This window comes from Ancylobacter tetraedralis (assembly GCF_014195655.1).
In the GTDB taxonomy this organism is placed as follows: Bacteria; Pseudomonadota; Alphaproteobacteria; order Rhizobiales; family Xanthobacteraceae; genus Ancylobacter; species Ancylobacter tetraedralis.
This window is the reverse complement of sequence record NZ_JACICD010000012.1, coordinates 57672-104448: the sequence shown is the minus strand read 5'-3', so window position 1 is coordinate 104448 and position 46777 is coordinate 57672. Positions and strand designations below refer to the sequence as shown.

Genomic DNA, 46777 nt, shown 5'->3' with positions numbered 1-46777 from the left:
GGGGGGGGGGGGGGGGGGGGGGGGGGGGGGGGGGGGGGGGGGGGGGGGGGGGGGGGGGGGGGGGGGGGGGGGGGGGGGGGGGGGGGGGGGGGGGGCGGGGGGGGGGGGGGGGGGGGGGGGGGGGGGGGGGGGGGGGGGGGGCGCCCCCCCCCCCCCCCCCGCGCCGGGGGGGGGGGGGGGGGGGGGGGGGGGCCGGCGCGCGCTCCATCGTCGTAGCGCGTCGCCCCTCACCCGGCGCCTGCGGCGCCGACCTCTCCCCGACGGGGAGAGGTGAAGATGCGGCGAGGCCTCAGCGATGACCCGCGCGCCGCTGCCCCTCAAGATCGCCGCCGGTGCGGGGTTGGCGTTCCTGCACATCCCGCTCTTGTTCATCCTGCTCTATGCCTTCACCACGGAAGAAAAGAGCTACGCCTTCCCGCCGCCCGGCTTCACGCTGAAATGGTTCGGCGTGGTGTGGGGCAGGGCGGACATCTGGTCGGCGGTGGGCCTGTCGCTGAGGGTCGCGACCGTCGCCACGCTGGTCGCGCTGGTGCTCGGCACGCTGGCGGCCGGCGCGCTGGCGCGGGCGCGGTTCTTCGGGCGCGAGCCGATCTCGCTCCTGTTCGTGCTGCCCATCGCGCTGCCGGGCATCGTCACCGGCATCGCGCTGCGGCAGGCCTTCGGGCTGATGGAGATCCCCTTCTCCTTCTGGACCATCGTGCTCGGCCACGCGACCTTCTGCATCGTCGTCGTCTACAACAATGCGGTGGCCCGGCTGCGGCGGCTCTCTCCCTCCCTCATCGAGGCGTCGATGGACCTCGGCGCCGATGCCTTCCAGACCTTCCGCCTCGTCGTGCTGCCCAATATCGGCACCGCGCTGCTGGCGGGCGGCATGCTGGCCTTCGCGCTGTCTTTCGACGAGGTCATCGTCACCACCTTCACCGCCGGCCAGCAATCCACCCTGCCGATCTGGATGCTGTCCGAACTCATCCGCCCGCGGCAGCGGCCCGTGACCAATGTCGTCGCCGTCCTCGTGATCGCTGTCACCTTCCTGCCGATCCTCGCGGCCTATTACCTCACGCGCGAGGGCGAGGCGGTGGCCGGCTCAGGCAAATAGGAGCTCCCGTCATGACCGCTCTTTCCGATACGCAGATGCTGATCGGCGCGCAGTTCGTCGCCGGCACCGAGACGCCGGAGACCGTGCTGAACCCGAAGACCGAGGAGACGCTGATCGAACTGCCCGAAGCCTCCGCCGACCAGATCGACGCGGCGGTGAACGCGGCGGAACGCGCGTTTCGCGGCTGGTCGCGCACCACGCCGGCGGAGCGCTCCGCGCTGCTGCTGAAGCTGGCCGACCGCATCGAGAGGGAAGCCGAATCTTTCGCCACGCTGGAGGCGCTCAATTGCGGCAAGCCGCGCCATGCGGTGCTCAACGACGAATTGCCCGGCGTGGTGGATTGCTTCCGCTTCTTCGCCGGCGCGGTGCGCACCCAGCACGGCATGGTGGCGGGCGAGTATCTGGCCGGCCACACCTCGATGATCCGCCGCGATCCGATCGGCGTGGTCGCCTCCATCGCGCCGTGGAACTACCCGCTGATGATGGCGGCGTGGAAGCTGGCCCCGGCGCTGGCGGGCGGCAACACGGTGGTGATCAAGCCCTCGGAGCAGACGCCGCTCACCCTGCTCAAGCTGGCGAGGATCATCGCCGACCTCTTCCCCGAAGGCGTGGTGAATGTCGTGGTCGGGCGCGGCGAGAGCGTCGGCAACGCGCTGATCCACCATCCCAAGGTGGCGATGGTCTCGCTCACCGGCGACATCGCCACCGGCAAGAAGGTGCTCGCCGCCGCCGCCAAGACGGTGAAGCGCACGCATCTGGAACTCGGCGGCAAGGCGCCTGTCATCGTGTTCGACGATGCCGATATCGACGCGGTGGTCGAGGGGGTGAAAGCGTTCGGCTATTACAATGCCGGGCAGGACTGCACCGCCGCCTGCCGGATCTATGCGGGCAGCAAGATCTACGACAATCTCGTCGCCGATCTCGCCTCGGCGGTGTCCGGGCTCCGGTTCGGACGTGCGGATGACACGCAGAACGATATCGGCCCGCTGATTTCCGCCCGCCAGCGCGCCCGCGTCGCCTCCTTCGTGGAGCGCGCCGCCGAGGTGAGCCATATCGAGATCGCCACCGGCGGCCGGCTTGCGGGCAGCGCGGCCTCCGGCAAGGGCTTCTTCTACGAGCCGACCGTGGTCGCCGGCGCGCTGCACAGCGACGAGATCGTGCGCCGCGAGGTGTTCGGCCCGGTCGTTTCCGTCACGCGGTTCGACGATGTGGACGAGGCGGTCGGCTGGGCCAATGACAGCGATTACGGCCTCGCCTCCTCGGTGTGGACGTCCGACGTGGGCAAGGGCATGGCGACGGCGGCGCGCCTGCAATATGGCTGCACCTGGGTGAACTGCCACTTCATGCTGGTGAGCGAGATGCCCCATGGCGGGCTCAAGCAATCGGGCTACGGCAAGGACCTCTCGGCCTATGCGCTGGAGGATTACACCGTCGTGCGCCATGTGATGGTGAAGAACGGCTGAGCCGTCGCGGAACTCACCGCGACACGTATCGTTAACCCCGATGGTCGTCACTGGCGGCCGTCGGGTGAGAATATTCTATTGATGGAGTATCTTACCGAACTGTGATCGGCCACCCGGGAATGTGACAGAGATTTAAGTTGGCACCTCCCGTAGCATCTGCTGTGTCGAAGCTTGGGCTTCCAGCTTTCGGGCGCGGCTTGCGAGGACCTTTATGCGACGCGGAATAGGCTTTGTGCTGTGTGTGGCCGTTCTGGCGGGGGTGGGCGCGTTCGCCCAGCAAAAGGGGTGGTTTGACAGGGATTTCGTCACGGAATTCGGCTTGTCCGAGAAATTCGCCGCGCTGAAGGGCGAGGCGCGCGCGGCACCCGAGCCGCGCGCCGGCGCGGCGCGGATCGCTGTCGAGGTGGCACCGGCGCGTGCCTCGCAGGTCACCGCCGACATCCGCTCCATCGGCACGCTGCAATCGGATGAATCGGTGAAGGTGGCCTCGGAGGTCACCGGCCGCGTTCAGGAGATTTCCTTCCGCGAGGGCGAGCACGTCAAGGCCGGCGACGTGCTGGTGCAGCTCGACGCCGCGCTGGTGAAGGCCTCGCTGGACGAGACCGAGGCGCGGCTCGAACTGGCCAAGGCCAATCACGATCGCGCCTCGCGCCTGTCGCAGTCCGGGGCCGGCACGACGCGGGCGCTGGACGAGGCTCTCGCCGAGCTCAACCGCGCCAATGCGGTGCTGGATTCGCAGCGCGTGCAGGTGGCCAAGCACACCATCACCGCCCCGTTCGACGGGGTGGTGGGCCTGCGCACGGTGTCGGTCGGCGCCTATATCGCGGTCGGCACGGAACTGGTGAACCTGGAGAAGATCGATCTGCTCAAGGTCGACTTCAAGATCCCCGAAATCTACCTGCGCAACGTCGCCGTGGGGCAGGAGGTGGAGATCCTCGCCGATGCCATGCCCGGCCAGACCTTCACCGGCATGGTCTATGCGATCGACCCGCTGATCGACGTGAACGGCCGCTCGCTCAGCGTGCGCGCCCGCCTGCCCAACCCGGGCGGCGTGCTGCGGCCCGGTCTGTTCGTTCGGGTGCTGCTCAAGGGCACGGAGAGCCGTTCCGCGGTGTTCGTCCCGGAGGGGGCGGTGGTGCCGCGCGGCCAGGAGCGTTTCGTCTGGGTGGTCGAGGACGGCCACGCGGTCGAGACCAAGGTGACGCTCGGTCAGCGGCTGGCCGGCGAGGTCGAGGTTTTGAATGGCATCGCGGCAGGCGCCAGCGTGGTCATTGCCGGGCAGGGGCGGCTGCGCAACAAGGCCGTGGTCGAGATTGTGAGCACCCCGCCGGACCCGCAGAGCTGAGGCACAACCATGGGTCTGCCCGAAATCTGCATCCGCCGTCCGGTCTTCGCCACGGTGCTCAGCCTGCTTATGGTGCTGGTGGGCATCGTCGCCTATAGCCGCCTCACGGTGCGTGAATACCCCAATATCGACGAGCCCGTGGTTTCCGTGGTGACGCGCTATCCCGGCGCCTCGGCCACCATCGTCGAGAGCCAGGTGACACAGGTGCTGGAAGGCTCCATCGCCGGCATCGAAGGCATCGATGTGCTGGAATCCACCAGCCGCTCGGAATCCAGCCGCATCACGGTGCGCTTCCGCCCGGAGGTCAATGCCGACGTCGCGGCGAGCGACGTGCGCGACCGTGTGAGCCGCGTGCGCCAGCGTCTGCCGGACGAGATCGACGAGCCGGTGATTTCCAAGGTCGAGGCGGACGCGCAGCCCGTGGTGTTCGTGGTGTTCCGCTCGGACCGCATGAACGGGCTGGAACTGACCGATTATATCGACCGCTACGTGGTCGACCGCTTCAAGAACCTGACCGGCGTCGCCGACGTGCAGATCTATGGCGAGCGCCGCTATGCCATGCGCGTGTGGATCGACCGCGAGCGGCTCGCCGCCTATGAGCTGACGGTGCAGGATATCGAGAGCGCGCTCCGGGCACAGAATGTCGAGGTTCCCGCCGGGCGCATCGAGAGCGTGGATCGCGAGTTCACGGTGCTCTCGCGCACCGCGCTGGCGAGCGTCGACCAGTTCAACGACATCATCGTCAAGCGGACGGGGGGCACGCAGGTGCGCCTCGCCGATGTCGCCAAGGTCGAGCTTGGCGCCGCCGACGAGCGCCGCTCCTCGCGCTTCAATGGCGGGCAGGCCATCATTGTCGGCATCATCAAGCAGGCGGTGGCCAATCCGCTGGACGTCTCGTCCGGCGTGCGCGGGGTGCTGCCGGCGGTCAATGAGAGCCTGCCGGAGGGGATGACCGCCTCGATCGGCAACGACAATGCCGTGTTCATCGATCGCTCGATCCGCTCGGTGTTCCACACCATCTTCGAAGCCGTGGTGCTGGTGGTACTGGTGATCGTGGTGTTCCTGCGCTCCTTCCGCGCCTCGATCATCCCGATCGTCACCATCCCCATTTCGCTGATCACCACCTTCGCCGTGATGTATGTGCTCGGCTTCAGCGTGAACACGCTGACCCTGCTGGCGCTGGTGCTGGCCATCGGCCTCGTGGTGGACGATGCCATCGTGGTGCTGGAGAACATCTTCCGCCATATCGAGCATGGCATGAAGCCGATCCCCGCCGCGCTGAAGGGCTCGCGCGAGATCGGCTTCGCGGTGGTGGCGATGACGCTGACGCTGGCGGCGGTCTATGCGCCCGTGGCCTTCGCGCCTGGCCGCACCGGGCGGCTGTTCCTCGAATTCGCGCTCACCCTGGCCGGCGCGGTGCTGATTTCCGGCTTCATCGCCCTGACGCTGACACCGATGATGTGCTCGCGCCTGCTCAAGCATGAGGAGAAGCCCGGGCGCATTTCCGCCTTCGTCGAACGGGGCCTGCGCGGGCTGGAGAACGGCTATCGCGCGGCGCTCACGCTCTCGCTGCGGGTGCGGGCGCTGGTGCTGCTGGTGGCGCTGCTGGTGGCGGGGGCGAGCGGGGTGCTGATCCGCGCGCTGCCCTCCGAACTCTCGCCGGTCGAGGATCGCGGCGTGGTGCGGGTGACGGGGAGCGGACCGGAGGGCTCGACGCTCGCCTACACGTCCCGCTACACCAACCAGGTGGAGGGCATTCTCGAAGAACTGCCGGAGATGGAGAGCGTGCTCATCATCAACGGCATGCCCGAGGTGAACCGTTTTCTCGTCATCGGCCGGCTCAAGGACTGGGACGAGCGCGACCGGCGCCAGCAGGAAATCGTGCGCGCCACCGCCCCGGAGCTGCGCCGCATCGCTGGCGTCAACGCCTATGCCAACAACCCGCCCTCGCTCGGCGCTTCCAACAATTCGCGGCCGATCGAATTCGTGCTGCAGACATCGGGCACCTATGAGGAACTCGATACCTATGTGAACCGCTTCCTCGCGCGCGTCGCCGATTATCCCGGCCTTGCCAGCGTGGAGAGCGACCTCAAGCTGAACAAGCCGGAAATCTCCATCACCATCGATCGCGCCAAGGCAGCGGATCTGGGCATCGACGTCTCCGTGCTGGGGCGCACGCTGGAGAGCCTGCTCGGCGGGCGGCAGGTGACCCGTTTCGAGGTCGGCGGAGAGCAATATGACGTCTATGTGCAGCTCGACGCGCGCGACCGCGCATCGCCGGCGACGCTCGACACCATCTATCTGCGCTCGGCCACCGGGCAGATGGTGCAATTGTCCAATCTTGTGAACATTGCCGAAACGGTGGCGCCGCAGGAGCTGAAGCGCTTCAACCAGCTGCGCTCGGCCACTATTTCCGCCAACCTCGCCCCCGGCTACGCGCAGGGCGAAGTACTCGCTTTTCTGGACCAGACGGCGCGCGAGGTGCTGCCGCAGACGGTGCAGACCGACGTTTCCGGCCAGAGCCGCGAATATCGCGCGGCCGGCCAGAGCCTGCTGCTGGTGTTCATCCTGGCACTTGGCTTCATCTATCTCGTGCTCGCCGCGCAGTTCGAGAGTTTCCGCGACCCGGTCATCATCATGCTCACCGTGCCGCTCTCCATGACCGGGGCGCTGGCCGCGCTCTATTTCGCCGGCGGCACGCTCAACGTCTATTCGCAGATCGGCCTCGTCACGCTGGTCGGCCTCATCACCAAGCACGGCATCCTCATCGTGGAATTCGCCAACCAGCAGCAGGAGGCCGGGCTTGACCGGCGGGCGGCGGTGATCGAGGCGGCGACGCTGCGGCTGCGGCCGATCCTGATGACCACCGGCGCCATGGTGCTCGGCGCGGTGCCGCTCGCCATGGCCAGCGGCGCGGGCGCGGAGAGCCGCTCGCAGATCGGCTGGGTCATCGTCGGCGGCATGACGCTGGGCACGCTGCTGACGCTGTTCGTGGTGCCGGCGGTGTATTCGTTCATCGGGCGCGTTCACCACGTCGCTCATGCCGAAATCGCCCCCGGTCTGGTGCACACCCCGGGCGAGTGAGCCGCAGAGGAGCGCTACAGCCAGTTCGCCATGGGCTGCAGGACATAGCCGGCGGCGGTGAGGCGCGTCCGCACGGCGCGGGCCATGGCGACCGCGTCGGCGGTGTCGCCATGCACGCAGATCGTGTCGGCCCGCACCGGAATGCGCGGACCCTCGAGCGAGGCGACCGCGCCGCTGTCGAGGATATCGAGGATCCGCGCGGCCGCCGCTTCCGCGTCATGCAGCACCGCGCCGGGCAGCTTGCGCGAGGCGAGGTTGCCGTTCGCCGCATAGGCGCGATCGGCATAGATCTCGCGGGCGACCTTCAGCCCGGCTTCCTCGCCGGCGCGCTCGGTCGGCAGGCCCGGCATCACCACGAAGATCAGGCCGGGATCGACTACCTTGATCGCCCGGGCGACGGCGCGGGCGAGATCGATATCCTCATTGGCCATGTTGCCGAGCGAGCCATGGGTCTTCACATGGCCGAGCCGCAGGCCCTGCGCGTGGGCCAGCGCCTGCAGGGCGCCGATCTGGTAGATGAGCTGCTTCTCGATATCGGCCGGGCTCTGGCCGTGGATCGGCCGCCGGCCGAAGCCCCACAGGTCCATGAAGCTGGGATGGGCGCCGCAGCCGACCCCGCGCGCCTTGGCGAGGGCGAGCGTCTGCGCCATCACCAGCGGGTCGCCGGCATGAAAGCCGCAGGCGATATTGGCCGAGGTGACGATGTCCAGCATCGCCGCATCGTCGCCGAGCGAATAGACACCAAAGCCCTCGCCCATGTCGCAGTTGAGGTCGATCATCTTCATGGGTCGTGCTCCGTTCAGGGTTCGCTCAATGGATCGAGCGCCGAGCAGACGCCGCTGACGAGGTTGTGCGCCAGCAGGCGCTCGCTGGAAAGCGCCGCTCCCGCGGAGGCCAGTTCGATCATCCGGGCCGCCATGGCCGCAATGCGCCGCTCATGCTCCACGGCCGCCAGCACTGCCGCCTCGGCGGTGACGGCGGCAAAGGCGAATTCGTCGCCGGGCCGCGCCTGCCCGAGCCGCCAGAGATCCGGCCCGATTACGGTGGCGATCTTGGGGTAGCCGCCGGTGGTCTGCCGGTCGGCGAGCAGGATGAGCGGGCGGCCATTGCCCGGCACCTGGATGGAGCCGTTCATGATGCCGTCGGAGACGATGTTGAAGCCCCCCGCATGGGCAATGGCCGGCCCCTCCAGCTGCGCACCCATGCGATCGACCTTGTCGCTCACCCGATAGCGGGCGGACAGGAAGGTCGCGATGCCCTCCGGCGTGAAGAAATCGTCCTGCGGGCCCAGCACCACGCGGATCGGGCCCTCGCCGCGCGGGCGATAGGGCGCCGGGAGCGCGAGCCGGGGCCCGGCCGATTCCCCGCGCGCCGGCAGCCGGTCCCCCGTCCGCAGCGCCCGCCCGTCAATCCCGCCGATGGTCGAGCGCGAATGGGTCGACAGGCTGCCGAGCGTCGGCGCGATGTCGAGGCCGCCGGCAATGGCGAGATAGGCCCGCATGCCCTGCCGCGCGGCGCCGATCGCGATCCGGTCGCCGGGCGCGAGGCGATGAGCGCTCCAGCCCTCGGCCGCCGTGCCGTTGATGGTAAGGGCCATGTCGGCACCGGCCAGCGCGAGGCGCAGCGGGCCGCCTTCCACCACGGCCGAGAGCCCCAGCATGGTGAGCTCGACCGTGGCCTCGCCGCGTTCATTGCCCACCAGCAGGTTCGCCGCCTGCATGGCGAGGCTGTCCATCGCGCCGGAGGCGGAGATGCCGAAGCGCTGATAGCCGAACCGGCCGAAATCCTGCAGGCTGGAGAACAGCCCCGGCCGATCGACGACGAGACAGGCGCCCATCAGGCCGGCTCCCATTCGGCAACGATCTCGCCCGCCTCGGCGGCGCGGCACAGCGCGGCATATTCGGCGTGCGGGATCGGGGTGAAGCGGATCGTGTCGCCGGCGGCAAAGAGGAAAGGGCGCTCCGCACGGGCGGGGTCGTAGCTGCGCACCGGCGTCTGGCCGAGCAGATGCCAGCCGCTGGGAATCTCCAGCGGCGGCGAGACGGCCGCCTGCCGGCCGCCGATCGACACGCTGCGCGGGGGTGTCTTCAGCCGCGGATCGGTGCGCCGGCTGGTGTGGATCGCCTCATTCAGCCCGCCGAGATAGGCGAAGCCGGGCGCGAAGCCGATCATGTAGACGCGGTATTCCGCCCCGCTGTGCAGGTCGACCACCTCGCGCGTGGAGAGGCCATGCAGGCGCGCGACATGGTCGAGATCCACGCCGTGCTCGCCGCCATAGGCCACCGGCACGTGCCAGATGCCGTGCCGGGTGCCGTGGCTCTGCCGGCCGTCCGCCCGTGGCGGCCACAGCGCCAGCACGCGCGCGCGCAGCGTCTCCCGGCTGAGCACCAGCGGATCGAACAGCACGAGCAGCGAGCGATAGGTGGGCACGACCTCGCGTATGCCGGCCAGCGGGAGGGCGTCCAGCGCATCGGCCAGCGCGATCACCTCACGGTTGACCTGCTCGTCGATGGCGTCGCCGAACTCGACCACGAGGCCGCTCTCGCCCGCGTCGAGCAGGCGGGGAGGAAGCGCTTGGGCAGTCTTCATGCACGTTCTTCCGTCATGTCGATACGCATCACAGCTTCCATTTCCAGATGCGTGCCAAGAGCCGCTTTCCGTACCGGTGCCCGATGGGGCGCGGGCGGAAAAAGATTGCACGCGCCGACCTTTGACCGCGACAGCGCCGCCCGCTACGCGCGCCGGTTGACGCGCCTTCCATCCCGCCCCTGCGCCCGCCCGCGCCGATCCGCTCATGAAATGAGCAGGCTCTGATTAAAAATGCCACTTGCATTCCATGGGTATACCAAAAAATATCAAGCAGTTAGTTCGCAACTACGAGCTGGCCGCGCGTTCTCGCCTTTCGTGGGCAGGGCGGGGCCCGACCAGAGGGTTTCGAGGGACGTGATGGATTACCCACTCGAGAATTCCTTCGTGCTGCCGGCCGGCACCGGCAAGGCGGTGCGCCTGAAGGCGGGGCAGCGGCTGAAGCTGACCAACCCGCACGGCACGCAGGCGATCGACTTCTGGGCCTTCGTCGAGCGGGACCTCTACGAGTTCACCTCGATGGACAATTTCCGCTCCTTCCACTCGACGGTGCATGTGACCAAGGAGACCGCGCTGGTGAGCACGCGCCGCCGGCCGCTGGTGTCGATCATCGAGGACACCTCGTCGGGCAAGCACGACACGCTGCTATGCGCCTGCAACGCGGACATCTACCGCCAGCTCGGCGTCGAGGGCTATCACCGCTCCTGCTCGGACAATCTGCATGAGGGGCTGGCCGAACTCGGCATCGCGCTGCCCTTCACCCCGGCGCCGGCGAATTTCTTCATGTGCGTGGCGGTGCGTGCGGACGGATCGCTCGACCGGCTGCTGCCCGCGTCCAAGCCCGGTTCCTATCTCGTGCTGCAGGCTGAGGACGACGTCGTCATGGCCTTTTCCTGCTGCCCGCAGGACATCACCCCGATCAATGGCGAGGACCGGACGCCGCGCGACTGCCGGATCGACATCTTCTCGACCGTGGGCGGGGGCGCCTGATGGCCGGCGAGCCGCTCATCCGCATTCGCGACCTGCGCAAGCGTTTCGGCGCCCATGAGGTGCTGAAGGGCGTGTCGCTCGATGTGCATGCCGGCGAGGTGGTGTCGGTCATCGGTGCGTCCGGCTCGGGCAAGAGCACGTTCCTGCGCTGCGTGAACGTGCTGGAGCGCCCGAATGGCGGCACGATGGATTTCGAGGGCTTCCACTTCGATTACGAAGAGGGTGCCCGCCGCCAGCCCACCGCGGCGCAGCTGCGCGATCTGCGCGCCCGCATCGGCATGGTGTTCCAGAGCTACAATCTCTGGCCGCACCTGACCGTGCTGGAAAACGTCGTCGAGGCACCCATCCGGGTGAAGGGCGAGCGGCCGGCCGAGGCACGCGAGAAGGCGGAGGCGCTGCTCGCCCGCATCGGCCTGGCCGAGAAACGCCATGCCTATCCCTCCAAGCTGTCCGGCGGCCAGCAGCAGCGCGTCGCCATCGTGCGCGCGCTGGCCATGCAGCCGCGGCTGATGCTGTTCGACGAAGTCACCTCCGCGCTGGACCCCGAACTGGTCGGCGAGGTGTTGGGGCTGATGGCGAACCTCGCCAGCGAGGGGATGACCATGCTGCTGGTCACCCATGAGATCGGCTTCGCCCGCGAGGTTTCCAACCGGGTGATCTTCTTCGACCAGGGCGTCATCGCCGAAGACGGCTCGCCCGGCGATGTGCTGCGCCAGCCGAGCAGCGAGCGGCTGAAACAGTTCCTGCGGCGCGTGCTGCACGAGGACGCGTATCACGCGGCGCCGGCTGCGCCGTTGCTGGGAGGCCGGACATGAGGATCGACACGATCGCCAGCTGGTGGGAAGGCTTCGCCCCCTATGTGCCCGGCTTCGCCGCGGCGAGCGGACTGGTGCTTGTGCTGTCGGTGCTCGCCATCGTGGTGAGCTGGATCTGCGGCCTCGTCGCCGCGCTCGCCAAGACATCGCGCTTTTCCGCGCTGCGCCGGGCGAGCGAGTTCTACATCTGGTTCATTCGCGGCACGCCGACGCTGATCCAGATCTTCATCATCTATTTCGGCCTGCCGCAGATGGGGCTGCGGCTCTCGCCCTTCGTCGCTGGCGTCATCGCGCTCGGCGTCAATGGCGGTGCCTATGTCGCCGAGATCGTGCGGGCCGGCCTTTCCGCCATCCCCAAGGGGCAGATGGAATCGGCGCAGGCGCTCGGCATGAGCCGCTGGCACATGATGAGCCGCATCATCCTGCCGCAGGTCTTCCGCGTGATCCTGCCGCCGGTGACCAACGAAGCCATCACCATGGTGAAGAACACATCGCTGCTCTCCACCATCACCGTGGTCGAGCTGACGCTTTATTCCCAGACCATCATCGCCACCACCTTCCGCCCCTTTGAATTCTATATCGCGACTGCGCTCATCTACCTCGTGATGACAAGTCTCATCTCGCAGGCAGCCGGGCATCTGGAGCGCCATTACGCGCGCTCGCTGTGAGAGGACCGTCAAGATGAGCGTTCTGCCCGTCGATTCGCTCGAAACCCCGCGCTTCTGCGGCGTGCCGACCTTCATGCGGCTGCCGCAGGCGACCACGCTGGCCGGTCTCGATGCCGCGATCATCGGCCTGCCGTCGGATTCCGGCGCGCCGTTCCGCACCGGTGCGCGCTTCGCGCCGAATGCGGTGCGGGCCATGTCGATCATGCTGCGGCCCATCAATCCCTATCGCAACATCAACGTGTTCGAGGCGCTTGCCTGTGCCGACGCCGGCGATGCCGCCGTGGTGCCGGGCTACGAGATCGAATCGCTGGAGCGGCTGGAACTCGCCGTGCGCGCGGTGGTGGATGCCGGCGTCACGCCATTCGGCATTGGCGGCGACCATTCGGTGACGCTCGCCGCCCTGCGCGCCGTGGCGGCCAGGCACGGGCCGCTGGCGTTGATCCAGTTCGATTCGCACTCCGATACCTGGGACAAGTATTTTGCCGGCAAAAAATATAGCGCCGGCACGCCGTTCCGCCGCGCGGTGGAGGAGGGGATCGTCGATCCCGCCCATTCGATCCAGATCGGCATGCGCGGCTCGCTGTTCAAGGCGGACGATGTCAGCCAGTCGATCGAGCTTGGCTATGAGGTGGTCACCACCGACGAGATGTTCGCGTGTGGAATCCCCGCGCTGGCCGCACGTATCGCCGCGCGGACGGCCGGGCGCCCGGCCTACCTGACCTTCGACCTCGATTTCGTCGATCCCGCCTACGCCCCCGCCGTGCAAACGCCGGAAGCCGGGGGCCCCAGCGCGCGCGAGGCGCTGGACCTCCTGCGCCGCATCGAGGGGGTGAACCTGGTCGGCGCGGACGTGGTCGAGCTGTGCCCGCCCTATGACCAGCCGGCGCAGATCACCGCCCTGCTCGCCGCCACCGTGATGGCGGAGCTGCTGGCGCTGCGCGCGGCGTGCAAGGCCTGATAGCTGGAAGATCCTGAAGAGGCATCGCCCGCGCGAGCCTCTTTCACGAGCAGACCGGCGCCGTCCCGCGGCCCGTTGAAGACCTGAGACAGCAGACGACAGAGGGGAAAAACATGCGTCTGAACTTCCTTCCCGTGCTTGCCGCCGCTCTCGTCGGCGGGCTTCTCGCCGGTGGGCTCACCACCAACCCGGCCGGCGCGCAGGAGCTTGAGCTGATCAAGCCCGGCACGCTGCTCATCGCCACCGAGGGCACCTATCCGCCCTTCTCCATGCGCACGCCCGACGGCCAGCTCGACGGGCTGGAGATCCGCGTCGGCAAGGAGATCGCCCGCCGGCTCAACCTCACCTACGAGCCGGTGATCATCAAGTGGGAGGCGCTGCTCGTCGGCCTCGCCGCCGACCAGTACGACTTCGCCTCCGACGCCATGGACATCACGGCCGAGCGCCAGAAGCAGGTGATGTTCGCCGATGGCTGGCTGGAATCGGGCGGGCGTGTCATCACCCGCAAGGATTCCCCGATCAAGGCGCCGGCCGACATCAAGGGCAAGACGGTCGGCGTGCTGGTCTCTTCCAGCTGGCAGAAGCTGGCGGAAGAGCGCGGCGCCACGACCAAGGCCTACAAGGCCGAGTCGGATGCCATCCAGGATCTGGTGAACGGCCAGATCGATGCGGTCATCACCGATTCCATCGCCGCCGCCTATGCGATCGAGGCCTCCAAGCTGCCGCTCGTGCTGGTGCCGGACTATCTCAGCCACATCCAGAAGGGTTTCCCCTTCAAGAAGGGCAAGCCGAACCTCGTCAAGGCAGTGAACAAGGCGCTGGCGGACATGATCGCCGATGGCACCTATGCCAAGCTCACCACCCCGCTCATCGGCTATTCGCCGGCTCCCAAGGATCCGATCAAGACGCAGTTCTGATCCATCCCGTCGCCCGCCCGGCCGCGTTCCGACGCGGTCGGGCCCCACGAGTTGGATCCGCCTCTAAACGATCGATAGAGAACGCGTTACCTGATCGGATGGCGTCGCGATCCGATCGGCGCGTGTTCTCGCCGCAGCAGAGTTTCCCATGTCGATTCCCGCCCCCCGAAAGCCCGCGACCGGCCTTGTCGAAGAGCGCGAGGAAAGCCTCAGCCAGATGGCCTATAACGACCTTCTGGACCGGCTGATCCGGCGCGAGATCCCGGTCGGCGCGGTGCTGCAGGAGCGCCGCCTCGCCGAGGCTCTGGCCATTTCCCGCACGCCGGTGCGCGATGCGCTGAACCGGCTGGAGAGCGAGGGCTTCATCACCCGCAAGCCCGGCGGGGTGCTGGTGGTGAAGGAGTTCTCGACCCGCGAACTGATCGAGACCCTGCATGTGCGCCAGATCCTGGAGGGCGAGGCGGTGCGACTGGCCGCCGGGCGCATTCCGCTGGCCGAGCTCGACGCCGCCGAACAGGCGATCCGTGCCCTGATCGCCGCGCCGATGCCGAGCGCCGAGCGGGACTGGGAAGTCGACACCCGGTTTCATTCCATGATCGCCACGCGCAGCGGCAATGCCGTGCTGGCCAAGCAGATCCACGACCTCAGGCTCAAGACGCACATGTTCAACATGGACCGCGTGCCCGAACGCTTCGAGATCGGCCATCGCGAGCATCTCGCCATCATCGAGGCCCTGCGCCGAGAGGACCGCGACGGCGCCCGCGCCGGCATCCAGACCCATATCGAGAACGTCAAGCTGAGCATCATCGCGAAGCTCAGCGCCATCTGAGGAACGACCATGTCGGCCGAGAAGATCAACGAACAGACCCGGGGCGTCTACATCATTTCGCCCACGCCCTTCACCGAGACGGGCGAGGTGGATTTCGCCAGTACCGATTCGCTCATCGATTTCTATTTCGAGACGGGCGTGACCGGCATCACCATTCTCGGGGTGCTGGGCGAGGCGCCCAAGCTCGCCCCGACCGAGGCGCGCGCTTTCCTCGAACACGTCATGAAGCGGGTGGACGGGCGCAAGCCCATCGTGGTGGGTGCCTCCAATCCCGGCACGGACAATCTGGTGCGCTTCGCGAAGACGGCGATGGACCTTGGCGCGGCCGGGCTCATGATCTCCCCGCAGCCCTTCCTCAAGACCGATGACCAGGTGTTCGGATACTGGGCGGAAGTGCTCACGCGGCTCGGGCCGGACGTGCCGGTGTGCTACCAGGACTACCCGCAGACCACCAACACGGTGAGTTCGGTCAGCGTGCTCCACCGGCTGATCGACGCTTTCCCGAACTTTGTCATGCTCAAGCATGAGGAAGGCTCGGGCCTGCCCAAGATCACCAGGCTGCGCGAGCGCTCCGACAAGGGCGAGGGGCGGCGCGTGTCGATCCTCGTCGGCAATGGCGGGCTCTACCTGCCGCAGGAACTGCGCCGCGGCGTCGATGGCGCCATGACTGGCTTCGCCTATCCCGAAATGCTGGTGGGCGTGGTGGAGAAGTTCCATGCCGGCGATGTCGAGGGCGCCGAGGACCTGTTCGACATCTATCTGCCGATCCTGCGGCACGAGCAGCAGATGGGCTTCGGCCTCGCCATTCGCAAGGAAGTGCTGAAGCGGCGCGGCATCATCGCCTGTTCCGACACTCGCCATCCCGGCCCGAAGCTGACCGCGCGCGACCACCAGGAGCTGACCGAGCTCATGGAGCGGCTGCAGCGCAAGCTGCACGGGTGACGCGCCATGGATCTGGGATTTGAAGGACGCACCGCGCTGGTGCTCGGCGCGAGCCGGGGCCTCGGCCTTGCCATTGCCCGCACGCTTGCACGCGAGGGCGCCGTCGTCATCCTGGCGGGGCGCAACGCGGCCGCGCTGGAGGAGGCCGCCGCCGGCATTCGTGCGGCCGGCGGCACGGCCCGCATCCAGCGGCTCGATCTCGCCGACCGCGCCTCGGTGCTGGCGGCGCTCGAGACGCTGGCGGGCGAGCCGATCGACATTCTCGTGAACAATTCCGGCGGCCCGCCGCCGGGCCCGGTCGCGAGCGTGGCGCCGGAGGTGTGGAGCGCGCAGTTCGAGACCATGGTCTCGGCCATCTTCCTCGTGACGGCGCGGCTGCTGCCGGGCATGCGCGCGCGCGGCTTCGGGCGCATCGTCAACGTGGTCTCGTCCGGCGTGGCGCAGCCCATCCCCAATCTCGGCATTTCCAACGCGCTGCGCGCCTCCATCGTCGGCTGGGCCAAGACCCTGGCCGGCGAGGTGGCGGCGGAGGGGGTGACGGTGAATTCCGTGCTGCCCGGCCGCATCCATACCCAGCGTGTCGACGAGCTCGACGCGGCGGCCGCCACCCGCACCGGCCAGGATGTGGAGCAGGTCGCGGCGGCCTCCCGCTCCACCATTCCGATGGGGCGCTACGGCACGCCGCAGGAATTCGCTGACGTCGTCGCCTTCCTCGCCAGCGCGCGCGCGAGCTACATGACCGGCTCGACCGTGCGCGTCGACGGCGGCGCCATCCGCGGCATCTGATGTTGGCGGTGTCCGAAAAGTTTCTCGGTCCGAAGGGGCTTCCATGGCTTCGCTCTGCCTGATCCTCCAGCGCATTCACGATGACGGGCCGGCCCTTTTGCGCGCTGCCGGCCATGACAGCCGGCTGTCCCGCTCGCTGGAACGAGAGGCGCTGGCCGGGGAGATCGCCGGTGCGCGCGCCGTGCTGACCCGCGACGCGCGCGTCGACGCGGCGCTGATGGATGCCGCGCCGGGGCTGGAGGTCATCGGCGTGCATGGCGCGGGGGTCGACAATGTCGACCTCGCGGCCGCCACCGCGCGCGGCATTCTGGTGGTCAACACGCCGGGCGCCAATGCGCGCTCGGTGGCGGAGCACGCGCTGGCGCTCGTGTTCCATCTCGCCAAGTCGCTCGGTCCGGGCGACCGGGCGGCGCGGGCGAGCGACGGGACGTTCAAATATCGCTCCGCGCTGACCGAGCTGGAGTGCGCGATTTTCGGCGTCGTCGGCTTCGGCGCCATCGGGGCGGCCACCGCGCGCCTCGCGCGGGCGCTCGGCATGGAGGTCGTGGTGTGGACGCGGCGGCCGGCCGATCCGGCGGTGGCGGCGGCGGGCTTCCCCCAGATCGCCGCGCTCGACGACCTGCTGGGCGTGGCCGACATCGTCTCGCTGCACCTGCCCGGCGGGGAGGGCACCCGCCACCTGATCGGCGCGGCGCAGATCGCCCGCATGAAGCCCTCGGCCCTGCTCATCAATACCGCGCGTGGCACGGTGGTGGATGAGGCCGCGCTGGCGGTAGCGCTGCGCGAGGGGCGTATCGGCGGCGCCGGCCTCGATGTGTTCGAGGTCGAGCCGCTGCCGCCGGCCTCGCCGCTGATCGGGCTCGACAATGTGGTGCTGACCCCGCACGTCTCCGGCTCCACGCAGGCCGCGCTCAAGCGCACCGCGACCGTGCTAGCGGGAGAGGTGATCGCCGCGCTGGCCGGGCGCCGGCCCACCCATCTGGTCAATCCGCAGGCGTGGACCGCCCGCCGCATCGGGGCGCGGAGCGAGGCCGGGGCGTGAGCGCGCTCGACGCGGCCACCGCCTTCGCCGAAGGCCTGTTCGAGGAGCTTCGCGTCAACACGACCGATGCGCCGGGCATTACCCGGGCGGCCTATGGCGCGGGTGAGGAATTCGCTCATGCACGGGTGCGCGCGGCGGGCCGGGAGCTCGATCTGGATGAGGCGACCGATGCCGCCGGAAATCTCTACCTGACGCTGGCCGGCACCACGCCCCAGCTTCCGGGCTGGATCCTCGGTTCGCATATGGACAGCGTGCCGCATGGCGGCAATTACGACGGCGCCGCCGGCGTGCTGGCCGGGCTCGCGGTGGTCCACGCGTTGCGGCAGGAAGGCCGGCGTCCCGAACGCAACCTCACCGTGATGGTGATTCGCGCCGAGGAGAGCACGTGGTTTCCCGTCTCCTATCTCGGCAGCCGCGCGGCCTTTGGCGGGCTCCCGCGCGAGGCGCTGGAGGCGCGCCGGGCCGATAGCGGGCTGACGCTGCGTGAGCATATGGAGCGGCTCGGCCTTGATCCGGAGGCGGTGGCGCGCGGGAAGGCGTTTCTCGACCCCGCGCGCATTCACGGCTTCATCGAGGTGCATATCGAACAGGGGCCGGTGCTGGAGCGCGCGGGCGTGCCGCTGGGTCTTGTGACCGGCATTGCCGGCTCGTTCCGCTATCGCCACGGGCGATGCCTCGGCGCCTACGGCCATTCCGGTGCCGTGCCGCGCGCCTACCGGCAGGATGCGGTGCTCGGCTTCGCCCATCTAGTCGCCGCGCTGGAGACCAGCTGGGACGGGCTGGAGCGCGAGGGCCTTGGCGCCACCATCACGTTCGGCGAGGTGGCGACCGATCCCGTCCAGCACGCCTTTTCCAAGGTGCCCGGCGAGGTCGGTTTCTGCCTCGATGTGCGCAGCGAAAGCGAGGGCGTGCTGGAGCGGCTCCATGCCGAACTGATGGCCCATGCCGACGGGATCGCGCAGCGGCGCGGCGTGCGCTTCGAGTTCGGCGCACGCACCGGCAGCACCCCGGCCATCCTCGATCCGGCCCTCAGGGGGGAGCTTGCGCAGGCGGCAGGGCGCGCCGGGTTGCGCGCGATCGAGATGCCGAGCGGCGCCGGGCACGACACCGCCACCTTCGCCGCGCAGGGGGTGCCCGCCAGCCTCATCTTCGTGCGCAACCAGCATGGCAGCCACAACCCGCTTGAGGCCATGCGGATGGAGGATTTCGCCGCCGCGGTGCGGCTGCTGCTGGCGTTTCTGGCTGGCCGGCCGGCGTGAGGCGCGCGCGGGGCTGGCGCTGATTGCCTCCCGGGCATCCCTGTGGTAAACGCAATTCATCATGAACACTGCGAACCAGGGAGGGGCGCGAATGACTATTCAGTTTCGTCAGCCCGTCCCGGCTGTGAAGCCGCACGGCTAGTTCGGCAGGCTGCGGAGCCGCGCTCCCCCGCCATACCGTCCCTATTCCCCGCGCTGAGCCCGTTTCCTTCGCAGGAGAGGCGCGTCTTTCGCGCCTGCGTTTCCCATGTCCTTCTCGTCCAAACGCGGCAGCGACGCGCTGCGCGACGTCCTTGCCTTCACGTTCCGCCACTGGGCGCGCCGCTGGCCGATGGCGGCCGGCATCGGCGCGGCCATCGTGCTCGCGACGCTGACCGAGATCTTCGTGCCGCTCTATGCCGGCCGGCTGATCGACGCGCTCGCGGCCGGCAAGAGCGAGGCCCCCGCCGCGCTGGAGGCTTTCCTCATGATGGCGGGCCTCGGCCTAGTCATGGTCGTGCTACGCCATCTCGCCTGGTGGGGCGTGGTGCCGCTGACGCTTCACATCATGTCGGATGTGGTGCGCGAGGCGTTCCACCGGGTGCAGCGCTTTTCCAGCGACTGGCACGCCAACAGCTTCGCCGGCTCCACCGTACGCAAGATCACCCGCGGCATGTGGGCGCTGGACGTCATCAACGACGTGATCCTGCTCTCGCTGCTGCCCTCCGTGGTGGTGCTGGTCGGCACGGTGCTGCTGCTGATGCTGCACTGGCCCCTGATGGGGCTGGTGATGGCGGTTGGCGCGCTGGCCTATGGCGCGCTCACGGTCACGCTCGCCACCCGCGTCGTGGCCCCGGCCGCGCGGCTCTCCAACGCGTGGGACACCCGTATCGGCGGCATCCTCTCCGATACGCTCGGCGCCAATCAGGTGGTGAAGGCGTTCGGCGCCGAGGCGCGCGAGGATGCGCGGCTGGCTGCCGTGGTCACGCGCTGGCGCCTGCGGGTGCGGCGCACCTGGACGCTCGCGACCTGGAGCGCCAGCGGCGAATTCGCGCTGCTCTGGGTGGTGCGCACCACCGTCACCGCCACCGCGCTGTGGCTGTGGTGGCAGGGCCGTGCCACGCCCGGCGACGTCACCTATGTGCTGACCACCTATTTCGTGCTGCACGGCTATCTGCGCGAGATCGGCCAGCATGTGCACAACCTCCAGCGCGCGGTGAACGACATGGAGGAGATGGTCGACCTTCACGGGCTCACAGCCGGCGTCGCCGACCGCGACGCGGCGGCGCCTCTGGCGGTGCGGGGCGGCGAGGTGCGCTTCGATCACGTCACCTTCCACTATGGTCGCCATGCCGCGCCGCTGTTTGCCGGGCTCGACGTGCGGATCCCGGCCGGGCAGCGCGTGGGGCTGGTCGGGCCGTCCGGCTCGGGCAAGACCACCTTCGTCAAGCTGCTGCAGCGGCTTTATGACGTGAGCGACGGGCGGGTGCTGATCGACGGGCACGATGTGCGCGAGGTGGCGCAGGCCTCGCTGCGCCAGCAGATCGCGATCGTGCAGCAGGAGCCGATCCTGTTTCACCGCACGCTGGCGGAGAACATCGCCTATGCCCGGCCCGGTGCCAGCCAGGGGGAGATCGAGCGCGCGGCACGGCTCGCCAACGCGCATGACTTCATCGAGCGGCTGCCGAAGGGCTACCGCACGCTGGTCGGCGAACGGGGCGTGAAGCTCTCCGGTGGCGAGCGCCAGCGGGTGGCGATCGCCCGCGCCTTCCTCGCCGATGCGCCGATCCTCATTCTGGATGAAGCGACCTCCAGCCTCGATTCCGAGTCCGAGGCGGCGATCCAGCAGGCGATGGAGCGGCTGATGCAGGGGCGCACGGCCATCGTCATCGCGCACCGGCTTTCCACGGTGCGGGCGATGGACCGCATCCTGGTGTTCGAGCACGGCCGCATCCTTGAGGACGGCCGGCATGAGACGCTGCTCGCCAAGGCGGGAGGGCGCTACCGTCGGCTGTTCGAGCGCCAGTCGGATGGCATGGCGCAGATCGCGGCCGTGGAGGATGATGAGGAGCCGGTGGTGGGTTAGGTGTTGTCGCCAAGAAGGTTGCTCGGCCTTGTTCATCGGGCCGCGCGCCGCCGAGGGCGGATGGGTCCCGCGCATGCATCGCACGTTCGAGGAGGCAACCATCGCCGGTTCGCGGACATCTTGCCGAGGCCGTCGTCGCTGACCGATTCGTCGCTTCCCTTGGCACGAGCGCGCAATGATCGGACGATGTGACCGTGAGCCGGCGCACAGGATGATCCGGTATCCAGCATCGACGGGGCGTTGTTCCTCCCACCGCAGATCCTCGCCGGATGACGCGAAGCGTCCCCCCTCCAGCCTTGCTCCTCCACGACCCCAGGGCCGATCTGCGGGCCGTGTGCGCTTCCCAGGGGGTGAATAGCGCGACCATCGTGCCGGTCAGCTCCCAAAACCTGTCCCGAACATGGCTTGGGCAGGCTCCCGAGGGGCGTTGTCGAGAAGCGGGGCGGGATGACGCCCCACAGATAGAGGCTGGCTGATCCATGGCCGCGCCCCGGTGAAAGCTACTGTCCCGGTGCGCGGCTGGAGGGCTTCGATCCAGCCCGGATCGAGAAATCCGGCACTGCGGCTTGCATGCGGCCTCGACCATCGAAATACCCGATGGTGGGTCACTCCACCTGTGCAATGCGGCGCGCGGGGGCTTGAAACTACCCCCGTCGTGCTTCTAAGGTGCGCCCGCTCAGAGCGGGCGTAGTTCAATGGTAGAACGGCAGCTTCCCAAGCTGCATACGAGGGTTCGATTCCCTTCGCCCGCTCCAGCGTTTCTTCACAACTCGGTGTCATGGTCGGTCTCGAATGATTGCGAGGCCTTTTTGCCGTGCGAGTTCGCTCCCCGTCGTCGCGCGGCTGATGTAATTTGCGGGGCTTTGTCTGGCCGGGCTGCCGGCATGGGCTGGTGGCGGGCCGGCCGGGTGGGTTGGAGGAGGTTGATGATGCGTCTCGTTCCGTTGTCTGTTGCCATCGTGCTGTCGGCCTGTTGCATGGTTCCGGCAGCCTTTGCCCAGTCCATGCCCAACTCGCTGAACATGAGCTGTGCCGCTACGGCGGCGCTGGTGCGCGAGAGGGGGGCTGTCGTCATTGGCACCGGTCCCAACCTGTTCGATCGCTATGTCGCCAATCAGGGCTATTGCAGCGCGCAGGAAGAGGTGGCGGCGCCGTCCTGGATCCAGACGCGCGACCAGTCCCAGTGCTTTGTCGGCTATCGCTGCCGCGAGCCCTATCAGCGGGGCGATTGAGGCGCGCCTTGGTCGGCCATTGTTGAACCCTCCCGCGGATGAGATGCGATGCACCTGCCGGACCATGGCCGCTACGATTATCGGCCCATCACCCGTCGTCCGGATTTCCGCTGGCCGAAGGGGGAGGGGCTGGCCGTCTATGTCGCGGTGAATCTGGAGCACTTCGCCTTCGGAGAGGGACTTGGCGCCGCGCTTGTCGCCCCGACGCCGCAGCCCGACGTCGCCAATTTCAGCTGGCGCGACTATGGCAACCGCGTCGGCGTGTGGCGGCTGATCGCGCTGCTGGACGAACTGGACCTGCCGGCCTCGGTGCTCGTCAACAGCGCCATCTACGAGTATTGCCCCGAGGTGGTCGCGGCGTTCCGGGCGCGTGGGGACGAGATCGTCGGCCATGGGCGCAGCAACAGCGAGCGCCAGGGCGACCTGCCGGAGGAAGGCGAGGCCGCGCTGATCGCCGAGGCGACGGCGGTCATCGCGCAGGCGGAGGGTGCGCCGCCGGCCGGCTGGCTGGGACCGTGGATCTCGCAGAGCCGCGCCACGCCGGACCTGCTGGCCGAGCAGGGCTATCGCTACCTGCTCGACTGGTGCATGGACGACCAGCCGGTGTGGATGCGCGCGCGCGGCGGCGGGCGGATCCTGTCCGTGCCCTATCCGCAGGAGCTGAACGACATTCCCGCCATCATGGCGCGGCAGATGGAGGCGCCGGCCTTCGCAGACATGATCATCGACCATTTCGAGGAGATGCTGCCCAATGCGCGGCGGGCGCCGCTGGTCATGGGGCTGGCGCTGCATCCCTATATTGTCGGCCAGCCGCACCGGATGCGCCATCTGCGGCGGGCGCTCGCCCATATCGCCGATCAGGCGGATCGCATCTGGATCGCCCGCGCCGGCGATATCGCCGAGAGCTTCATGGCTCAGGTGCCGGAGGAGAGGCCCGGGGACACCGAGCCGATGGCGGCCGGCAGGGCCGGGGACACCGAAACCTCCCCGGGAAACGCCGCATGAGCCTCGATAGCGTACGCGCCTTCCTCGCATCGAGGGCGCCGGATATTGCCATTCTCGAACTGGCGCAGAGCACCGCCACGGTGGCCGAGGCGGCGGCGGGGCATGGGGTGGCGCCGGCGCAGATCGCCAAGACGCTGTCGCTGCGCGTCGGCGAGCGCCGTTTCCTTCTGGTGACGGGTGGCGAGGCGCGGCTGGACAATGCGAAGGCCAAGGCGACGTTCGGCGGCAAGGTGAGCCTGCTCGGGGTGGAGGAGGTGCTGGCGTTGACCGGCCACCCCGTGGGCGGCGTCTGCCCGTTCGGCCTCGCGACGGCGCTGCCGGTCTATTGTGACGTGTCGCTGCAAAGGTTCGAGGACGTGGTGCCGGCCGCCGGCTCCACCAACAGCGCGCTGCGGATCGCGCCCGCCCGCCTCGCCGAGCTGGTCGACGCCTCCTGGGTCGACGTCTGCCGGTAGCGTGTGTCTTGCCGGCGGGCTCAGCCCTGCGCGGCGACGAAGGCGTCGATCCGCTCGCGGTTGAGCGCGAACCATTGCAGCGCGACGAGCACGAAGGAATTGCCGATCGCGCCGGGAAACGGCGCGGTCAGCTGGGCCAGCGCGTCCGCCACCGGCACCAGGAAGGGGCGGGTGAGCTCGTTTTCGCCCGGTTCGCCCGCCTGTGCCGGCACCTGGCGGGAATCGACCAGAGCGAGGAACAGGCTGGCCTGTTCGTCGGTGACGCCCGGGCTCGGCATGAAGGTGAGCATCGGCAGCAGCGCGCGCGGGGCGACGCCGATCTCCTCGCGGCACTCGCGCCGTATGGCGGGTTCGGCGGCTTCGCCCGGCTCCACCAGACCGGCGGCGAGTTCGACGATCTCGCCGGCGCCTCGCGCGAGATGCGCGGTCACGCGGAACTGGCGGATGAGCACGAAGCAGGCGCATGCGGGATCATAGGCGAGTGCGGCGACCACGGGGCCGACGCGCAGGATGTCGCGCGTCTGCTCCAGCGGGGCCTCGCCCGCGTCCGCGAGGGTGATCTCGAAGCGCTCATAGGGGCGGAACCCGCCGTCATCCAGCCGGACCGGGCCTTGCAGGGTGAGTTCGACCGCGCGGTCGGCCAGTTCGCCGATCCCGGCACGCGCGATCATGGCTGCACCCCGGCCGGCAGGCCCGCCGGCATTCCCGCCGCGTCCGTATCCAGGTTGAAGGCGGCGGCGAACAGCGTGCGCGTGTACTCGGTCTTCGGCGCGGCGAACAGTTCGGCGGCGGCGCCTTGCTCGACCACCACCCCCTGCTTCATCACCAGAAGCGTCGAGGCGAGCGCGGCGACCACGCGCAGATCGTGGCTGATGAACATGTAGGTGAGGTCGCGGCGCTGCTGCAGATCGCGCAGCAGATCGACGATCTGCGCCTGCACGATCATGTCGAGCGCGCTGGTCGGTTCGTCGAGCACGATGAAGGAGGGTTCCAGCACGATGGCGCGGGCGATGGCGACGCGCTGGCGCTGCCCGCCGGAGAATTCGTGCGGGTAACGGTGGCGGGTCTCCGGCTCCAGGCCGACATCCCGCAAGGCGGCGACCACGCGGGCATCGCGCGCGTCGGCGTCCAGCTGGGGCTGGTGCACGCGCAGGCCCTCGCCGATGATGTCGGTGATCGACATGCGCGGGGAGAGCGAGCCGAACGGGTCCTGGAACACGATCTGCATTGCGTGGCGCTGCGCGCGCATCTCGCCATAGCCGAGCGTGTCGATGGGCTTACCCATGAAGACGATCGGACCCTCGCTGGAGATGAGCCGTAGCAGCGCGAGGCCGAGCGTGGTCTTGCCGGAGCCGGATTCGCCCACCACGCCGAGCGTCTCGCCGCGGCGAATGGCGATGGTCACACCATCGACGGCCTTGATGTGGCCGACCGTGCGGCGCAGCACGCCGGCCTTGATCGGGAACCACACCTTGAGGTCGTTGGCCTGCAGCACCAGTGGGGCTTCCGGATGGGGCGGGGCGGGGTTGCCGCGCGGCTGGGCGGCGATCAGCGCCCTTGTATAGGCATGTTCCGGATTGGCGAAGATATCCGCTACCGGCCGCGCCTCGACGATGCGGCCATGGTTCATCACGCAGACCCGGTCGGCGACCCTGCGCACGATGCCGAGATCATGGGTGATGAACAGCATGGCCATGCCCAGCCGCTGCTGAAGCTCCTTCAGCAGCGTGAGGATCTGCGCCTGCACCGTGACATCGAGCGCGGTGGTCGGCTCGTCGGCGATCAGGAGCTTGGGCTCGTTGGCGAGCGCCATCGCGATCATCACGCGCTGGCGCTGGCCGCCGGAAAGCTGGTGCGGGTAGGAGCCGAGCCGCGTCTCCGGCTCCGGGATTCCCACCTCGGTGAGCAGTTCGATCACCCGCGCCCGCGCCGCCGGCCCGCGCATGCCCCGGTGCAGGAAGAGGATCTCGCCGATCTGCTGCTCCACCGTGTGCAGTGGATTCAGCGAACTCATCGGCTCCTGGAACACCATGGTGATGTCATTGCCGCGCACGCCCCGGATGGCGTGCTCGTCCATGGCGAGCAGGTCCTGCCCCTCGAACAGGACACGGCCGGAAGGGTGCGAGGCGGCGGGATATTGCAGGAGCTTGAGGATGGACAGGGCGGTGACGGACTTGCCCGAACCCGATTCCCCCACCAGCGCCACCGTTTCCCCGCGCCCGACAGCGAAGGACACATGATCCACCACGAGCGTAGTGCGCTCCCCCTGGGTGAAGGCGACGGAGAGGTCCTCGACGGAGAGGAGGGGGGAGTCGTTCAAGACATCATCTCGATGAAAGCGGCCAGGTCGGCGCCGTGGGTGTCCCATACGGGCAAGCGGGTGCCTGATTGAAGACGCTTGTCGCTGCTCAATATCTGCGTGCAGGAAGCGCGTTCAGCGGTGGCAACATGGATGGCATCGGGCAGTTTCAGCCCCTTGTGATGCGCCAGGATACGTGCGGCGTCTCTTAGAATGTCGAGCGATATGGGAATGGTAGCAACGGCCTCTCCGCCTCCGGCAAGCAGATTGTTATACGCCGCGACCAGCGCCTCGTCCCGGTCCCGTATCGGCTTCACGAGCAACTCGGCCAAGGTAAGTTCGCTCGTCACGGAGGCGATCGGTAAATTACTGCGGCCTGCTCGCTGCAGAACCATTCCGAAAGCCTCAGCTGTGCGGCCAGGTGTCTCCACAGCCTCGATGAACGCATTTGTGTCTAAGTAGAATCTCACCGGTTCAGTCGCCCCATTCGTCGCGCAGGGCACGGATGCGGGCAACAGCCTCGTCGGTCGTGGTTCCGCGCCTTCCCACCGAGGCACGGGCTTGTTCGATGGTCATAGGTTGCGGGTTCCGAAGAATGGCGTCGATCCTGTCATCCGCCTCGCTTCCGGGAACCACTTCCGTCACCAAAGTCACGCGCACATGCGTGCCCTCGATGCCTTCCCGCAGATCCTCGGGCAGCTTCTCGACCGGGTAATGCTCGCGCACGATCTTGTTCATCGCCCTTCTCCTCGCGCCGATCCTACCACGGTGCTCATTCGAACGTCTTCCTCGGGTCGAAGGCGTCGCGCACCGCCTCGCCGATGAAGATCAGCAGGCTCAGCATGAAGGCGACGGTGAAGAAGCCGGTGAGGCCGAGCCAGGGCGCCTGCACGTTCGACTTGCCCTGCGCCAGCAATTCGCCGAGCGAGGGCGAGCCGGGGGGAAGGCCGAAGCCGAGGAAGTCGAGCGCGGTGAGCGTCATCACCGAGGAGGAGACGATGAAGGGCAGCATGGTGAGCGTCGCCACCATCGCGTTGGGCAGCATGTGCCGCCACATGATGACGCCGTTCGACACGCCGAGCGCGCGCGCCGCCTGCACGTATTCGAAATTGCGCGCGCGCAGGAATTCCGCCCGTACCAGCCCGACCAGCGACACCCAGGAGAACAGCAGGAGGATGCCGAGCAGCACCCAGAAGCCGGGGGCGAGGATCGACGAGATGATCAGTAGCAGGTAGAGCGCGGGGATCGAGGTCCAGATCTCGATGAAGCGCTGGAAGATGAGGTCGGTCCAGCCGCCGAAATAGCCCTGTACCGCGCCCGCCGCGACGCCGATGGCGGAGGAGATGATGGTCAGGATCAGGCCGAACAGCACGGAGAGGCGAAAGCCGTAGATGAGGCGGGCCAGCACGTCGCGGCCCTGGTCGTCGGTGCCCAGCCAGTTCCATTCCAGCGCGCCGCAGCCCCCGGTGCGGCCGAGCTTCTCCACCACCGGGGCGCATTGCGCGTCGGTCAGCATCCAGGTCGGCGGGGAGGGGGCAGGGGTCGGCAGGTCGAGATTATGCGTGGAATAGCTGTAGCGGATCGGCGGCCAGATCATCCAGCCGCCCTTCTCAGCGATCAGCTTCTTGAGATAGGGGTCGCGATAATCCGCCTCGGTCTCGAAATCGCCGCCGAACGTGGTCTCGGGATAGGCGACCAGACCGGGGAAATAATAGCCGCCGTCATATTCGACCAGGAACGGCTTGTCGTTGGCGATGAACTCGGCGCCCAGCGTTACGACGAACAGCACCGAGAAGATCCAGAAGCTCCACCAGCCGCGCCCGTTGCGGCGGAAATTGGCGAGGCGGCGCTGGTTGATCGGCGACAGCCGCGGGCGGCGCGGCGCGGGCCCGATGGCGGCGGTTGTGGGGTTCGTCGGGGTCGTGGGGGGCGTCGTGGCGGCGTCCATCATCAGACGTCCCGCGTGTCGAAGTCGATGCGCGGATCGACCCAGGTATAGGTGAGATCGGAGATGAGGTTCACCACCAGGCCGACCAGCGAGAAGATGTAGAGATTGGCGAACACCACGGGATAATCGCGGTTCAGCACGCTCTCGAAGCCGAGCAGGCCCAGCCCGTCCAGCGAGAAGATGGTCTCGATCAACAGCGAGCCGGAGAAGAAGGCGGCGACGAACGCGCCGGGAAAGCCGGCAATGATGATCAGCATCGCGTTGCGGAACACATGGCGATAGAGCACCGAGCGTTCCGACAGGCCCTTCATCCGCGCGGTGACGACATATTGCTTGCGGATCTCGTCGAGGAACGAGTTCTTGGTCAAGAGCGCCATGGTGGCGAAGGCGCCGAGCACCATGGAGATGATCGGCAGGGCGAGATGCCAGAAATAATCGAGGATCTTGGCGCCCAGCGACATCTGGTCCCAATTGTCGGAGGTGAGCCCGCGCAGGGGGAACCACGAGAAGAACGAGCCGCCGGCGAACAGGATGATCAGCAGGATGGCGAACAGGAAGCTCGGTATGGCGTAGCCGACGATGATCACCGCCGAGGTCCACATGTCGAAGCGCGAGCCATCGCGCACGGCTTTGGCGATGCCGAGCGGGATCGAGATGGCGTAGGTCAGCAGCGTCATCCACAGACCGAGCGAGATCGAGACCGGCATCTTCTCCAGGATGAGGTCGATGACCGAGATGTCGCGGAAATAGGAGCGCCCGAAATCGAAGCGGGCATAGTCCCACAGCATCTTGCCGAAGCGCTCATAGGCGGGCTTGTCGAAGCCGAACTGCTTTTCCAGTTCCTTGATGAAGGCGGGGTCCAGCCCCTGCGCGCCGCGATATTTCGAGGCGGTGGGGTCGCCCGCCTGCGCGCCGCGCGCCCCGCCGCCGAAATCGCCGCCGCTGCCGGAAATGCGGGCGGTGGCATCGGTGCCCTCGCCGGTGATCTGCGAGATCACCCGCTCGACCGGCCCGCCCGGGGCGAATTGCACCACGATGAAGGAGATCAGCATGATGCCGATGATGGTCGGCACCATCAGGGCGAGGCGGCGGACGATATAGGCGAGCATGCGATCAGGCTTTCTCCGCCGGGCTTCCTCAGCGAGCGGCGCACAGGGTGGCGGTCGTCGGCATTGGCGTCAACTTAACGTCCTGTTAGGTCGATCCGTCATCCCGCCGACTTCTGTCGCGCCGACCAGATTCCCGGAATCGCCCGGTCATAGGTCGGGCGCGGAACGGAGGGCCAGCCGAACTCATCCCAGAAGGCAATGCGGAACTCGGCCGAATACCAGTGCGGCACCCAGTAGCGCCCCGCCCGCAGCCGGCGGTCCAGCACATGGCAGGCGGTGCGCAGCTTGTCCCGGGTGTCGGCCAGGATCACCTGTTCGATCAGCAGGTCCACCACCGGGTCCTGGATGCCGGACAGGTTGTTGGAGCCCGGCGTGGCGGCGGCGCGCGAGCCGAAATAATTGCGCAGCGATTCGCCCGGCACGGTGGAGACCGAGAAGCGCCGCACCGTCGCGTCGAAGTCGAAATCATTCAGCCGCCGCTGGTATTGCGGCGAGTCGACGAGGCGGAAATGCGCCTCGATGCCCAGCAGCTTGAGGTTCTTGATGAAGGGAGAGGTGTGGCGCTCCAGCCCGTTCTCGTCGTCGAGGAACTCGATGGTGAGCGCCTGCCCCTGCGGGTCGACCAGCCGGCCGTCCTTGATCACCCAGCCGGCCTCGCGCAGCAATTGCGTCGCCTTGCGCAGCAGCGTGCGGTCCTGCCCCGAGCCGTCCGAGACCGGCGGCGTCCAGGGCTCGCCCGTGAGCACGGCGACATCGGCGGCGGTGAGCTTGTCGCCCAGCCGCTCGATCAGCGCGATCTCCTGCGGCCCCGCCGGGCCTTCCGCCTTCAGGTCGGAATTCTCGAAGAACGAGGTGGTTCGCCTGTAGAGGTCGAACATCAGGTTCTTGTTGGTCCACTCGAAGTCGAACGCATAGGACAGCGCCTCGCGCACGCGCGGATCGGCAAATTGCGGGCGGCGGAGGTTGAGGAACCAGCCCTGCGCGCCCGAGGGCGTTCGATCGGGCAGCACGGCCTGCTTGACCTTGCCCTCGCGCAGCGCCGGGAAATCATAGCCGGTGGCCCAGGTGCGCGCGGTGAATTCCTGCCGGAACAGATAGGCGCGCGCCTTGAACGCTTCGAAACCGACCTCTCGATCGCGGAAATACTCGTAGCGGAGCGTGTCGAAATTGTTCACCCCGGCATTCACCGGCAGGCCCGCGCCCCAGTAATCCGCCACGCGCTCATAGGCGATATAGCGGCCCGGCTCGAAGCGGCCCACCTTGTAGGGCCCCGAGCCGAGCGGGGGATCGAGCGAACTGTCCTCGAAGGACTTCACGCTGTAATAGGCGCGCGAGAAGATCGGCAGCGAGGCGGCGAATAGCGGCACGTCGCGCGCGCGGCCGGGCGAGAAGGTGACGACGGCGACCTCCTCGCCCTCCGCCTCCGCGCCTTCCATCTGCCGCAGGTTCTGGCCGATGACCGGGTGGCCCTTCTCCTTCAGCACGTTGAGCGAGAAGGCGACATCCTCGGCGGTCAGCTTCGTGCCGTCGTGGAAGCGTGCCTCGGGGCGCAGGCGAAAGCGGTAGACCGTGCCATCCGGCGAGATGGACACGCTCCTTGCCACCAGCCCGTAGACCGCGTCCGGCTCGTCGAAGGCGCGGACCATCAGCGAATCGAAGATCAGGTCGATGCCCTGCGCGCCATCGCCCTTGAGGATGTAGCCGTTCAGCGAGTTGAAGGTCTGGAACGACTGGTTGAAGGCCGCCGTCGAGCCGACCTGCGAGAAGCTGCCGCCCTTGGCCGCGCCGGGGTCGACATAGTCGAAATGGGCGAAATCGGCGGGGTATTTCAGGTCGCCGAAGGCGGAAAGGCCGTGCACCTCGCCACCGGGAATCGGTGAGGCCGGCGCGGCGGCCGGCGCCGGGGGCGAGCCTTGCGCGAAGGCGCCGCGCGGGCGCACCAGCAGCGCACCGGCTCCCGCACCCGTCGCGAGCGTGAGGATGGCGCGGCGGGAGAAAGGAACGCTCACGGCGTTCCCCCGGTCTGCGCGGCCTTCTGCGCGTCCCACCACCAGATGTCGGGGAAGCCGAAGGAATATTCCGGCAGGGTTGAAGGCCGGCCGAAGCGGTTCCAGCGCGCGGTGCGCGTGTTGGGGTAGTTCCAGCTCGGCACCACATAGTCATGCGCCAGCAGCACGCGGTCCAGCGCATGGGTGGCGGCGACCAGTTCGTCGCGGTCCCGGGCGTAGATCACCTTCTCGATCAGCGCGTCGATACCGGGGTCCTTGATGCCGGCATAGTTGCTCGAACCTTCGCGATCGGCGGCGTTCGAGCCCCAGAAATCGCGCTGCTCGTTGCCCGGCGACAGCGACTGCCCCCAGGCGGCGATGATCATGTCGTAATCGCGCGAGCGCAGCCGGTTGATATATTGCGAGGTGTCGACCTGCCGAACCGTGACGGTGATGCCGAGCCGTTCCAGCCCCGGCTTGTAGAACAAGGCAACGCGCTCGAAGGCCGGGTTGCCGATCAGGAACTCGATGGTGAAGGGCTCGCCCTTGGCGTTCACCAGCTTACCGCCCTTTATCTCGAAGCCGGCCTGCCGCAAGAGGTTTGCCGCCTCGCGCAGATTGCTGCGCCGCAGACCCTCGCTCCAGCCTTCCGGGTTGGTGTAGGGCGTGGTGAAGACGGAGGCGGGCACCATGTCCTTCACGCTCTCCAGAATCTCCAGTTCCTTGCCCTGCGGCAGGCCGGAGGAGGCCAGTTCGGTGTTCTGGAAATAGCTCGACGTGCGCTTGTACTGGCCGAAGAACAGCGTGCGGTTCATGCCGTCGAAATCGAGCGCGAGGTTGAGTGCGCGGCGCACCCGCTGGTCCTGGAACTTCTCGCGCCGCAGATTGGGGATGAAGGCCTGCATCTGGCCAGAGGCGCGGTTGGCAAACTCCTCCAGGATCACCTTGCCCTGTTTCACCGCCGGGAAATCATAGGCGGTCGCCCAGTCCTTGGCGGAGGTCTCGACGCGGAAATCGTACTGGTCGCCCTTGAAGGCCTCGAGTTCCACCGTGTTGTCGCGGAAATACTCGTAGCGCTGCTCGTTGAAATTGTTGGTACCGACATTCACCGGCAGGTCGCGGCCCCAGTAATCCGGCACCCGCTCGTAGGAGATGGTGCGGCCGGGCACCACCTGCTTGATCTTGTAGGGGCCCGAGCCGAGCGGCGTTTCCAGCGTCGTTTGGCTGATATCGCGCGGCTTGCCGGAGGCGTCGGTGCCGGTCCACCAGTGCTTGGGCATGACGCGGATCTGCCCGACGATCTGCGGCAATTCGCGATTGCCCGCCTGATCGAAGGTAAACGTCACCTCGCGCTCCCCGGTCACGGCGGCGGATTTGACGTGGCTGTAATAATAGGCCTGCCGCGGGTTGTTCTTGGTCAGCTGCTCGAACGACCACACCACGTCTTCCGCGGTCACCGGCTGGCCGTCATGCCACTTGGCCTCCGGGCGCAGGCGATAGGTTACCGAGGCGAAATCGTCGGGGTAGCTCACCGCTTCCGCCAGCAGGCCGTATTCGGTCGCCACCTCGTCGGAGGAGGGCGCCATCAGCGTGTCGTAGATCAGCTGAAGGCCGACCACTGGCGTGCCGCGGGTGACGATGTCGTTCAGCGAATCGAAAGTGCCGTCATAGGAGAGGCGCAGCAGCCCGTCCTTGGGAGCGTCCGGGTTCACATAGTCGAAATGCTTGAAACCGTCGGGGTATTTCGGCGTGCCGAGCAGCGAGAGCGCGTGATGCCATACGCGCGTCTGCGCCACAGGGCTCGCGGAGGGAGAGGGCTGCTCGGCCGCCGCCGGGGCCGCCGCTGGAGCCGTCTCTTGCGTCGTCGCCGGTGCCGCCTCTTGCGCCCGTGCCGGCCCGGCCAGCAGGGCCAGCCCGAGCAGGGCCGCACTCAGCATTGCCGTCCCGGGATTCGCGGCAGGGGCGCGGCGTGGCGCGCGGCGGAGAGCGGGGCGGGTGTTCATTCAGGCTCCTCGTGGCAGGCGGATGGTGCCCCGTATGGCGGCGCAGCCGCGCCGGACGACCGTTCGCCGGATTATGAACCGTTACGTTCCGAAAAGAATAAGGCCGGGGCGCGAAGCGCCGCCGGCCTGACGGAAACGTGAATTTCGAAGCCACCCAACGCGAGGGCTCCCGCCCGGCGTCCGATCAGTTGGCGGGCGCGGGAGCGGCCGCCGGGGCCGGCGCGGCGCCGGGCGTGGGCAGCGGCTGCGGGCTGTGCGAGAGCGTGTTGAGATAGACTAGCAGGTCGGCGCGCTCGGTTTCCTTGGCGATGCCGGCAAAGCCCATGGCGGTGCCGGGAATGACGGCCTTCGGGTTCTTGATGAAGGCGGCCAGTTGGTCGAAGGTCCAGGTGCCCCCATGCGCCTTCAGGGCGGCGGAATAGGCGAAGCCCTCCGCGCTGGCGACCGGACGGCCGACGATGCCGTAGAGGTCCGGGCCCACCTTGGCGCCGGCACCTTCCACGAAATTATGGCAGGCGGCGCACTTCTTGGCCACGGCGGCGCCCTTCTCGGCGCTGGCGCTGCCGAGCAGCTCGGCGATCGGCACCTCCGCCGGCGCGGCCGCCTGGGCGGACCCGGTCGAGGTTTCCTGCACGACGATCTCGAAGCCCGGCTTTTCCGGCGCGTGGCTGGAAAAAAGGATATCGGCAAAAACGTTCAGGCCGAGCGTGAAGGTCAGCACGCCCAGAACTGCCCCAGCAATCTTGTTCAGCTCGAAGCCGTCCATTGAAATTGATGCTCCCTAAACCCGGCGGCGTTCCCTCCGGCCGGTTCGCCGACGCCCCTTGCGACTGTAACAGCCACCTGACGCAGCCGCCAATCGCGCGGCGGAACTAATCATTTTGACGGTTGACGTGCAACCCGTATAAGCGCCCCGCGATTGCTACGTTTCGCCACTCGCGGCGCGTCGCGCGCCCCGCCTAAACTCATGCGAAGGCCTGCACATGTCCGCAGGGGACACACTTATTCTGATTCCGGCCCGCATGGCGTCCACCCGGCTGCCCGGCAAGCCGCTCGCCGATGTCGGCGGCCGTTCCATGATCGTCGAGGTGACGCGGCGTTCCGTCGCGGCAGGGATCGGTCGGGTCGTGGTCGCCACCGACGATGAGGACGTGCGCGCGGCGGTGGCGGGCGCAGGATATGAGGTCGTGATGACCCGATCCGACCATGCCTCGGGCTCCGACCGAATCTTCGAGGCGCTCGGTCATGTCGATCCCGAGGGCCGGGCCCGCCGCATCGTCAACGTGCAGGGCGATCTGCCGACGCTGGATCCCGCGCTGATCCGCGCCGCCGTCGCGCTCTTGGACGATCCGGCGGTGGATATCGGCACGCTGGCGGCGGAAATCGTGGACGCGGGCGAGCGCACCAATCCCAATGTGGTGAAGGTGGTGGGGACTGAGGTCGCGCCCGCGCGCCTGCGCGCCTTCTATTTTACCCGCGCCACCGCGCCCTATGGCGAGGGGCCGCTGTTCCATCACATCGGCCTCTATGCCTATCGCCGCGCCGCGCTGGAGCGCTTCGTCGCGCTGCCGCCCTCGCCGCTGGAGAGCCGGGAGAAGCTGGAGCAGCTGCGCGCGCTGGAGGCGGGCATGCGCATCGATGTCGCCGTGGTCGACACGGTGCCGCTGGGGGTGGATACGCCCGAGGATCTGGAACGGGCGCGCTCGCTGCTCGCTCGCGAAGCTTAGAACAAAAGAGTCGAGGACAAGATCATGACCACCCGCCGCACCGTCGTGTTCCAGGGCGAGCCGGGCGCCAATTCGCACATTGCCTGCCGCGAGGTGTTTCCCGAATTCGAGGCGGTGCCCTGCGCGACCTTCGAGGATGCCTTCGCGGCGCTGAAGAATGGCGAGGCGGATCTCGGCATGATCCCGATCGAGAATTCGATCGCCGGCCGCGTCGCCGACATCCATCACCTGATGCCGACTTCCGGCCTCACCATCATCGGCGAATTCTTCCTGCCGCTGTCGCATCAGCTCATGGCGGTGCCCGGCGCCTCGCTCGCCACGGTGAAGACGGTGGAGAGCCATGTCATGGCGCTCGGCCAGTGCCGCAACATGATTCGCAAGCTCGGCCTCAAGGCGGTGGTCGCCGTCGACACCGCCGGCGCGGCCCGATTGGTCGCGGAATCAGGGGATCCGACCCGTGCCGCCATCGCCTCGCGGTTGGCATCGGAGATCTACGGGCTCGACATCATCGCCGAGAATATCGAGGACGATGCGCACAACACCACGCGCTTCATCATCCTCGCCCGCGAAGGTGAATGGGCCGAGGCGGGCAACGGGCCGACCGTCACCACCTTCGTGTTCCGGGTGCGCAACGTGCCGGCCGCGCTCTACAAGGCGCTGGGCGGCTTCGCCACCAACGGCGTCAACATGACCAAGCTGGAATCCTACCAGCTCGACGGTGAGTTCTTCGCGACGCAGTTCTATGCCGATGTCGACGGCCATCCCGACGACCGCGGGCTGAAGCTGGCGCTGGAGGAACTGTCGTTCTTCTCCAAGGAAGTGCGCATTCTCGGCGTGTATCCCGCGCACGCCTACCGGATCGCGCTCCGGGCGTAGCCTTCGCTCGAAACCTCATCCCGGGTGGCCGCCGGGCGATCCGGGATGAGGGATGAGAAGCCTGGAAGGGTGATCCGGCGGCCCGCGCGCCGCCGTAGGGCGGGCGAGGGGCGGGGGCTCGAGCCTACTCCGCTGCCGCGACGCCGCCGGCGCTGACCTCGGCATCCTCGATCACCTTCAACGCGTCGGGATGCGGCATCGAGATGATGTTGTAGCCGGAATCGACGAAGTGCACCTCGCCGGTGACGCCGGTCGACAGGTCGGACAGCAGGTACAGCGCGGAGCCGCCGACCTCGTCGATGGAGACGGTGCGGCGCAGAGGCGCATGGCGCTTCTGGTAGTTGAACATCAGCCGCGCATCGGCGATGCCCGCGCCCGCCAGCGTGCGGATCGGGCCGGCGGAAATCGCGTTCACGCGGATGCCCTGCGGCCCGTAATCGGCCGCGAGATAGCGCACGCTCGCCTCCAGCGCCGCCTTGGCCACGCCCATCACGTTGTAATTGGGCATGACGCGGGTGGAGCCGCCATAGGTGAGGGTGATGAGCGAGCCGCCATGGGGCATCAGCGCGGCGGCGCGCTTGGCCAGCTCGGTGAAGGAGAAGCAGGAGATCACCATGGTGCGCGCGAAATTGGCGCGCGTGGTGTCGGCGTAGCGCCCCTTCAACTCGCTCTTGTCGGAAAAGCCAATGGCATGGACGAGGAAGTCGATGCTGCCCCACTTCTGCTGCAGCGCCTCGAAGGTGGCGTCGACCGTGGCGATATCCTCGACATCGCAGGCCAGAACCGTATCGCTGCCGAGGCTTTCGGCGAGCGGCTTGACCCGCCGGCCGAGCGCCTCACCCTGATAGGTGAAGGCGAGTTCCGCGCCCTGGTCGGCCAGCGACCTGGCGATGCCCCAGGCGATCGAATGATCGTTGGCGACACCCATGACGAGGCCGCGCTTGCCCTTCATCAGGCTCATGCTTCAGACCCTCCCGGCCTTTTCGTTTGCGGTCAGGCAGCTTCGGGATGCTGCAGCACCAGCACGGCATTGGTACCGCCAAAGCCGAAGCCGTTCGACAGCACGCGGCCAAGATGCGCGTTGTCGACGCGCTGGCGCACGATCGGCATGTCGGCGAAAGCGGGGTCGATCTCGTCGATATGGGCGCTGGCGGCGATGAAGCCGTTCTGCATCATCAGGATCGAGTAGATCGCCTCATGCACGCCGGTCGCGCCCTGCGAGTGGCCGGTCAGCGACTTGGTGGCGGAGATGGGCGGGGCGCGATCGCCGAACACGGCGCGGATCGCCTCGATTTCCTTGAGGTCGCCGATCGGTGTCGAGGTGGCGTGCGGGTTGATGTAGTCGATCCCGCCCTTCACGTTCTTCAGCGCCAGCTGCATGGCGCGGGCCGCGCCCTCGCCCGAGGGGGCGACCATGTCGGCGCCGTCCGAGGAGGCGCCATAGCCGACGATCTCGGCATAGATGCGCGCGCCGCGGGCCTTGGCGTGTTCCAGCTCTTCGAGAACCAGCACGCCGGCGCCGCCGGAAATCACGAAGCCGTCGCGGTTCTTGTCATAGGGGCGGGAGGCGACGGCGGGGCGGTCATTATAATCGGAGGACATCGCGCCCATGGCGTCGAACAGGCAGGAGAGGGTCCAGTCGAGATCCTCGCAGCCGCCGGCGAACATGATGTCCTGCTTGCCCCACTGGATCTGCTCGGCGGCGTTGCCGATGCAGATATTGGTGGTGGCGCAGGCGGCGGAGATGGAATAGCTCGCGCCCTTGATCTTGAACCAGGTGGACAGCGTCGCCGAGGCGGTGGAACTCATCGCCTTGGGCACCGCGAAGGGGCCGACCCGCTTGGGGCTGGTATTCTTGCGGGTGATGTCCGCGGCTTCGACGATGGTGCGGGTGGAGGAGCCGCCCGAGCCCATGACGAGGCCGGTGCGCTCGTTGGAGATTTCGTGCTCCTCGAGCCCGGCGTCGCGGATCGCCTGATCCATGGCGACGTGATTCCAGGCGGTGCCGCCGCCGTGGAAGCGCATGGCGCGGCGGTCGACGATCGCGCTGGCGTCAAGCTGCGGGGCGCCGTGCACCTGGCTGCGGAAGCCGAGATCGACATAGCTCTGCGAGCGGGTGATGCCGCTCTTGCCTTCGTGCAGCGCGGCCAGCACCTCCTGCGCGGAGTTGCCGATCGACGAGACAATGCCCATTCCGGTTACGACAACGCGGCGCATAGGCTTCCTTTCCTTCAAAGCACGCGAAATGGCGCCGCGTGCGGCGCTTCGCAAGAGGCCAGCTCATGAGGGGCGGCTCGCGAGAGGGGCGGCTCGCAAGGGATAGCCCGCACGTATCGATTCTCAGGTCTGGAACAGGCCGACCTTCAGATCGCTGGCGCGATAGATAACTTCGCCATCGGCAGCCAGCCAGCCATCGGCGATGCCGAGAACGAGCTTGGAACGCATGACGCGCTTGAAATCAATGCCGTACACCACGTTCTTGACCGTGGGCAGCACCTGACCGGAAAACTTGATCTCGCCGACGCCCAGCGCCCGGCCGCGACCCGGCGCGCCGAGCCAGCCGAGGTGGAAGCCCACCATCTGCCACAGCGCATCGAGCCCAAGGCAGCCCGGCATGACGGGATCGCCGATGAAATGGCAGGAGAAGAACCAGAGGTCCGGCCGGACGTCGAGCTCGGCGCGCACATGCCCCTTGCCGTTCGGGCCGCCATCATCCGAAATCTCGGTGATGCGGTCGAACATCAGCATCGGCGGCGCCGGCAGCTGGGCGTTGCCCGGACCGAAAAGCTCCCCGCGTCCGCACGCAAGCAGTTCCTCGTAATTAAAGCTTGTCTGCCGCTCGACCATCGTCCCCGTATCACCCACGTTGTTTCTTCTGCTTCTTCGGCAGGAGCCGCTGCGGCCCGCTGCGCCAAGGGCCGCCGGAACGCATGATCCGAACCGTCGGCCGCAGCGCTTCCTAACACAAGGCCCTGCCGGCTCAAAGCCGCCAGCCGCGCCGTGCCGGAATCCAAAATGTCACGGGGATGACAGCATCGCCTGTGGGCAGATTGGAATGATTACGATCATCAAAGCCGATATTGCCCCTGCGCTTGGCGTGCAGATATACTGTGCGTGAAAAAGTGCGGTGCCGACGGCGCGTTAGGTCGTGGCATCGTTGTCATATGACGGACACGGTCTTTTCCTCGCCCGGACAGGGGCGGTGACAAAAGGCCGGGCTACAAGAGTCGGATGTCGAGATGAGCGAAGCGTTTCGCCCCCACCCAGTGGCCGTATCCCGCGTCGTGGTCGATGACGAGGAGCCGGTGCTTCCGGTCGCCAAGCTGCGCGATGGCGCCGGCAATGCCCGTACCGGCTGTCCCTTCCACGATGTGCGGCATATGCTGCGCGATGTCGGCCTGCGCCCCACGCGCCAGCGCCTCGCGCTCGGCTGGCTGCTCTTCGCCAAGGGCGACCGTCATGTGTCGGCGGAAATCCTGCACGAGGAAGCCATCAAGGCCCGCTTCCCGGTGTCGCTGGCCACCGTGTACAACACGCTGCACCAGTTCACCGAGGTCGGCCTGCTGCGCGAGCTGGCGATCGACGGATCGAAGACCTATTTCGACACCAACCCCTCGGATCACCATCACTTCTTCATGGAAGGCGAGAACCACCTTCTCGACATTCCCAGCGCCGCGGTCGAGGTGGAGCGCATTCCCGAGCCGCCGGAAGGCTATGAGGTTGCCCGCGTCGACGTCGTGGTGCGCCTGCGTCCCAAGCGCCGCTCCTGATCTCCCGCCCCAAGGCGGGGAGCGGCGTCCCGATGGGGGTGCCGTTGAGGCGCGAATACTGAAAAAGGCCGGTCGCAGGACCGGCCTTTTTCAGTATTCGCCGCTTGGCTCCCCGTGCGAGACGTGCCGCCGGCTCAGTCGATTTTCTCGCCGGGATAGACCCCCCAGAGCCGCTCCTGCTCGACATAGCCGTCGAACCCGTTGTCGAAGAAGCGGCACCATTTGCCGTCGCAATGCTCGACCTTGCCGAGCACCCCCGGTTCGAGCCGCGCCCGCACGCCGGAGGTCTTGTCGGCCGAGGCATAGAGCGTGGTCGGCTCGCCCTTGAGCCAGGGGCTCACCAGCGCGGTGCGCCGCGAGGACAGCATGGAGTGGTAGACCCAGCCCTCCGAACCATCCGAATCACGGATGCGCCGCCATGTTTCGAATTCGGCGGTGACTTCCACCGGCAGGCCGGCGCGGGTGAACACCCAGGCGACGGCATGGTCGCGCGTGGGGCCCGAGCGCACGTTCACCTTGTCGGCCTTGAGGCTGAGGAAGCGGGGAATCGGCAGGCCGCTGGCGCGGCCGACCGGGCCTTTCGCATCTGCCGCGTCCTGCGCGCCGGCAGGGATCGCGACGGGTGGGGCGACCAGGCTCGCCGCAGCGAGTGTCCCGGCGAGAATCGTGCCCAGCATTCCGCCCCGCCTGCCGGCGCCTGCGCGATCGCGCCGCGGCGAAAGAGTCACGTGGCTGCCTTGCTCTGCCTCGATCCGAAGCCGTTTCTTACTTGTCATCCCGCTTATTCACCTATTCGTCTGCGTCGTCGTGCCGGCCACGCGCCCTGCCGGGCAGCCGCGGACACTCCGCCTGCACCGCATTCGGTACATTTTTGTGTTTCGCGAACCCGTCTGCTAATGAACGCGTCGCCCCCCACGGCGCGAGTGTGAGCCTTCAGCGTTAACGGGAGCTTGATTACCGACGCGTATTCCTCCGGGGAGTGACATGGCCCGCAAAAAGCCGCTCGTGGTCGTGACGCGCAGGTTGCCCGACAAGATCGAAACCCGCATGCGCGAATTGTTCGACGCGCGCCTGAATGTCGACGACGTCCCGATGTCGCAGGCCGCGCTCGCCGAGGCGATGGCCACCGCCGACGTGCTGGTGCCGGCGCTGTGCGACCGCATCGACGCGCGGGTGATCGAGGCGGCGGGTCCTAATTTCAAGCTGATCGCCAATTTCGGCAATGGCGTCGATCATATCGACGTCGCCGCCGCCACCGCGCGCGGCATCACCATCACCAACACGCCCGGCGTGCTCACCGAAGACACCGCCGACATGACGATGGCGCTGATCCTCGCGGTGCCGCGCCGGCTGAGCGAGGGCGCCGCCCTGGTCACGGCCGGGGACGGGCAATGGCCCGGCTGGTCGCCGACCTGGATGCTCGGGCACCGCATCTGGGGCAAGCGGCTGGGCATCATCGGCATGGGCCGCATCGGCCAGGCGGTCGCCCGCCGTGCCAAGGCGTTCGGCCTGCAGATCCACTATCACAACCGCCATCCGCTCCCCGCCCAGATCGAGGAAGAGCTGGAAGCCACCTATTGGGACAGCCTCGACCAGATGCTGGCGCGGATGGACATCCTGTCCGTCAACTGCCCGCACACGCCGGGCACCTATCATCTGCTCTCGGCGCGCCGGCTCAAGCTGGTGCGGCCCGATGCCTATATCGTGAACACGGCGCGCGGCGAGGTGATCGACGAGCACGCGCTGATTCGCATGATCGAGGCGGGCGACATCGCCGGCGCCGGGCTCGACGTGTTCGAGCGCGAGCCGGCGGTCAGCCCCAAACTGCTCAAGCTCGCCCGAACCGGCAAGGTGGTGCTGCTGCCGCATATGGGCTCGGCCACCGTCGAGGCGCGCATCGACACCGGCGAGAAGGTGATCGTGAACATCCGCGCCTTCATGGATGACCATCGCCCTCCGGATCGCGTGCTGCCGAACATGCTGTGATGTCGCGGGCTTGCGCGCTTTCTCTATCGACCGGTTCGAGGCGGAGTAAGCGATCCGCCCGGCTCAAGCGGACCGGATCCGTCCCAGAGCGATTTTGAGCGCAGTGGGTTCCGGTTCGCGGGACGAAAACGCGTCAAACCAGACACCGGAAGCATTTCCGGTGAACCGGAATTCACGGGATGTACCCTAGCCGCGGTGGCGCGAGAGGTCGGTGATGGTCGGGTTCGTGCCGGTCAGCGGGTTGTCCGGGTCCCAGCCATAGTTGAGCGTCTCGAACCGCATGGCGCGGGCGTCGATCATCAGCAGGCGCCCTACCAGCCCCTCGCCGAAGCCGACAATGGCGCGAACCGCCTCCAGCGCCACCAGCGAGCCGGCGATGCCGGCCAGCGCGCCGAGAATGCCAGCCTCTGCGCAGGTGGGCACCGTGCCGGCGGGCGGGGGCTCGGGAAACAGGCAGCGATAGGTCGGGTTGGGTGAGCCGTCCGCGCCGGTCTCATGGGCGCGCAGCGTCGTCACCGTGGCATCGAAACGCCCGAGCGCCGCCGTCACCAGCGGCTTGCCGGCCAGAGCGCAGGCGTCCGAGACCAGATAGCGGGTGGCGAAATTGTCCGAGCCGTCGATCACCACATCGACCGACGCGAGAAGCGCCGGCGCATTGTCGGCGGTGAGGCGCTCATTGACCGCCTCCACTGTCACATGCGGGTTGAGCGCGGCGATGAAGTCTTGCGCGCTGGCCGTCTTGGGCTGCCCGATCGCGGCCGTGGTGTGGATCACCTGCCGCTGCAGATTGGACAGCGAGACCTCGTCATCGTCGACGATGACCAGGCGCCCGACGCCAGCGGCGGCGAGATAGAGCAGGGCCGGGGCACCCAGCCCGCCGGCACCCACCACCAGGATGCTCGCCTTCTTCAGCTTCTGCTGGCCCGGCCCGCCGATTTCGGCGAGTACGAGATGGCGGGCATAGCGCTCGACCTCGTCGGCCGAGAACAGGGAGGGGCGGGCGGGGGCGGGCGGGGCATCGATGCTCATCATGGCAGCAATATAGCAACGACAGCGCCACCCGCCAGAAGCGGCCGTGCCCGCCGATCAACACGCGGCCATGGCTCCGCGACGGATCGGCGCGTGGGAGCGCCAGCCCTGAGAGCCGCGGGTGTGAGAAACGGGTCCGGGGGGCACGCCGCGATGGGACGGCCACGATGGGACCGCCACAAGGAATCCCGGTTCCTCTCCCCAAGCGATGGCCCCGCGATAGCGTCGGTCACTGGGGCATCTCGGTCCCGGTTTCGCGGATCCGGGCGCGGTGACGGTCTAGGACCGAGCCTGCGTTCCATCCGCCCGCGAGAAGCTGTGCGGCGCGGCCCCCAGAACGGTTGCCCGGCTGCGGTCATTCGACTATGAAGACGTGGCTCGCGCATCAAGCGCCGATGCACCCGTAGCTCAGCTGGATAGAGCGCTGCCCTCCGAAGGCAGAGGTCGCACGTTCGAATCGTGCCGGGTGCGCCACTTCGGTACAAGACTGCGAACGCCGTTCGCCGCCGCTCATACGCTTGATGCGGCATCCAGCGTGCGCAGAAGGTTCGACTTGTTTCCCATCAGCCGGATCTCCGACTTGCTGACGACCTCAACGCGTTGAGCGAGCGCACGCAGATGATCTCGGTGATATTCACCGGGTTCCGTCCGCAGCTTGGCCCGAGCAACCTCGGCAAAGCGCTTGAGGCTGTCAGCTGTGACCTTCGGGCCGATCCGCTCGACCGCGGCCTGCGCGCGCTCGGCGTCGGCCTGGGCCTGGTCGCGAATCGCGGTCAGCTCGGCGATGCGGTCCTTCAATGAGAGATCGGCCATGTTGATTAGGCCGTTCTCGATCGCCTCATAAAGCCGCTTCAGCTTGGCCTCGGCCTCGGTCGCCCGCTTGTTGAGCTCGGTGATGTGGTTGCGCCGCCGCTCGACCCACTCCTCGCGTCGGTCGAGCAGCTGTTCAAGAAGGACGGACAGGCGCTCCGGATCGAGGATGCGCCGTTCCAGATGATCAATGACGGCGCGGTCGAGCCGGTCCATGCGGACCGCAAGGCCCTTGCAGCCGGTCTTGCCCATGCGTGCTGTCGTCGAGCAGGCATAGTAGCGATACATGCCGCCGGAGCTGCCCTTGCCGGTCAGCAGCGTCATGGCGCCACCGCAGCTGGCGCAGAAGCAGATTCCGGTCAGAAGCGTCGGGCCGCTCACCTCGCGCGGCGGCGTCCATTGGGGGCTTCGCGCCCTGAGGTTCGCCTGCACGGCGCGGAACTCGGCCTCGGTGACGATCGAAGGGGCCTGCGCGATCGCGTGCTCGGCTTCCGGTTTGGCGGTTCGGGTTTTGTGGTCTCGCGTGTTGAAACGATGCTGACCGATGTAGGTGGTACGAGTCAGGATCTGGTGGACGGAAGCGATCCCCCAGTGTCCGCCATCACGGGTGCAGATGTTGCGCTCGTTGAGATAGGTGGTGATCGACTTGATGCCCATAGCCTGCCACTACGCCGGGGATCGCCCGTCAGGGCCAGCCGATAGATCAGGCGCACGGTGTCGGCATGGATCGGATCGATCTCCAGCTTCTTCTTGACCTTGGAGCCGCGCTGACCGGCGATCACGATGCGATAGCCGATCGGTGGGCGTGAGCCGTTCCAATAGCCCTGGCGGGCATTCTCCTTCATCGCGCGGAGCGTGTGCTTGGCATTCTCCTTCGACTGATACTCGTCAAACAACGTCATGATCTGGCGCATCATGACGCTCATGGGATCATCACCGAGGTCCTAGGTGATTGAGACCAGCCGTACGCCGTTCTTGGCGAGCTTGCGGACATAGAACTCGAACTGGAACTGATCACGGAAGAAGCGCGAGAAGCTGTGCACGATGATGAAGCCGAACGGTGCGGGCCTCATCAGGGCGGCATCGATCGGGCGATTCCATCGCCATGGTGGGACCGTCGGGCTGCGGCAAGTCGACCATATTGAAGCTCGTCGCCGGCCGCGAGGTGGGTGCCGAGCGCATCGGGATCGGCATGGCTTCCAGAACCCGACCATGCTGCCCTGGCTGACCATCCGCGAGAACATCATGCGGCCGCTGAAGATCGTGAAGCCTTACGCCGCCGCCTTCCGGCGGAACAAGCACACGGTCTTTCATGATCGGGCGGAGGCTCTGCTTGCGAAGGTCGGCCTGACGGGGTTCGGGGACCGGCGGCCGTGGGAATTGTCAGGGGGCATGCTGCAGCGGGCCAATCTGTGCCGTGCCCTCATACACTCGCCGAAGCTGCTGATGCTCGACGAGCCGTTCGGCGCCCTAGACCAGTTCACGCGGGAAGAGCTGTGGTCGATCCTTCAGGAACTGTGGATGGAAACGAGGCCCACGGTTTTCCTGGTGACGGATGATCTGCGGGAGGCCGCGTTTCTTGCCAGCCGAATTCTGGTGATGAGCGCTCGCCCGGGGTGCGTGACCGAGGACCGGAGTGTCCACCTCCCTCGCCCAAGGACTCTGGAGACGACGTTCCGGCCGGAATTCGCCGATCTGACGAATGATTTCCGACGGCTGATCATGGAAGCACGGCAATCGAACGAGCAGGCTCGATGGCGATTTCCCAACGTTCCCTGGATCACGCCAAGTCCGCAAGCTTCATCGTCCTTCTCTTCGTCGCCTGGGAACTTGCCTGCATCCTGTTTGTCATCAGCCCGATCGTGCTGCCGCCGCCGAGCGCGGTCATCTGGACCCTCATCGTGCAGATGCCGGCGCTATGGCCGCATATCGCCTTGGTCAACGTGGGGGTATTGCTCGATCGTTCCACGCTGGCTGGCCGAATGGGTGGCGCGCGCGGCCTTTCTGCTGCACCGCGAGCGATGAAGCGACGAACGATCTCTATGTCTCCAGAACCGAACCAAGGATAAGCGACCATGGATGGCGGAACACTGACCGCGATCCTTTGAGGCGCAATCGTTGAAGTCGGTAACTCTGCGAGAGCTCGACGAGGGATGCGGCCGTAGTTTGGCGACCGCATCCCTCGACATTGATCAACTAGCCGCAGCCCGCACGGCTCAGCATGTCCTCGACGAGGATGGGGGTGGCCGCGGTTTTGTCCCACGTTCCCTTGTCCGCGCGAGAAAGCGCGGCGAGAGCCGCGCTGCTGGAAATGCCAAGTGGCCTGGCACAGGCGATGCTGACCGAGGAACGCTGCCCCGCCTCGGCCACCAGCAGGCCGGTGGTTTCCCCGACGCCCGCGAGATAGGCCATAGCTGCGTTTCGGGCGGCATTGTCCTGTGGTGAGCGCTGGATCAGGTCGACGACCTGGGCGACGGAGATCGCTCCGGTGAGAGTTGAGGGGTTAGCCTGAGCCGGCAAGGCGAGGCCAAGCGAGAGCGCAAGCAGCGCGGTGCCTATAGCATTCATCTGCAAACTCCATTATTGTAAAACAACAATTTAGGCTTATCCAGCAGCCAAAAATTATTGTCAAACGATAATTTTCGACACATATCTCGGACCAGACCGCAGGGAGAGAAACATGAAGAACCAAAGCAGCCTCGTCTTCGCTGGTGAGGTTGGGTCGGAGGCGGTCTTGGGGCTGTCGCCGCGGGCACGTCTTGCGTTCAGCGCGTTGGGCGTGGTGGCATTGGGGCTGGCGGCGCTGTTGCCGGCACTGGCGATCGGCTATTGGCTGGTCGGTTCCCAACTCGTGGCGCACGGCGCCGGCATGCAGATGGCCGCGATCGCCACGGCGCTGCTGCATCTCCTGCCCTTGAGCTGGGGCTTGTTGCGGCTACGCGTCTGTCTCGCGCGGTTCGCGGCAGGCCGTCCCTTCGCCGCCGAGGGCATTGCCGGGCTGCGCGATTTTGCTCTGGGTACCGGGCTGAGCGCTTTGGCGAAGCCATTGGCGGGCATGCTGTTCACGCTGGCGCTGAGTTGGAATGGCGGCCCGAAGCAGCTCGCCATCGAGATCAGCTCTGACGTGATGGTCCTCGCGCTGTTTGCAGGCGTGGTCGCGTCATTGGCCTGGGCCATGGAAAAAGCCGCTCTGCTCGCCGAAGAAAACAGTCAGTTCGTTTGATCGCCATGCCTATCAAAGTGAATCTTGCGGTGATGCTGGCGAGGCGCAATGTTAAATCCAAGGAACTTGCCGAATATATCGGGATAACCGAAGCGAATCTCAGCTTGCTAAAGCAGGGAAAGGTCAAAGGCATGCGTTTCGACACATTGGAAGCAATCTGCCGCTACCTTGACTGCCAGCCGGGGGATATTCTCAATTATGAACCCGATAACGAAACGACCGCAACGCCGAAATTGTAGGTTGAGCACGGGAGCGGGACATCCCAGCAGCAGCACGATCAGGCTGGGCGTTCCGAAATCACAGGCGAACTGCGATGGGATCCCGTTCGACTTGCCGCACCACGCCGGGGGACAGTTTTCGGACTCGCTTTCCCGATGCCTTTGCCTATCACCCAGCAGATCAATCCCGCCCCCGGAATCAGGTCCCTGACAGGAGCCTGTCCTTACGGTTGTGCGGCAACGGCGCTCGCCTA

45 protein-coding genes, 2 tRNA genes and 1 pseudogene are annotated in these 46777 nt (G+C 67.3%); 27 read left to right on the top strand and 21 right to left on the bottom strand.

Features of this window, described 5'->3' with window-relative positions:
- The first annotated feature begins 295 nt into the window (after nucleotides 1-295).
- The 4 genes from FHS55_RS21120 (at nucleotide 296) to FHS55_RS21105 (ending at nucleotide 6988) form a co-directional block, all read left to right on the top strand.
- On the top strand, nucleotides 296-1096 hold the full coding sequence (locus FHS55_RS21120; protein ID WP_183191813.1) for an ABC transporter permease: 801 nt from the start codon (nucleotides 296-298) through the stop codon (nucleotides 1094-1096).
- Between the two features lie 11 nt (nucleotides 1097-1107).
- Nucleotides 1108-2559, top strand: a complete 1452-nt coding sequence (locus FHS55_RS21115) for a gamma-aminobutyraldehyde dehydrogenase (protein WP_183191811.1) — start codon at nucleotides 1108-1110, stop codon at nucleotides 2557-2559.
- A gap of 319 nt (nucleotides 2560-2878) precedes the next feature.
- A complete protein-coding gene (locus FHS55_RS21110; RefSeq protein ID WP_246340357.1) occupies nucleotides 2879-3904 on the top strand; it encodes an efflux RND transporter periplasmic adaptor subunit in 1026 nt (341 codons plus the stop codon).
- A gap of 9 nt (nucleotides 3905-3913) precedes the next feature.
- The gene (locus FHS55_RS21105) at nucleotides 3914-6988 is read left to right on the top strand and encodes an efflux RND transporter permease subunit (protein WP_183191809.1); all 3075 of its coding nucleotides are present in this window, start codon (nucleotides 3914-3916) and stop codon (nucleotides 6986-6988) included.
- Between the two features lie 14 nt (nucleotides 6989-7002).
- On the opposite strand, the gene FHS55_RS21100 is transcribed toward FHS55_RS21105, so the two are convergent.
- From FHS55_RS21100 to pxpB, 3 genes are read right to left on the bottom strand one after another with little or no spacing between them, the layout of a single operon-like run.
- A complete protein-coding gene (locus tag FHS55_RS21100) occupies nucleotides 7003-7773 on the bottom strand; it encodes a LamB/YcsF family protein (protein ID WP_183191807.1) in 771 nt (256 codons plus the stop codon).
- A gap of 14 nt (nucleotides 7774-7787) precedes the next feature.
- Complete coding sequence (locus FHS55_RS21095) at nucleotides 7788-8825, bottom strand: 5-oxoprolinase subunit C family protein (RefSeq protein WP_183191805.1); 1038 nt, start codon at nucleotides 8823-8825, stop codon at nucleotides 7788-7790.
- Nucleotides 8825-9577, bottom strand: coding sequence for a 5-oxoprolinase subunit PxpB (gene pxpB, locus FHS55_RS21090; protein ID WP_183191803.1), 753 nt, complete (start codon nucleotides 9575-9577; stop codon nucleotides 8825-8827). The genes FHS55_RS21095 and pxpB overlap by 1 nt, the downstream gene beginning before the upstream one ends.
- A 357-nt stretch (nucleotides 9578-9934) precedes the next feature.
- Between pxpB and FHS55_RS21085 the strand changes: the two genes are divergently transcribed.
- The 15 genes from FHS55_RS21085 to FHS55_RS21015 all read left to right on the top strand — a co-directional run bounded on the left by FHS55_RS21085 (nucleotide 9935) and on the right by FHS55_RS21015 (nucleotide 23537).
- A complete protein-coding gene (locus FHS55_RS21085; RefSeq protein ID WP_183191802.1) occupies nucleotides 9935-10564 on the top strand; it encodes a DUF1989 domain-containing protein in 630 nt (209 codons plus the stop codon).
- Nucleotides 10564-11379, top strand: coding sequence for an amino acid ABC transporter ATP-binding protein (locus FHS55_RS21080; protein ID WP_183191800.1), 816 nt, complete (start codon nucleotides 10564-10566; stop codon nucleotides 11377-11379). The genes FHS55_RS21085 and FHS55_RS21080 overlap by 1 nt, the downstream gene beginning before the upstream one ends.
- Nucleotides 11376-12047 carry an amino acid ABC transporter permease gene (locus FHS55_RS21075; protein ID WP_183191798.1) on the top strand — a complete coding sequence of 224 codons (672 nt, stop codon included), beginning with the start codon at nucleotides 11376-11378 and terminating at the stop codon, nucleotides 12045-12047. Before FHS55_RS21080 ends, FHS55_RS21075 begins: the two co-directional genes overlap by 4 nt.
- Before the next feature lie 13 nt (nucleotides 12048-12060).
- Nucleotides 12061-13005, top strand: coding sequence for an agmatinase (gene speB / locus FHS55_RS21070; protein ID WP_183191796.1), 945 nt, complete (start codon nucleotides 12061-12063; stop codon nucleotides 13003-13005).
- Nucleotides 13006-13118: 113 nt separating this feature from the next.
- A complete protein-coding gene (locus tag FHS55_RS21065; protein ID WP_183191795.1) occupies nucleotides 13119-13922 on the top strand; it encodes a transporter substrate-binding domain-containing protein in 804 nt (267 codons plus the stop codon).
- Between the two features lie 148 nt (nucleotides 13923-14070).
- Complete coding sequence (locus tag FHS55_RS21060) at nucleotides 14071-14751, top strand: GntR family transcriptional regulator (RefSeq protein ID WP_183191793.1); 681 nt, start codon at nucleotides 14071-14073, stop codon at nucleotides 14749-14751.
- A 9-nt stretch (nucleotides 14752-14760) separates the two neighbouring features.
- Nucleotides 14761-15693, top strand: a complete 933-nt coding sequence (locus tag FHS55_RS21055; RefSeq protein WP_183191792.1) for a dihydrodipicolinate synthase family protein — start codon at nucleotides 14761-14763, stop codon at nucleotides 15691-15693.
- Nucleotides 15694-15699: 6 nt separating this feature from the next.
- Nucleotides 15700-16479 carry an SDR family oxidoreductase gene (locus FHS55_RS21050; RefSeq protein ID WP_183191790.1) on the top strand — a complete coding sequence of 260 codons (780 nt, stop codon included), beginning with the start codon at nucleotides 15700-15702 and terminating at the stop codon, nucleotides 16477-16479.
- Between the two features lie 43 nt (nucleotides 16480-16522).
- Entirely contained in the window at nucleotides 16523-17521 is a 999-nt protein-coding gene (locus FHS55_RS21045; protein WP_183191788.1) for a hydroxyacid dehydrogenase, read from the top strand.
- Nucleotides 17518-18780 carry a Zn-dependent hydrolase gene (locus FHS55_RS21040; protein ID WP_183191787.1) on the top strand — a complete coding sequence of 421 codons (1263 nt, stop codon included), beginning with the start codon at nucleotides 17518-17520 and terminating at the stop codon, nucleotides 18778-18780. The genes FHS55_RS21045 and FHS55_RS21040 overlap by 4 nt, the downstream gene beginning before the upstream one ends.
- A 247-nt stretch (nucleotides 18781-19027) precedes the next feature.
- On the top strand, nucleotides 19028-20845 hold the full coding sequence (locus tag FHS55_RS21035; protein ID WP_183191786.1) for an ABC transporter ATP-binding protein: 1818 nt from the start codon (nucleotides 19028-19030) through the stop codon (nucleotides 20843-20845).
- Nucleotides 20846-21526: 681 nt separating this feature from the next.
- Nucleotides 21527-21600 (top strand) — tRNA-Gly (locus FHS55_RS21030).
- Between the two features lie 171 nt (nucleotides 21601-21771).
- Nucleotides 21772-22077 (top strand): hypothetical protein, encoded by a 306-nt coding sequence (locus FHS55_RS21025; protein WP_183191784.1) that lies wholly within the window; start codon nucleotides 21772-21774, stop codon nucleotides 22075-22077.
- A gap of 48 nt (nucleotides 22078-22125) precedes the next feature.
- Nucleotides 22126-23082: a polysaccharide deacetylase family protein gene (locus FHS55_RS21020; protein WP_183191782.1), complete on the top strand. Its 957-nt coding sequence runs from the start codon at nucleotides 22126-22128 to the stop codon at nucleotides 23080-23082.
- A complete protein-coding gene (locus FHS55_RS21015) occupies nucleotides 23079-23537 on the top strand; it encodes a YbaK/EbsC family protein (protein WP_183191780.1) in 459 nt (152 codons plus the stop codon). The genes FHS55_RS21020 and FHS55_RS21015 overlap by 4 nt, the downstream gene beginning before the upstream one ends.
- 20 nt (nucleotides 23538-23557) lie before the next feature.
- On the opposite strand, the gene FHS55_RS21010 is transcribed toward FHS55_RS21015, so the two are convergent.
- From FHS55_RS21010 to FHS55_RS20970, 9 genes are all read right to left on the bottom strand, one after another.
- Complete coding sequence (locus tag FHS55_RS21010; protein ID WP_183191779.1) at nucleotides 23558-24208, bottom strand: NUDIX domain-containing protein; 651 nt, start codon at nucleotides 24206-24208, stop codon at nucleotides 23558-23560.
- Nucleotides 24205-25905, bottom strand: coding sequence for an ABC transporter ATP-binding protein (locus FHS55_RS21005; protein ID WP_183191778.1), 1701 nt, complete (start codon nucleotides 25903-25905; stop codon nucleotides 24205-24207). Before FHS55_RS21005 ends, FHS55_RS21010 begins: the two co-directional genes overlap by 4 nt.
- On the bottom strand, nucleotides 25854-26306 hold the full coding sequence (locus FHS55_RS21000) for a PIN domain-containing protein (RefSeq protein WP_183191777.1): 453 nt from the start codon (nucleotides 26304-26306) through the stop codon (nucleotides 25854-25856). The genes FHS55_RS21005 and FHS55_RS21000 overlap by 52 nt, the downstream gene beginning before the upstream one ends.
- A gap of 4 nt (nucleotides 26307-26310) precedes the next feature.
- Complete coding sequence (locus tag FHS55_RS20995) at nucleotides 26311-26574, bottom strand: hypothetical protein (RefSeq protein WP_183191775.1); 264 nt, start codon at nucleotides 26572-26574, stop codon at nucleotides 26311-26313.
- A gap of 34 nt (nucleotides 26575-26608) precedes the next feature.
- Nucleotides 26609-27784 (bottom strand): ABC transporter permease, encoded by a 1176-nt coding sequence (locus tag FHS55_RS20990; RefSeq protein ID WP_183191826.1) that lies wholly within the window; start codon nucleotides 27782-27784, stop codon nucleotides 26609-26611.
- 2 nt (nucleotides 27785-27786) lie between these two features.
- Entirely contained in the window at nucleotides 27787-28893 is a 1107-nt protein-coding gene (locus FHS55_RS20985) for a microcin C ABC transporter permease YejB (RefSeq protein WP_183191772.1), read from the bottom strand.
- A gap of 98 nt (nucleotides 28894-28991) precedes the next feature.
- Nucleotides 28992-30902, bottom strand: coding sequence for an extracellular solute-binding protein (locus tag FHS55_RS20980; protein ID WP_343056309.1), 1911 nt, complete (start codon nucleotides 30900-30902; stop codon nucleotides 28992-28994).
- Nucleotides 30899-32818 carry an extracellular solute-binding protein gene (locus FHS55_RS20975; RefSeq protein WP_183191770.1) on the bottom strand — a complete coding sequence of 640 codons (1920 nt, stop codon included), beginning with the start codon at nucleotides 32816-32818 and terminating at the stop codon, nucleotides 30899-30901. The genes FHS55_RS20980 and FHS55_RS20975 overlap by 4 nt, the downstream gene beginning before the upstream one ends.
- 250 nt (nucleotides 32819-33068) lie before the next feature.
- Nucleotides 33069-33650 carry a c-type cytochrome gene (locus FHS55_RS20970; RefSeq protein WP_183191768.1) on the bottom strand — a complete coding sequence of 194 codons (582 nt, stop codon included), beginning with the start codon at nucleotides 33648-33650 and terminating at the stop codon, nucleotides 33069-33071.
- A gap of 217 nt (nucleotides 33651-33867) precedes the next feature.
- Between FHS55_RS20970 and FHS55_RS20965 the strand changes: the two genes are divergently transcribed.
- Together FHS55_RS20965 and FHS55_RS20960 are read left to right on the top strand one after the other, a co-directional pair.
- Nucleotides 33868-34611, top strand: a complete 744-nt coding sequence (locus FHS55_RS20965; protein ID WP_183191767.1) for a 3-deoxy-manno-octulosonate cytidylyltransferase — start codon at nucleotides 33868-33870, stop codon at nucleotides 34609-34611.
- Between the two features lie 24 nt (nucleotides 34612-34635).
- The gene (locus FHS55_RS20960) at nucleotides 34636-35487 is read left to right on the top strand and encodes a prephenate dehydratase (protein WP_183191765.1); all 852 of its coding nucleotides are present in this window, start codon (nucleotides 34636-34638) and stop codon (nucleotides 35485-35487) included.
- A 124-nt stretch (nucleotides 35488-35611) separates the two neighbouring features.
- Here the strand turns inward: FHS55_RS20960 and fabI are convergent, their stop codons facing one another.
- The 3 genes from fabI to fabA all read right to left on the bottom strand — a co-directional run bounded on the left by fabI (nucleotide 35612) and on the right by fabA (nucleotide 38334).
- Entirely contained in the window at nucleotides 35612-36448 is an 837-nt protein-coding gene (gene fabI, locus FHS55_RS20955; protein WP_183191763.1) for an enoyl-ACP reductase FabI, read from the bottom strand.
- A 32-nt stretch (nucleotides 36449-36480) separates the two neighbouring features.
- Nucleotides 36481-37704 carry a beta-ketoacyl-ACP synthase I gene (gene fabB / locus FHS55_RS20950; RefSeq protein ID WP_183191761.1) on the bottom strand — a complete coding sequence of 408 codons (1224 nt, stop codon included), beginning with the start codon at nucleotides 37702-37704 and terminating at the stop codon, nucleotides 36481-36483.
- Between the two features lie 123 nt (nucleotides 37705-37827).
- Complete coding sequence (fabA, locus tag FHS55_RS20945; protein ID WP_183191823.1) at nucleotides 37828-38334, bottom strand: 3-hydroxyacyl-[acyl-carrier-protein] dehydratase FabA; 507 nt, start codon at nucleotides 38332-38334, stop codon at nucleotides 37828-37830.
- Nucleotides 38335-38726: 392 nt separating this feature from the next.
- Between fabA and irrA the strand changes: the two genes are divergently transcribed.
- Entirely contained in the window at nucleotides 38727-39257 is a 531-nt protein-coding gene (irrA, locus tag FHS55_RS20940; RefSeq protein ID WP_183191758.1) for an iron response transcriptional regulator IrrA, read from the top strand.
- Between the two features lie 134 nt (nucleotides 39258-39391).
- On the opposite strand, the gene FHS55_RS20935 is transcribed toward irrA, so the two are convergent.
- Entirely contained in the window at nucleotides 39392-39934 is a 543-nt protein-coding gene (locus FHS55_RS20935; RefSeq protein WP_183191756.1) for an SH3 domain-containing protein, read from the bottom strand.
- Nucleotides 39935-40241: 307 nt separating this feature from the next.
- On the opposite strand from FHS55_RS20935, the gene FHS55_RS20930 reads away from it, so the two are divergent.
- Nucleotides 40242-41243: a 2-hydroxyacid dehydrogenase gene (locus FHS55_RS20930; RefSeq protein ID WP_183191753.1), complete on the top strand. Its 1002-nt coding sequence runs from the start codon at nucleotides 40242-40244 to the stop codon at nucleotides 41241-41243.
- 186 nt (nucleotides 41244-41429) lie between these two features.
- On the opposite strand, the gene FHS55_RS20925 is transcribed toward FHS55_RS20930, so the two are convergent.
- Nucleotides 41430-42275 carry a HesA/MoeB/ThiF family protein gene (locus FHS55_RS20925; RefSeq protein WP_183191750.1) on the bottom strand — a complete coding sequence of 282 codons (846 nt, stop codon included), beginning with the start codon at nucleotides 42273-42275 and terminating at the stop codon, nucleotides 41430-41432.
- A gap of 394 nt (nucleotides 42276-42669) precedes the next feature.
- Here FHS55_RS20925 and FHS55_RS20920 point away from each other — a divergent pair.
- A tRNA-Arg gene (locus FHS55_RS20920) sits at nucleotides 42670-42746 on the top strand.
- 36 nt (nucleotides 42747-42782) lie between these two features.
- On the opposite strand, the gene FHS55_RS23635 is transcribed toward FHS55_RS20920, so the two are convergent.
- From FHS55_RS23635 to FHS55_RS23625, 3 genes are read right to left on the bottom strand one after another with little or no spacing between them, the layout of a single operon-like run.
- On the bottom strand, nucleotides 42783-43739 hold the full coding sequence (locus tag FHS55_RS23635) for a recombinase family protein (protein ID WP_246340354.1): 957 nt from the start codon (nucleotides 43737-43739) through the stop codon (nucleotides 42783-42785).
- Nucleotides 43643-44008, bottom strand: a complete 366-nt coding sequence (locus FHS55_RS23630) for a hypothetical protein (RefSeq protein WP_246340353.1) — start codon at nucleotides 44006-44008, stop codon at nucleotides 43643-43645. The genes FHS55_RS23635 and FHS55_RS23630 overlap by 97 nt, the downstream gene beginning before the upstream one ends.
- Nucleotides 44009-44026: 18 nt before the next feature.
- Nucleotides 44027-44155 carry a recombinase family protein gene (locus tag FHS55_RS23625; protein WP_246340352.1) on the bottom strand — a complete coding sequence of 43 codons (129 nt, stop codon included), beginning with the start codon at nucleotides 44153-44155 and terminating at the stop codon, nucleotides 44027-44029.
- Here FHS55_RS23625 and FHS55_RS23765 point away from each other — a divergent pair.
- Nucleotides 44143-44816: pseudogene (locus FHS55_RS23765) on the top strand (ABC transporter ATP-binding protein); the annotation flags it as partial. The gene FHS55_RS23625 and the pseudogene FHS55_RS23765 overlap by 13 nt on opposite strands.
- Nucleotides 44817-45278: 462 nt before the next feature.
- Here FHS55_RS23765 and FHS55_RS20905 read toward each other — a convergent pair.
- Nucleotides 45279-45650: a hypothetical protein gene (locus tag FHS55_RS20905; protein ID WP_183191748.1), complete on the bottom strand. Its 372-nt coding sequence runs from the start codon at nucleotides 45648-45650 to the stop codon at nucleotides 45279-45281.
- A 112-nt stretch (nucleotides 45651-45762) separates the two neighbouring features.
- Here FHS55_RS20905 and FHS55_RS20900 point away from each other — a divergent pair, with 112 nt between their 5' ends.
- Complete coding sequence (locus tag FHS55_RS20900) at nucleotides 45763-46305, top strand: hypothetical protein (protein ID WP_183191746.1); 543 nt, start codon at nucleotides 45763-45765, stop codon at nucleotides 46303-46305.
- A gap of 5 nt (nucleotides 46306-46310) precedes the next feature.
- Entirely contained in the window at nucleotides 46311-46544 is a 234-nt protein-coding gene (locus tag FHS55_RS20895; protein ID WP_183191743.1) for a helix-turn-helix domain-containing protein, read from the top strand.
- Nucleotides 46545-46777 lie beyond the last annotated feature (233 nt).

What these genes read in the sequence shown, in the direction of transcription:
- FHS55_RS21075 (WP_183191798.1), top strand. Translation starts at nt 11,376, where the DNA reads ATGAGGATCGACACGATCGCCAGCTGGTGGGAAGGCTTCGCCCCCTAT.
- FHS55_RS20935 (WP_183191756.1), bottom strand. Translation starts at nt 39,934, where the DNA reads ATGCTGGGCACGATTCTCGCCGGGACACTCGCTGCGGCGAGCCTGGTC.
- FHS55_RS21055 (WP_183191792.1), top strand. Translation starts at nt 14,761, where the DNA reads ATGTCGGCCGAGAAGATCAACGAACAGACCCGGGGCGTCTACATCATT.
- fabB (WP_183191761.1), bottom strand. Translation starts at nt 37,704, where the DNA reads ATGCGCCGCGTTGTCGTAACCGGAATGGGCATTGTCTCGTCGATCGGC.
- FHS55_RS20930 (WP_183191753.1), top strand. Translation starts at nt 40,242, where the DNA reads ATGGCCCGCAAAAAGCCGCTCGTGGTCGTGACGCGCAGGTTGCCCGAC.
- FHS55_RS20985 (WP_183191772.1), bottom strand. Translation starts at nt 28,893, where the DNA reads ATGCTCGCCTATATCGTCCGCCGCCTCGCCCTGATGGTGCCGACCATC.
- speB (WP_183191796.1), top strand. Translation starts at nt 12,061, where the DNA reads ATGAGCGTTCTGCCCGTCGATTCGCTCGAAACCCCGCGCTTCTGCGGC.
- FHS55_RS21020 (WP_183191782.1), top strand. Translation starts at nt 22,126, where the DNA reads ATGCACCTGCCGGACCATGGCCGCTACGATTATCGGCCCATCACCCGT.
- FHS55_RS21065 (WP_183191795.1), top strand. Translation starts at nt 13,119, where the DNA reads ATGCGTCTGAACTTCCTTCCCGTGCTTGCCGCCGCTCTCGTCGGCGGG.
- FHS55_RS23625 (WP_246340352.1), bottom strand. Translation starts at nt 44,155, where the DNA reads ATGAGGCCCGCACCGTTCGGCTTCATCATCGTGCACAGCTTCTCGCGC.
- FHS55_RS21095 (WP_183191805.1), bottom strand. Translation starts at nt 8,825, where the DNA reads ATGGGCGCCTGTCTCGTCGTCGATCGGCCGGGGCTGTTCTCCAGCCTG.
- FHS55_RS20975 (WP_183191770.1), bottom strand. Translation starts at nt 32,818, where the DNA reads ATGCTGAGTGCGGCCCTGCTCGGGCTGGCCCTGCTGGCCGGGCCGGCA.
- FHS55_RS21105 (WP_183191809.1), top strand. Translation starts at nt 3,914, where the DNA reads ATGGGTCTGCCCGAAATCTGCATCCGCCGTCCGGTCTTCGCCACGGTG.
- FHS55_RS21080 (WP_183191800.1), top strand. Translation starts at nt 10,564, where the DNA reads ATGGCCGGCGAGCCGCTCATCCGCATTCGCGACCTGCGCAAGCGTTTC.
- FHS55_RS20905 (WP_183191748.1), bottom strand. Translation starts at nt 45,650, where the DNA reads ATGAATGCTATAGGCACCGCGCTGCTTGCGCTCTCGCTTGGCCTCGCC.
- pxpB (WP_183191803.1), bottom strand. Translation starts at nt 9,577, where the DNA reads ATGAAGACTGCCCAAGCGCTTCCTCCCCGCCTGCTCGACGCGGGCGAG.
- FHS55_RS21010 (WP_183191779.1), bottom strand. Translation starts at nt 24,208, where the DNA reads ATGATCGCGCGTGCCGGGATCGGCGAACTGGCCGACCGCGCGGTCGAA.
- FHS55_RS21085 (WP_183191802.1), top strand. Translation starts at nt 9,935, where the DNA reads ATGGATTACCCACTCGAGAATTCCTTCGTGCTGCCGGCCGGCACCGGC.
- FHS55_RS21045 (WP_183191788.1), top strand. Translation starts at nt 16,523, where the DNA reads ATGGCTTCGCTCTGCCTGATCCTCCAGCGCATTCACGATGACGGGCCG.
- FHS55_RS21120 (WP_183191813.1), top strand. Translation starts at nt 296, where the DNA reads ATGACCCGCGCGCCGCTGCCCCTCAAGATCGCCGCCGGTGCGGGGTTG.
- FHS55_RS20995 (WP_183191775.1), bottom strand. Translation starts at nt 26,574, where the DNA reads ATGAACAAGATCGTGCGCGAGCATTACCCGGTCGAGAAGCTGCCCGAG.
- FHS55_RS21035 (WP_183191786.1), top strand. Translation starts at nt 19,028, where the DNA reads ATGTCCTTCTCGTCCAAACGCGGCAGCGACGCGCTGCGCGACGTCCTT.
- FHS55_RS21060 (WP_183191793.1), top strand. Translation starts at nt 14,071, where the DNA reads ATGTCGATTCCCGCCCCCCGAAAGCCCGCGACCGGCCTTGTCGAAGAG.
- FHS55_RS23635 (WP_246340354.1), bottom strand. Translation starts at nt 43,739, where the DNA reads ATGGGCATCAAGTCGATCACCACCTATCTCAACGAGCGCAACATCTGC.
- FHS55_RS23630 (WP_246340353.1), bottom strand. Translation starts at nt 44,008, where the DNA reads ATGAGCGTCATGATGCGCCAGATCATGACGTTGTTTGACGAGTATCAG.
- FHS55_RS20925 (WP_183191750.1), bottom strand. Translation starts at nt 42,275, where the DNA reads ATGATGAGCATCGATGCCCCGCCCGCCCCCGCCCGCCCCTCCCTGTTC.
- FHS55_RS21005 (WP_183191778.1), bottom strand. Translation starts at nt 25,905, where the DNA reads ATGGGACACCCACGGCGCCGACCTGGCCGCTTTCATCGAGATGATGTC.
- FHS55_RS20900 (WP_183191746.1), top strand. Translation starts at nt 45,763, where the DNA reads ATGAAGAACCAAAGCAGCCTCGTCTTCGCTGGTGAGGTTGGGTCGGAG.
- irrA (WP_183191758.1), top strand. Translation starts at nt 38,727, where the DNA reads ATGAGCGAAGCGTTTCGCCCCCACCCAGTGGCCGTATCCCGCGTCGTG.
- FHS55_RS20970 (WP_183191768.1), bottom strand. Translation starts at nt 33,650, where the DNA reads ATGGACGGCTTCGAGCTGAACAAGATTGCTGGGGCAGTTCTGGGCGTG.
- FHS55_RS20990 (WP_183191826.1), bottom strand. Translation starts at nt 27,784, where the DNA reads ATGGACGCCGCCACGACGCCCCCCACGACCCCGACGAACCCCACAACC.
- FHS55_RS21025 (WP_183191784.1), top strand. Translation starts at nt 21,772, where the DNA reads ATGATGCGTCTCGTTCCGTTGTCTGTTGCCATCGTGCTGTCGGCCTGT.
- fabA (WP_183191823.1), bottom strand. Translation starts at nt 38,334, where the DNA reads ATGGTCGAGCGGCAGACAAGCTTTAATTACGAGGAACTGCTTGCGTGC.
- FHS55_RS21015 (WP_183191780.1), top strand. Translation starts at nt 23,079, where the DNA reads ATGAGCCTCGATAGCGTACGCGCCTTCCTCGCATCGAGGGCGCCGGAT.
- FHS55_RS21100 (WP_183191807.1), bottom strand. Translation starts at nt 7,773, where the DNA reads ATGAAGATGATCGACCTCAACTGCGACATGGGCGAGGGCTTTGGTGTC.
- FHS55_RS21115 (WP_183191811.1), top strand. Translation starts at nt 1,108, where the DNA reads ATGACCGCTCTTTCCGATACGCAGATGCTGATCGGCGCGCAGTTCGTC.
- FHS55_RS20960 (WP_183191765.1), top strand. Translation starts at nt 34,636, where the DNA reads ATGACCACCCGCCGCACCGTCGTGTTCCAGGGCGAGCCGGGCGCCAAT.
- FHS55_RS20895 (WP_183191743.1), top strand. Translation starts at nt 46,311, where the DNA reads ATGCCTATCAAAGTGAATCTTGCGGTGATGCTGGCGAGGCGCAATGTT.
- fabI (WP_183191763.1), bottom strand. Translation starts at nt 36,448, where the DNA reads ATGAGCCTGATGAAGGGCAAGCGCGGCCTCGTCATGGGTGTCGCCAAC.
- FHS55_RS20965 (WP_183191767.1), top strand. Translation starts at nt 33,868, where the DNA reads ATGTCCGCAGGGGACACACTTATTCTGATTCCGGCCCGCATGGCGTCC.
- FHS55_RS21050 (WP_183191790.1), top strand. Translation starts at nt 15,700, where the DNA reads ATGGATCTGGGATTTGAAGGACGCACCGCGCTGGTGCTCGGCGCGAGC.